The organism is Sinorhizobium sp. RAC02, assembly GCF_001713395.1.
GTDB lineage: Bacteria > Pseudomonadota > Alphaproteobacteria > Rhizobiales > Rhizobiaceae > Shinella.
Genome location: NZ_CP016450.1, coordinates 3,051,059 through 3,105,074, shown reverse-complemented (window position 1 = coordinate 3,105,074; position 54,016 = coordinate 3,051,059). Strand labels below are relative to the sequence as shown.

The window sequence follows — 54,016 nt, the reverse complement described above, 5'->3', positions numbered from 1 at the left end:
CCAGCGCGTCGACAGCTACTTCTGGAACACCGAGCTTGCCTCCTCCGGCCTGCCCGAGGGCCGCGAGAAGGAGATTCTGGACGAACTGAAGGACAAGGTTCCCGCCGCCGTCTTCACCACGCCCTACACCAACCCCGTCAATGGCGATACGCAGAAGGTGCGCGAAAACCTGCGCAAGGCACTCGCCCTCTTTAAGGAGGCCGGCTACGAGCTGAAGGGAAATAAGCTGGTGAATTCGAAGACCAGCGAGCCTTTCGGCTTCGAGATTCTTCTTTCCAACCCCTCCTTCGAGCGCACGGTTTCGCCCTTCGTCAACAGCGTAAAGAAGATCGGCATCGATGCCCGCATGCGCACCGTCGACGCCTCGCAATACACCAACCGCGTTCGAAGCTTCGATTATGACATGATCTATGGCATCTGGGCGCAGACCCTGGTGCCGGGCAACGAGCAAAGCGACTACTGGGGTTCGGCCTCGGTCGACCAGCCGGGCTCGAAGAACTATGCCGGCATTGCTGATCCGGCGATCGACGACCTGATCAAGAAAATCATCTTCGCGTCTGACCGGGACGAGCTGATCGCGACGACCCGTGCGCTAGACCGCGTGCTGCTGGCGCATCACTACGTCATACCGCTTTTCTACTCCAAGGCGCAGCGCGTCGCCTACTGGAACCACCTGACCCATCCGCAAGAACTGCCCTACTACGGCATTGGCTTCCCGGATGTGTGGTGGTCGAAAAATGCCGCGAAATGAGCCGGGGCTTGCGCCGCAAGGCCGGCTGGGCTCCATATAGCGACGACGAATCACCCTCGCCGCGCGTCGGCGGGGCCTGCCGGTCTGCGGAACATGCAACGGCGAAACGGGAAGGGTTGGGCTTGACCGACTGGACATCCACGCGGCGTGCGAAAGCACATCCGACACGAGTGCGAAGCGGTTTTGCGCCCGAGATTGCACGAGGCCGGCGACAGATGCTGGCGGGGATCCGCTGATGGGTGCCTATATCCTACGTCGCCTCCTGCTGATGATCCCGACGATCCTCGGCATCATGGCGATTTCCTTCGCCATCGTGCAGTTCGCGCCGGGTGGCCCGGTTGAGCAGGTGATCTCCGACCTGACCAGCCAGAGCTCTGGCGACCGGCTTTCCGGCGGCGGCGAAATGCTGCAGAGTACCGGCCAGGATGGTGCCTACCGCGGCTCTCAGGGGCTTGATCCGGAATTCATCGCCAAGCTGGAAAAGCAGTTCGGTTTCGACAAGCCGCCGCTCGAACGCTTCGTCACGATGATGTGGGATTATCTCCGCTTCGATTTCGGCGAGAGCTTCTTCCGCAACACCTCCGTGATCGACCTTATCGCCCAGAAGATGCCGGTCTCCATCTCGCTCGGCATCTGGATCCTCATCCTGTCCTACGCGATTTCCATTCCGCTCGGCATCCACAAGGCGGTGAAGGACGGGTCGGCCTTTGACGTGTGGACGTCCGGCATCATCATCGTCGGCTATGCGGTGCCGAGCTTCCTCTTCGGCATCCTGCTGATCGTGCTTTTTGCCGGCGGCTCGTTCTTCGACTGGTTTCCGCTGCGCGGCATTGTCTCTGACAATTTCGACAGCCTGGCCTGGTGGCAGAAGCCGCTCGACTATTTGTGGCACATGACCCTGCCGCTGATCACGCTGCTGCTCTCGGCCTTCGCCACGACGACGCTTCTGACGAAAAACTCCTTCATCGACGAGATCAAGAAGCAGTACGTCACGACAGCGCGCGCCAAGGGCCTGACCGAGAACCAGGTGCTCTATGGTCACGTCTTTCGCAACGCCATGCTGATCATCATCGCCGGTTTCCCCGGCGCCTTCATCTCGGCCTTCTTCACCGGATCGCTGCTCATCGAATACATCTTCTCGCTCGATGGCCTTGGCCGCCTCGGCTATGAATCCATCATGAAGCGGGACTATCCCATCGTCTTCGCCACGCTCTTCATCTTTTCGCTGATGGGCCTCGTCGTCAGTCTCATTTCCGACCTTCTCTATACCTGGGTCGATCCGCGCATCGATTTCGAGCGGAGGGATGTGTGATGAGTGCCGTTACCGATGCAAAACCCGTAGCACCGTCGCACAAGGGCTTGCTTAATCCGACCAATCTGCGTCGCTGGGAAAACTTCAAGGCGAACCGCCGCGGCTACTGGTCGCTCTGGATCTTCCTGATCATCTTCGTGCTCAGCCTGTTTGCCGAGTTCATCGCCAATGACCGGCCGATCATGGCGTCCTATAAGGGCGAACTGCTCTTCCCCGTGGTCATCGACTATCCGGAGGAAAAGTTCGGCGGCTTCCTGGCGGAAACGGACTACTCCTCGGATTTCATCAAGGAAGAAATCAATGCGAACGGCTGGATGATTTGGCCGCCGATCCGCTATTCTTACAGCACGACCAATTCCAACATTCCCCGTTCCGCGCCGACCAAGCCCTTCTGGCTGATGGACGAGACAGAGCGTTGCTCGGGTTATCCGGGCGGCGCAGCGGACCCGAACTGCACCTGGAACAGCCTCAACTGGCTCGGCACCGATGATCAGGCGCGCGACGTGCTCGCCCGCGCGATCTACGGGTTTCGCATCTCGGTGCTGTTCGGCTTGGCGCTCACCATTGCCTCGGCCATTGTCGGGGTCACGGCCGGCGCCGTACAAGGCTATTTCGGCGGCTGGACCGATCTCCTGCTGCAGCGCGTCATCGAAATCTGGTCTTCGATGCCTGTGCTCTACATCCTGCTGATCATCGCCTCGATCCTGCCGCCCGGCTTCTGGATCCTGCTCGGCATCATGCTGCTGTTTTCCTGGGTCGGCTTCGTCGGCGTGGTGCGCGCGGAATTCCTGCGCGCCCGTAATTTCGAGTATGTGCGCGCTGCGCGTGCGCTTGGTGTCGGCAACATCACGATCATGGTCCGGCATCTCCTGCCAAACGCGATGGTCGCGACGCTGACCTTCCTGCCGTTCATCCTCTCCGGCTCGATCACCACGCTCACCTCGCTCGACTTCCTGGGCCTTGGCATGCCGCCTGGCGCGCCGTCGCTGGGTGAACTGATCGCGCAGGGTAAGAACAATCTCCAGGCCCCGTGGCTCGGCTTCACCGCTTTCGCCGTCATGTCCATCATGCTGTCGCTGTTGATCTTCGTCGGCGAAGCGACGCGTGACGCCTTTGATCCGAGGAAGACCTTCCGGTGAGCGCTCCCGAAACCATCCTCTCCGTCCGCGATCTCTCGGTCGCCTTCCACCAGGGCGGCAACACTTCGACCGCCGTCGACCATGTCTCCTTCGACATCCGTCGCGGCGAGGTCGTGGCACTGGTCGGCGAATCCGGCTCGGGCAAGTCGGTGACGGCCAATTCCATCCTGCGGCTGCTGCCCTATCCCGCAGCCAGCCACCCGTCCGGCGAGATCGTCTTCAACGGCAAGGACCTGCTGAAGGCGTCGGATGCCGAACTGCGCAACGTGCGCGGCAACGACGTCACGATGATCTTCCAGGAGCCGATGACCTCGCTCAACCCGCTGCATTCGATCGAGCGGCAGATCGGCGAGATCCTCGAACTGCACCAGGGCATCGAGGGCGCCGCCGCCCGCACCCGCATTCTCGAACTGCTCAATCAGGTCGGCATCCGCGAGCCGGAAAAGCGGCTGGCCGCCTATCCGCACGAGCTGTCCGGCGGCCAGCGCCAGCGCGTCATGATCGCCATGGCGCTCGCCAACCGCCCGGAACTGCTGATCGCCGACGAGCCGACCACGGCGCTCGACGTCACCGTGCAGGCGCAGATCCTGGCGCTCTTGAAAAACCTCAAGGAAGAGCACGGCATGTCCATGCTCTTCATCACCCACGATCTCGGCATCGTCAAAAAATTTGCCGACCGGGTCTGCGTGATGACCAAGGGCAAGATTGTCGAGACCGGTCCGGTGGAGGAAATCTTCTCCAACCCGCAGCATGCCTATACGCGCCACCTGCTCGCCTCCGAGCCGAAGGGCCTGCCGAGGCCGGGCGATGACAGCCAGCCGATCATCATGGAAGCGGAGGACGTCAAGGTCTGGTTCCCGATCAAGGCCGGCTTCCTGCGCCGCGTCGTGGACCATGTGAAGGCGGTGGATGGCATCGATCTCAAGTTGCGTGCCGGCCATACGCTCGGCGTGGTCGGCGAATCCGGCTCCGGCAAGACGACGCTCGGCCTCGCGCTGACCCGCCTTATAGCATCGAAGGGCCGCATCGCTTTCGTCGGCCAGGATATAGCGAGCCATTCCTTCGGCGAGATGCGGCCGCTGCGGCGGCGCATGCAGATCGTCTTCCAGGATCCCTTCGGCTCGCTGTCGCCGCGCATGTCGGTCGCCGATATAGTGGCGGAAGGCTTGAAGATCCACGAGCCCTCGCTGTCGGAGGCTGAGCGCGACCATCGCGTCGCCTCCGCGCTGGAAGAAACCGGGCTCGACCCGACGACCCGCTGGCGCTACCCGCATGAATTTTCCGGCGGCCAGCGCCAGCGCATCGCGATCGCCCGCGCCATGGTGCTGAAGCCGGAATTCGTCATGCTCGACGAACCGACCTCGGCACTCGATATGAGCGTGCAAGCGCAGGTCGTCGAGCTGCTGCGCGATCTCCAGGTGAAGCACAATCTCGCTTATCTCTTCATCAGCCACGACCTGAAGGTCGTGCGCGCACTTGCCAATGACATCATCGTCATGCGCGGCGGGCGCGTGGTCGAGAAGGGGTCGGCGAAGGACGTCATCGAACGGCCGAGCGAGGCCTATACCAAGGCGCTGATGGCCGCTGCCTTCAATCTCGAGGCCGTCAGAAGCGAGACAATCAGCCAATAATCGGCAGCCAGTAGCAGGAACCAGCATGCAGACGAAAAGCCCGGTCATCATCGATCTAAAATTCGATCAGGAGCAGGTTGCGGCAGCGCTCAAAGGCGCCTTTCCCGATCGCGAGGTGATCAACCTGTTGCATCCGGCAAGCCGCAAGCGCGGTCTCTCCGGCATCGACTATGCCGTGGTGTGGAAGCCGGGCGCCGATCTCTTTTCGCGTGCAAAGGACCTCAAGGTCGTCTTCTCCGGCGGCGCAGGCGTCGATCATGTGCTGACGCTGCCCGGCCTGCCGGACGTTCCGCTCGTCCGTTTCGTCGACGAGACGCTGACGACGCGCATGAGCGAATGGATCGTCATGCAGTGCCTGCTGCATCTGCGCCAGCACCAGGCCTACGAGGCGCAGCGCCAGAAGCGCGTGTGGCGCGAACTCGTTCAGCCGGAGGCGAAGGAACTCACCGTCGGCGTCATGGGGTTCGGCGTGCTCGGGCAGGATGCGGCGGCGAAGCTGAAGGCGCTCGGCTTCAACGTCATCGGCTGGTCGCGCAGCCGCAAGCAGGTCGACGGTTTCGAGACCTTCGATGCGAGCGGCCTCGACGCATTCCTTGCGAAAACGGACATCCTCGTCGGCCTGTTGCCGCTGACGCCCGACACCAAGGGCATCTTCAACACCGGCCTCTTCACCCGTCTCAGCCGCAAGGGGCCGTTCGGTGCTCCGGTCTTCATCAATGCCGGCCGTGGCGGCAGCCAGGTGGAAGCGGATATCGTCGCCAGCCTTAATGACGGCACGCTGCGCGGCGCCTCGCTCGATGTCTTCGAACAGGAACCGCTGCCGCTCGAAAGCCCGCTCTGGTCGATGGACAAGGTTTTCATCACGCCGCATGCGGCGGCCGCCTCGGACGTTGTAGCACTCTTCCGCCACGTCGCCGGCCAGATCGAACGGCTCGAAAGCGGCAAGCCGCTGGAGTATCTCGTGGATCGCAGCGCCGGCTATTAATACTTCGACTTTTCTCCCGCCTTGCCGGATCACGTCCAGCACGACGGAATAGAGATGCTGCGGGAATCAGGGCCGCCGGTAACCCGTCGGCTGCTGATAGAGCCAGCCGATACGCTCGATGGCCGCATCCAGGCCCTCGCGTGCCACGCTCATCGTGTGGCCGTTGGCGTGGAGGATGGTTTTTTCGTCTTCCATGATCGCCACATGGCCCTTCCAGAAGACCAGGTCGCCGCGACGCAGCGCATCGCGTTCGATCGGCGTGCCGAGGCCGGCAGCCTGCATGTCGGAATCGCGCGGTGCCGTCCGGCCTGTCATCATCATCGACAGCTGTACGAGAGCCGAGCAATCGAGGCCGAAGCCGGAGCGCCCGCCCCAGAGATAGGGCGTTTCGAGGAAACGGGAAGCGATGGCGACATAGTCGTCGCCTGCCGTCTCGCCGATGGCCAGGCAATGGCCGGCCACCAAGGACTGCCCACCCGCCAATGTGAGATATCGCGTGCCGCGCGTTTCGCTCTCGCCGATGATCGTTAGCCGGCTTCCAATCGACAGGGCAAAGGCGGCGGGCGTTTTGAGGTCGGGGCCGGAATAGGCGAAGGTGCGCGGCACCGCGACGACGTGGGTCGCGGCGGCGTTGCCTGCATCGAGTGCCGTGTCCGGCAGATAGCCGACATAGCCGTCGAAATCGGACTTTACCCAGGCCCAGCCCTCTGCCCGGTCGAGGACACGCACGACTTCGCCGAACAGCAGTTCCGTATCGATGCCGGCGCTGCTCTCCGGCCGGGGCCGAAGGGCGGCGATGGGCAGGACCACGCGTGCCGGCGTGCCCGTCACGTAGCGGTCTGCCGTGACGGTGCCGCGCAGGGCCTCGTCGGCGAGATCCGGACGGTAGGCGTTGAGGCGGCGGTCGGGCAGGGCGTTCATCGGTCTGGTCCTACGGTTTGGCTCAAGCGGTCTGGGCGCGGCCCCGGGCGATGATGAGATCGCCCAGGCGTTCGAGATAGAGCGCGCCATCCACGGTGCGCTTGATGATGACATTGCGGCGGTCGCGGTCGTCGCGCATGCGGGTGACGAGGCCGAGGTCCCCCATCGTGTCCAGCGCGCGGGTGATGACCGGCTTGGTGACGCCGAGTTTGGACGCCAGCCCGCGCACCGTATGCGGCGGCGGCACGAGGTAGATTTCGAGCAGGATGGCGAGTTGGCGCAGCGTCAGGTCACGACCATCCTGCTGCACCTGCTGCGACGTCACCTCGTGCCAGAGGCCGAGCGCCTGCGATGGGGTCAGATCGAGCGGCACGGCGCCTCCGGGCCTGAAAAGCCTGTCCGCCTTCCACGAAGGCGGTCCAGACCAGTTGTCCCGCATTTGCGTTAGCGTTTCGTTACGCTACCGTATCGTTTCCCCGAAGGGAAGCGGCTCGTATCAGGCGGTCCCCTTGCGCAGGTGGTGGTAGAGCGCGCGGATCGCCTGCGCCTCGCCGCCGATCGGCGAATGCGGCCGCTCGGCCTGCGCCCAGCCATAGATGTCGAAATGCGCCCAATGCTTGTTGCGCGTGACGAACCGCTTCAGGAAGAGCGCTGCCGTGATCGAGCCCGCCATGCCGCCCGAAGGGGCGTTGGTGAGGTCGGCGATACGGGCGGACACGTCCTTGTCGTAGCCCATATAGAGCGGCATGCGCCACATCGGATCGTCGACGGTCAGGCTCGCCTCGGTGAGATCATGGGCAAGGTCGTCGTCGTCGGTGAAGAACGGCGGCAGGTCTGGCCCGAGCGCCACGCGGGCAGCCCCGGTCAGTGTCGCCATGTCGATGATGAGATCGGCATCCTCCTCGTCGGCATAGGCGAGCGCGTCGGCAAGGATCAGGCGGCCTTCGGCGTCGGTGTTGTCGATCTGTACCGTCAGGCCCTTGCGGCTCCTGTAGATGTCACCGGGGCGGAAGGCGTTGGCGGAGATCGAGTTCTCGACGACGGGAACCAGCAAGCGCAGGTCCACCTTCAGCTTGGCGTCCATGATCATCAAGGCAAGGCCCATGACGTTGGCCGCACCGCCCATGTCCTTCTTCATGAGAAGCATGGAGGAGGCAGGCTTGATGTCGAGGCCGCCGGTATCGAAGGTGACACCCTTGCCGACGAGCGTCACGCGCTTGTGGCCCTTCTTGCCCCAGCGCAGTTCGAGCAGGCGCGGCGCCTGCGCCGAGGCGCGGCCGACCGTGTGGACGAGCGGGAAGTTCTGCTTGAGCAGGTCGTCGCCGGTGATGACGGAGACCTTCGCCTTGTAGTGTTCGCCGAGCGCGCGGAAAACGTCCTCCATCGCTTCCGGGCCCATGTCGTTGGTCGGCGTGTTGATGAGGTCGCGGGCAAGGAAGACACCGGCAAGCTGGCGCTTGATGTCGGTGGCATCCGCGTCACTCGGGATGAGCAGCGTCGGCGCTTCCGAGGTCGAGGCCTTGTAGCGCTCGAAGCGGTAGCTGCCGAGGCCGTAGCCGAGCGCCAGGCGGTTTGCCGTCAGCGGCGCGGTCTCGATATGCCAGTCGCCGGCCGGCAGCGCACGGGCGAGCTTGCCGCTCAGGAAGGGGGCGTCGGACGGGTTCTTGCCAAGCCCGAACAGGGCGCCGCCGAGATGCCCATCCGCCGTGGGCACCATCAGGAGCGCACCGGAATCGGCCTTGAAACCGGCCTTCTTGGCCCAGTCGAGCGCGATCGGGTCGATCGTCCCGGTCTCGATATGGGCGGGCGTGATGGCGAAGATCGGCAGCGTCTTGCCGTTCTTCGTATTGAAGGGAGAGGGCCGGTCGATGAACTGGAAGGGGGCCATGTCGGAACCTTTGGGCAAGCGTTGGAGCAAAATCAGCGGAAGTGCTCTCGAATCGGGCAATTAACACTCTGTTAGGGTTAACAGATTATTGCTTGAGCGGAGATTGCGGCGTGATTCCTAACCGCCGCGGCACGCGGAAATCGCTTCGGGGACTGATCATGGCTGCTTCCGTCACACATTCATCGCTTCGTTCGCGGTTTTTGCGCGGTGCTGCCCTTGTTGCGGTTGCCGTTGCGGTGGCGGGCTGTGCGGGCAAGAGCAACCTTACCACCGGCTCCATCCCGAAACTGTCGAAGCCGGTCGGCGAGATGAACGCGACGGAACTGCGCGGTGCCGCGGAGACGATCGGCCGCGCCTATGAAAAGAACCCGAAGGACCGCGCCGTCGGCATGAACTATGCCAACGTGCTGCGCATGAACGGTCGCAACGACCAGGCGCTCGCCGTCATGCAGCAGGTGGCCATCAACAATCCGAACGACCGCACCGTGCTTGCGGCCTATGGTAAGGCACAGGCCGCTGCCGGCCAGCTCGAGCAGGCGTTGAACACCATCCTGCGCGCCCAGACGCCGGACCGGCCGGACTGGAGGCTGAAATCGGCGGAAGGCGCGATCCTCGATCAGCTTGGCCGCGCCGGCGATGCCCGGGAGCGCTACCGCGAAGCGCTCGATATCAACCCGAACGAATCCTCGGTTCTCTCCAATCTCGGCATGTCCTACCTGCTGGCCAGGGATCTGAAGACCGCCGAGACCTATCTGCGCAACGCGGCAGCCCAGCCCGGCGCCGACAGCAGCGTGCGCCAGAACCTCGCGCTTGCGATCGGCCTGCAGGGTCGTTTCCAGGAAGCGGAAACCATTGCCCGGCAGGAACTGACCGCCGAACAGGCCGAGGCGAACGTCACTTATCTGCGCTCCATGCTGACGCAGCAGAATTCCTGGAAGAAGCTCGCCGCCGACGACAGCGGCAACACGAACTGAACCCGAAGTGCCTCCCAAGCACAAACTTAGCCCCGGCCGATAGTCTCGACCGGGGCTTTTTCTTGAGCACTGGTTCGATCAGAACCGGTCGGAGACCTGGATGCCGGCGGGGCCGAGAATGACGGCGACCAGTACGGGCAGGAAGAACAGGATCATCGGCACGGTGAGTTTCGGCGGAAGGGCGGCCGCCTTCTTTTCCGCCTCGTTCATGCGCTGGTCGCGGCATTCCTGCGCAAGCACCCGCAGCGCCTGGGCGAGCGGTGTGCCGTAGCGCTCCGCCTGGATAAGCGCCTGCGTGACGGACTTCACCGTGTCGAGGCCGGTGCGTGTGCCGAGGTTTTCATAGGCTGCGCGCCGCTCCTGAAGAAAGGAGAGTTCCGCCGTCGTCAGCACCAGTTCTTCGGCAAGCTCCGGCGATGCCATGGCGATTTCGTCGGCCACGCGTTTGAAGGCGACTTCGATGGAAATACCCGATTCCACGCAGATCAGCATGAGGTCGAGCGCATCGGGCCAGGCCCGGCGGATCGATTTCTGCCGCTTGCCCACCTGGTTGGAGACGAAGATGTTCGGCGCGTAAAAGCCGATATAGGCGATCACCACCGTCGCCAGGACTCGCATCGGGAAGGGTTTGTCGCCGAGAAAGCCGAGGTAGAAGATGTAGAAGGCGCCGACGGCGAGAAAGACGAAGGGCAGCACGAAACGCGCGAAAAGGAAGACGTTGAGTGCGTTCTGGGAGCGATAGCCGGCCTGGCGCAACCGGTTCATCGTGTTTGCATCGACCAGCGCGCCACGCAGGTTGAGCCGGTCGACGACGCGGCGCACCGAGACGTTATGCTGCGCGCGTAGCGATGCCTTGCTTTGTACGCCCTCGGCATTCAGGCGCGCCCGTTCGCGCGCCCGCATCTGGTCGCGTTCGAGCGAGACGGATTTCATGCGCTTTTCGAGGTCGCTGCGGTCGAAATAGGGGGCCGCCAGCGTGTAGAAGGTCGCGAGAACCGCGACCATCACGAAGGCCGGCAGCAGGACGGCGGGGTCTGTAAGCGTTGCGACGAGATCGGACACGCGTGCCCCCTTAGATGTCGAAATTGATCATGTTGCGCATGACCATGATGCCGATGGACATCCAGAAGGCCGAAAGGCCGAGGATGAGGTGGCCGCGCGAATCCGTGAACAGGATCATGATGTAGTCGGGCGAGGTGAGGTAAACGAGTGTGGCGACGATGAAGGGCAGTGCCCCGATGATCGCGGCCGAGGCCTTTGCTTCCATCGACAGCGCGGCGACCTTGGAGCGCATCTTGCGCCGCTCGCGCAGCACGCGGGAAAGATTGCCGAGCGCTTCGGAGAGGTTGCCGCCGGCCTGGCTCTGGATGGCGATGACGATGGCGAAGAAATTCACCTCCTGCAGCGGAATGCTGGTGAACATGCGCGCGCAGGCCTCCGGCACGCTGAGGCCGACCTGCTGGGATTCCACGATCCGTCGGAACTCGGTCTTCACCGGCTCCTGGCCTTCCGCGGCGATCAGGCGCAGCGCATCCGTCAGCGGCAGGCCGGACTTGATGGAGCGGACCATCACGTCCAGCGAGTTGGGGAATTCCTCCAGGAACTTGTTCAGTCGCCGCTTGACCAGGAAGCCCACGACCCAGCGCGGAAAGCCGGCCGCAGCAATGAAGGCGATGCCCAGGCAGACGAGGATGTCGGCACCGGCGAGAAAACTGAGCACGAGGGTAAAGAGGCCGAACAGGGCGCTGAACAGGTAGAATTGCGTGACGCTGATGGAATGACCGGTCTGGCCGAGTTTCCCTTTCAGTGATGTGGCTGCCCGCTTCGTCTGGTCCTGCTGCTTCTTTTCGAGGTCCTTCAGCGAATCCTGCACCGATTTGCGGCGCTTCGACATTTCCTGCATGCGGTCGCGGGCGGCCTTCGCCTTGGACTGGTCGGTTTCCGCCGACTGTACTCGCCGCACACGGCTTTCGGTCTTCTTCGCCGCCTCTATGCGCGAGAAGAGAATGCCATAGGCAAGGCCAGCGGTGGAGAGCGCCGCCAACGCGAAGATCGCCACGATGGTGATATCCAGTCCGAACATCCGCGCCCCGCCTGCCCCTTACGGCTTTTCCATTGCGTCGAGCGTGGCCGCCAGGCGCTTGTCCTCGTTGAAATATCGCGCGCGGTCCCAGAAATGCGGCTTGCCGATGCCCGTGCCCGAATGTTTGCCGAGAATGCGGCCGTTCGCATCCTCGCCGTCCATTTCGAAGCGCATCAGGTCCTGGGTGACGATGACGTCGCCTTCCATGCCGACCACTTCGGTGATGTGGGTGATGCGGCGCGACCCGTCGCGCAGGCGCGAGGCCTGGATGATGACGTCGATGGAGCCGGCAATGATTTCGCGCACGGTCTTGGCCGGCAGCGTATAGCCGCCCATGGCGATCATCGATTCCATACGGGAAAGGCATTCGCGCGGCGTGTTGGCGTGGATCGTGCCCATCGAGCCGTCGTGGCCGGTGTTCATCGCCTGGAGCAGGTCGAACACTTCCGGTCCACGCACTTCCCCGACGATGATGCGTTCGGGGCGCATACGCAGGCAGTTCTTGATGAGATCGCGCATGGTGATCTCGCCTTCGCCTTCGATGTTCGGCGGGCGGGTTTCGAGACGCACGACATGCGGCTGCTGCAGCTGGAGTTCGGCCGAGTCTTCGCAGGTGATGACGCGCTCGTCGCGGTCGATATAGTTGGTCAGGCAGTTGAGCAGCGTCGTCTTGCCCGAGCCGGTACCGCCGGAAATGACGAGGTTGCAGCGCACCCGGCCGATGATCTGGAGCAGCGTCGCGCCTTCCGGCGTGATCGAGCCGAACCGGACCAACTGATCGAGCGTCAGCTTGTCCTTCTTGAACTTACGAATGGTGAGCGCGGTGCCGTCGATGGCGAGCGGCGGAGCGATGACGTTGACGCGCGAGCCGTCCGGCAGGCGCGCGTCGCAGATCGGGCTCGATTCGTCGACGCGACGGCCGACCTGGCTGACGATGCGCTGGCAGATCGAGAGGAGCTGCGCATTGTCGCGGAAGCGGATTTCCGATTCCTGCACCTTGCCGGCCACTTCGATATAGGTCTTGCCCGCACCATTCACCATGATGTCGGCAATATCGTCGCGCGCCAGCAACGGCTCCAGCGGGCCGTAGCCGAGAACGTCGTTGCAGATGTCGTCGAGCAGCTCTTCCTGCTCGGAGATCGACATCGCGAAGCTCTTGATCGTGATGATGTCGTTGACGATGTCGCGGATTTCTTCACGTGCGCTCTCGGTGTCGAGCTTGGCGAGTTGCGACAGGTCGATCGTGTCGATGAGCGCGGAGAAGACCTGGCTCTTCGTATCGTAATAGTCTTCCGTGCGGGGCGTGCGCCGCCGGGCCTGGGCCGCCGGTGCCGCTGATGGCGGCGGGGCCGGCTCGAAAACGGGTTGCGCGGCCGGCGCCGTGGTGACCGGCCGTTCTGCCGTCAAGGTCGAGGCGACCGCATGCACGGCCGGGATCGCCTGACCCAAGCCGCTCTTGCCGGAACCTTCATTGCCGCGTTTGCCGAACATGCCACTTCATCCAGTCTGTTGCATCGCTTACTTGCGTCCGAGCAGCCCGAGCATCTTGCCGAGGCCGGCCTTCTTGGGTTTCTTGATCGTTGCGCGGCCCGTCACGATATGGGCGAGCTGCGCGAAGGTTTCCGCCGTTGGCGACTTTCGGTCCATCTCTGCGATCATGCGGCCGCTGTTGGCGGCGGTGCCGAAGAGCTGCGCGTCGAAGGGAATGATCGCGACCGGCTCGATGCCGAGCGGCTCGCAGAAGTCGTTGGGCGAGATTTCCGGCCGCTTCGGCAGGCCGACCTGGTTGAGCACCAGATGCGGCGGCTTGTCGTTCGGTCGAAGCTTCTTCAGCGCGTCGAGCATGTTTTTCGCGTTGCGCAGGTTGGCGAGATCAGGCGTGGCCGTGATGACCAGCTCGTCCACCTCGGACAGCAGCGTGCGCGTCCATTCCGACCAGGCATGCGGCACGTCGAGCACCGACACCGGCGCGCTGCGCTGCAGCACTTCCATGATCGGCTGGAACGAGCCGCGCTCGAGATCGTAGGCCCGGTCGAGCATCGAGGGGGCCGCAAGCAGCGAGAGATGGTCGGAGCACTTCGTCAGCAGGCGGTCGAGAAACACCTCATCGAGCCGCTCCGGCGCATAGATCGCCTCGGAAATGCCCTGCGGCGGGTCCTGGTCGAAATCGATATTGGCGGTGCCGTAGGGCAGGTCGAGGTCGGCGAGGATGACTTCGGTCTGGAACAGGTTGGAAATGTCGAAGGCGCAATTGTGCGCGATCGTCGAGGAGCCGCAGCCGCCCTTGGCGCCGATGAAGGCGACGGTACGGCCAAGCGGCTCGGCATCCGGATCGATGAAGATCGCGGCCATGGCATTCAACACCTCGGCCATGCCGACGGGACCGACCATGTATTCGGAGATGCCGTTTCGGATGAGATCGCGGTAGAGCGGGATGTCGTTGTAGCGGCCGATGATGACGACCTTGGTGCTCGGATCGCAGACCTCGGCAAGCGGGGCCAGCTCCTCCATGATGCCATGCGGCTCCGTCGAGGTTTCGAGAATCAGCAGGTTCGGCGTCGGCGCCGAGGCGAACATATTGGCTGCTGCCGTGATGCTCGCGCTCGAGATGCGAAGGCTCGCCTTGGACATGCGGCGATCCTGGCTGCAGCGTTCCATGGTGCGCAGCATCGCCTCGCTTTCGCAGAAGGCGTGCACGGAGATACGCGGCAGCGGGCGCACCGCCTCGAGCTCGGTCGGCAGGACGGCCTCGTCCGGGTGCTCTTCGGCGGGCCGCTCAATGGTGTAGTTGATCGTGCTCATCGTCATGTCCGTTGCTGGTGCCCGGCGGACCGGATGGATAGCTGCTTTCCAATGTCGTTCATCGCAGTAGCGGCTGCCCGTTCTCGCGGTAGTCCTGAATCACGACTGTGCGTTGCTCCGCATCGATCGGCGACATGCCGCGCGGCTGAACGAGATCCATCGGGTTTGCGACCTGCGCGGCCAGGTTGGCCTGCGTGGCGCAGCCGAAATTGTGATAGTTCCGGTTTTCCATCGTGTTCGAGATCAGGTCTTCCGGCCAGGTGCCGCAGGGACCGGCCTTCGCCGTGATCGCGAAGAAGACGAGGCGTACCGGTGCGGCATCGCCGTAGCTGCTCGCATCATAGCTCGTCTCGATCAATCGGTCGCGTTTTATGCCGGCGGCCGTCAGCGTCGCGCGAATGTCCTTGCGCAGGTAGTGTGCGGTCGCGGCATTGGACGAACCGCGCGGCAGCATGATCTGCACCGCGCCGGTCGACTTGGCGGCGCGATCACCGGCGAAGCCACGGATGTTGTCACGCATCGCAAAGGTCAGCTGCCGGTCGCCCGTGGCGATGGGAAGGTCCATCGTCTGCGCGGTTTCCGTCAACACGATCGGATGGCGTGTGCGATAATCGTCCGGAATCGAGCCGGTGGCATTCTTGTCGGGATTGGTGCCGCAGCCCGAAAGTGCTGCAGTGGAGAGGGCGAGCATTGCGGCGAGTGCTGCGCGCGCCGGCAGGGTCTTGTGCATGAAGCGCATCCTTGCGGGGAGGGGCGTGTGGCTGTTCGTGTCGCGCATCTCTCTCCCCGTCATTTGTAGATGAAGCCGATGGAGCCGTGGTAATTGCCTGAGGGCATTGCCTCTTCCTTGCGGCCGTAGATCTTGTTCACCTTGCCGAGGAAGAAGCTCGCGGCATCGTTGGTCGCATTGAAATTGTCGTCCGGGCGGGAAATTGCGCTACGTGCAACCGGGCGCACCAGATAGGGCGTCGCGATGATGACCATTTCGGTCTCGTTGCGTATGAAATCCTTCGAGCGGAAGAGCGTGCCGAAGATCGGGATCTTCGAGAGGCCCGGCAGGCCGGACATCGCCTGGCGGATATCGTCCTTGACGAGACCGGCGATCACGATGGAGCCACCCGAAGGCAGTTCGACACTGGTCGTCGCTTCACGGCGACGGATACCAAGCACGGTCAAGCCCGGGATGTCGTTGTGCGCGATGGAGGTCGTGGAGCCCTCGAAGGTCGGCTCTGAAACCTCTGTCTCGATCCGCAGACTGATTCGACCCGGCGACAGGACAACCGGCCGGAAATTCAGCCGGATGCCGTATTCGACTTCGGAAATCTCCCTATCGATGGTTCTCTGTTTCGTTTCTTCGTCGACGTCGATCGATTGTTGGGTTGGCATGCGGAATTCACCACCAACATAGAAGCGGGCTTCTTCGCCGGAAATGGCTGTCAGGCTCGGTTCGGCAAGCGTGCGCATGACGCCGGCCTGCTCCATCGCACTCATACTGCTAGCGAGGCTCAAGCCGCCCACGGTTCCGCCCAGGGCTCCATTTGAAAGCCAGTCGGCCGCACCGCCGAGATTGGTTGGATTTCGGAAGGAAATGCCTCCATCCGATCCTTGGATAGAGCCATTGAAACCCAGCTGCTTCAGCACCTGGCGGCTGACCTCGGCGACCGTGACCTTCAGCGTGACCTGATCTTCGCCGTCGATCTTCAGCATGTTGACGACCTGCGAGCGCTGGCGCGCTTCGCCGAAGATGGCTGAATCGCCGTTATTGCCCTGGGAAACCACCGTCCGGGTCGTCGCTTCACCGCCCCGTAGGAAGATTTCCGCCAGCCGAACGGCCTGGGCGGAATCCTGCGGGGTGCGCACGGTGCCGTTCAGCACGATGTTGTCGGAGATGATTTCGACCTGGATGTCGGAATCGGCAATGAAGCGCCGCAGATTGGCCTGCAGGCCGTCGATGTCGCGCTCGACGGTGAGGTCGATACTGATGATCTCTTCGCCATTCGGCCCAAAGACGAAGATGTTGGTCTGGCCCACTTCCTTGCCGAACAGATAGATGCGCCGCGACGTCCGCGTCACGGCATCCGCCTTGCCCGGGTCGGCGACGAGAATGTCATGCGCGTCGGTCGGCAGGTCGACGACGATCGCCTTGTTGAGGCCGAGCTTGACGGCCTTGCGCGCACCCGGACCACTGTCATCGATGCGGATGATCGTGGCGGTCGCTGCTTCGGCGGGCGCGATGGCGGTGCCGCCGACAAGGGCTACGGGCATGCCCGAAAACGCCAGGCAGAAGCTCAATCCGCCGGCGACAGAGGCCCGAAAAGTTCTGTTCATTCCAAACACGGTCAGCTCCTGGTCACTTCTGGGCTGCGGATGTGCCGCCGTTAACGATTTCACCGGTCTTGATCACCTGGACCAGAGGCATGCCGTCGCTGCCGCTCAACAGGTAGTCGGCCGCACCGGTATCGGCTTCCTGGGCATCCGCCACACTGCGCAGCGCCAGCGAGAGCCGCTCGGCCATCTGCTGCGCGACGGTGATCACCTTGGTCTGGTCCGGTGTCAGTTCGAGCGTGGCGGTGGTGCCGACGGCCGATTTGGACCCATCCGGATTTTCCTGGATCTGCTGGTCTATCGCCAGCACACGAACATTGGTGAGCACGGTTTCGGTGAGATAGGTGTCGGTCTCGTTCTTGCGCACCATGATCACGTCGACACGGTCGTTCGGCAGAATGAAGCCGCCGGCGCCCGTCGCGACGGAGATTTCCGTTGCGACTGCACGTTTGCCGGATGGAAGAAGCGAGGACATAATGCGGTTGCTCGAATCGGCGATCTTTTCCTGGCGGATCGGTTCGCCGTTGAAGATCGGCATGCGGGCGATCGCACCGTCGAGGCTTTCCAGCGCGTCCGGCCGGTTTTGGTCCGTGATGAAGCCTTCGACGACCGACCCCTCCGGCCAGGCGGCCCAAGCCATGATGTCTGGATTGAGCCGTGCGCCGACCGGTAGGCTTTCCTTGGCAACCAACACGTTGATGGAGGGCTCGCGCTCCACCACGGGCTCCGACTGGATGATCGTGGGGCCACCGCTGGCGAGCTGCAGGGCGAGCAGGCCCGCAACACCAGCCGAGACGACGGCCACTGCCAGAATAATGATTCGCGCCGGTTTCATGTGGGTTCCCTGGACTGCGGACTCTTCTATCCGCCCACATTGACCGGCAATGGTGTAATTATGGTTAATAACCACCTTACGGCTATGGTTAACACCAGGTTTCGAGGCGCTTGCGAAACGCAAGATGGCGCCGGACGCGATCTCACGCCAGCGGGCGTTTTACGTGGAACTTCAGCGAAAGGCGACGTGGCGTCAGCCCAGCTTGCCGAGAGCGGCTATCATGAGGGGGGAGGAGGCATAGGTGGCGAAGGCGGCTGCGCCGATCGCGATGCCGTAGGGCACCTTCCTGCCTTCCAGCAGGTGGTTCGGCACGGGCAGGCGTGAGGCGAGGATGGCGTTTGCGTTCGAACGCAGCACGAGGATGCCGAGCGTCAGCACACCGCCGAAGAACGAGACGCAGACGAGAAATTCGAGCAGCGACATCGACAGGCCGAACCAGACGGCACTTGCGGTCAACAGCTTGGCATCACCCCCGCCCATGATGTTGAAGGCGAAGAGTGTAAAGCAGGCGGCGAAGACGAGGAGGCCCGCGGCCAGATGCATCGCGATATCGGTCAAGCCGAGGCCGGCAAGCGGGGCAACGATGACAAAGGCGGCGAGAAGGATCGCCGGCACACGGTTCGGTATCGTCATTGTGAAAAGATCGGAAAAGGCGGCAAGCGCCAGGCACAGCGGGAAAACCACGAAAATCAGAGCCTGCGTCATGTCGATTCCCTCCGCTGGTTGTTCTGGCGGTGTCCCGGAATGATGAAGCCGCCTTCCGAGGGATGGCGGCTTCATTGTCAGGAAACGATGTCCCGGGATTTACGGCTTCTGCGTGTTCGCGAGCTTGCCTTGCAGGAAGTGGAACTGATCGTTCAGGCTCGTGCCGAGGGCGGTTGCACCGCTGATCAGGGCAACGGAAATCAGGGCAGCGATCAGGCCGTATTCGATGGCGGTTGCGCCAGATTCGTCCTTCATAAGGCGAGCGAAAATCTTGGTCATGGTATTCTCCTAGCTCCACGATGTTGGTTCAGCACGTCCGCCAACTGTTTCCGTTGTTCGGATGAATGCAACCTACAGGCAGTCGATTTCCATCGGCTTAAGGAAATGGGTTAATGCGACCCTAACGCCAGCCTACCGGATATATGGTCAACAATAGGTAAAACGCCTTACGCGCGCGCGTTTCGCGCGTACTTTCTCGTGTTCTGGCCCGTTTCCGAAGGGATGGACCTGCCTGGGGCGTTGCGGCGGCTGCGGATAAAACTGCAATGTGAGTGAGTGGCTTAAAGCTTCGTTCACCATTCACGGCGATGCTGTTGGAGATTGATTGCCGGGATGAATGTTTATGGGACGCGACTGGACCTTCGTTAAGGGTGCGCTGAGGTTTACCACTGCCGCATTCGTGGTGGGTGCGACGGCCGCCGGCGCCATGGCCGAAGAACCGCTGATGCGCGTCTACATGGATCATGCCCGTGTGCTGCGGCTCGATCGTCCGGTCAGCAAGGTGATCATCGGCAATGCCGAGGTCGCCGATGCGACTGTGGCCGACGCGCGCACCATCGTCCTGACGGGCCGCAGTTTCGGAACGACCAATCTGGTTCTTCTCGACGCCGACGGAAACGCGATCATCGACGAGCGTATTCTCGTGTCGATCGATGAAGGCAACACGGTGCGTGTCTTCCGGCAGACCGATAGATCCGTGCTGTCCTGTACGCCAAACTGCGAGGAACACTCGACCCGCGCCGCGACGGGCGGCTGAGGACCTGTTTCGCTTCGGGCGTCCGAATATGGGAAGCCGTTCAATTCTTCGGCCTCGCACACACGAAAAATAAACAGTCTGCCGTCTACTCTCGCCGTGTCCAGCATTTGGGAACGGATCGCGATGTCGCTCGATCAAGACACAACAGTTCGCCGACGGCCGATGAAGGGTCTGATCGGTCGCTTCTTCGCTCGCCGCGACGGCGCGACGGCGATTGAATTCACCATCCTCACGCTGCCTTTCTTCCTTATTGTCTTCGCCTCGGTCGAAACGTTCGTCGCCTTTTCCGCCGAGCAGCTTCTTGCCAGCGCGACCGATACAATGGCGCGCAAGATCCGCACCGGCGAGATCACCTACAATCTTGGAAAAAAAGACACGGACAAGACCAAGGAAGAGTTCCGCGCGGCCTTCTGCGAAGAAATCGCCATCATGCTGAAGTGCTCGGCGGATGAGCTGAAGGCGCCCAACAAGCTCTGGCTGGATGTGCGCAGTTTCAAGACTTTCGCGGAAATTCCGAAATCGGTTCCGCTGACGGGCAAGGATCTCGATACGACCGCGTTCCAATTTGCCCCGGGCGGCAAGAAGTCGATCAATATTGTGCGTGCCTACTATCGCTGGGATACCGTCACCGACATCATCCGCCCCTATCTCTCCACCATCAGGTCTGCTGACGGTAGCAAGCAGAACTACCTGATGGTCTCGACAGCCGTTATCCAGAACGAGGACTATCCGTGATGCGTACGGTCTTTTCACCTGTGCTCGTCGGCAAGAGGGTGACCTTGCAAGGACGGAGCCTGCTGCGCCGCTTCGGTCTGGACCGGCAGGGAGCGGGCGCCATCGAATTCGCAATCGTCGCGCCGCTTCTGATCATGGCCTATGTCAGTGCATTCGAGATTTCCGTCGGCATCAACATGTCGAGCAAGGTCAGCCGAGCGGCCAGCACCGTCTCCGACCTGTTGACGCAGGAGTCTGCAACAACGGCGGACACGTTGGATACGATGAAAGAGGTCACAAAACGCGTCATTGCACCCTTCCAGCAGGCTGACGGATACACGCTGAAGATCACCGGCGTCGCCGTCGATGCGGATGGCAAGGCGACCGTCGCATGGTCGCGCGATCAGGCCAAGGGGGAGCCCTATACCAAGGGAACGGCCGTCGTCTTGCCGAGCAACATTCAGGGTGCCAAGAGCCTGTTCTTCGTGCGCACGGAGCTGTCCGTGCCCTATACCATATTGCTCATGGCGCCCAATCTCTCGTCCAGGCTCAGCTCCTTCCCACTTGCCAAGACGAGCTACTTCGGCCTGCGCAAAGGCAAGACGATCGCTTGCTCGGGTTGCTGAGCCAGGCACGCACATCTGCCGATTTCGCTTGAACCTCTCGCCGCGCCTGTGTCATGTCACGCAGTCCATCCGCCGTTTCGGCGACATGCGATAGGTGATCCATGGCGCGAGCCTTCCTCTTCGTTCTCGACTCCTTCGGTATCGGCGGCGGGCCGGATGCGGACACGTTCGGCGACCTCGGCGCAGACACGCTCGGCCACATTGCGGAATTCTGCGCAGCCGGTGCGGCCGACAGACCGGGTCTCCGGCAAGGGCCGCTGAAACTTCCCAACATGTCGGCGCTTGGCCTTCTGCACGCTGCCCGCGCCGCCACCGGCCGTTTCCCAGATGGCATGGACGTGCCACAGCGCGTCTTCGGCTACCATGGTGCGGCGAGCGAAGTCTCGAACGGCAAGGACACGCCATCAGGCCATTGGGAGATCGCCGGCACGCCCGTGACCTTCGACTGGGGCTACTTCCCGGCGGAAGGCGATGCCTTCGAGCCGGAGCTGGTCGACGCGATCTGCACGGCCGGCAATGTGCCGGGCATCCTTGGCAATTGCCATGCGTCCGGCACGGATATCATCGCCCGATACGGCCTGGAGCATCGGCGCACCGGCAAGCCGATCTGCTACACGTCCTCCGATTCCGTCTTCCAGATCGCCGCGCATGAAGGCTCCTTCGGCCTCGACCGGCTTCTCGCTTTCTGCCAGGCCGTGCGAAAAATCCTCGACGAGCGGCCGGGCGGGCGCATCGGCCGGGTCATCGCGCGGCCCTTCGTCGGTGAGGCGCCGGAGACCTTCGAGCGCACCGGAAATCGCCGGGACTATTCCGTGCTGCCCCCGGAGCAGACGCTGCTCGACCGGCTAGCGGAAGCCGGCCGCACGGTGCACGCCGTCGGCAAGATCGGCGACATTTTTGCCCATCAGGGCATCGGCACGCTCACCAAGGCGAACGGCAACATGGCGCTGTTCGACGCGACGCTCAGCGTCATGGATGAAGCCAAGGATGGCGATCTCGTTTTCACCAATTTTGTCGATTTCGACATGCTCTACGGCCATCGGCGTGATGTGCCTGGCTATGCTGCCGCGCTCGAAGCCTTCGACCGGCGCCTGCCGGAAGTGGACCGCAAGCTGAAGCCCGGCGATGTCGTCATCCTCACCGCCGACCACGGCTGCGACCCGACCTGGCGCGGCACGGACCACACGCGCGAACGCGTGCCGATCCTGAGTTTCGGCCCCGGTATCCGTTCGCGGCTTATCGAAACCCGTAAGACCTTCGCCGATATCGGTGAAAGCATCGCCCGCCATCTCGGCATCCCGCCAGGCCCGCACGGAAGGAGCTTTTTGTGACGAAAATCATGCCAAAGGCGGAGCTGCACTGCCATATCGAGGGCGCGACACCGCCGGCGCTGGCCTTGGCGCAGGCTACGCGCTACGGCATCGACACCTCCGCCTTCATCCGCGACGGCGCTTATGCCTGGCAGGATTTCACCAGTTTCGTGCAAAGCTATGATGCGACGGCCAATCTCTTCCGCACGGAGGAGGATTACGCGCTGCTCGCCGAAACCTATCTCACCGAGATCGCTGAAGCCGGCGCCATCTATAGTGAGTTGATCGTCTCGCCTGATCAGGGCGACGCCGTCCGCATCGGGGCGGACGCCTACGTTCGCGGCCTCGCTGAAGGCGCCGAGCGGGCAAAGGCGAAGACCGGCATCGAGACACGCCTTCTCATTGTCGGCATCCGCCATTTCGGCCCAGAACGCGTGGTCAAGGCGGCGGAATATGCTGCGCGCCGGCCGCATCCACTTATCACCGGCTTCAATCTTGCCGGCGAGGAACGTATGCACCGCGTCGCCGACTTCACCCGCGCCTTCGACATCGCCCGCGACGCCGGCCTCGGTATCACCATCCACGCCGGCGAACTCTCCGGCGCTTTCAGCGTGCGCGACGCGCTGGATCACGTCCGTCCCTCGCGCATCAGCCATGGTGTGCGGGCGATCGAGGATGCGGATCTGGTGAAGCGGCTGGCGGACGAAGGGGTGGTGCTCGAAGTCTGCCCCGGCTCGAATGTCGCGCTGAGCGTCTTTCCGGATTTCGAAAGCCATCCGCTGCGCGCCCTCCACCAGGCCGGCGTGCGCGTCACGCTCAATTCCGACGATCCGCCGTTCTTCCACACCTCGCTCGCCCGCGAATACGAGGTCGCCTCAACCGTCATGGGCTTCAGCGACGCGGACATTCTCGGCATGACGCGCACCGCCATCGAAGCGGCTTTCGTCGACGAACCGACGCGGCAGAAGCTGCTTTCGGCGCTATAACGGGCAAGCCGGCTGGGGATGTTGCCTGCGGCCGGCTGTCTTCTCTTGCAGGCCTCTGCCGTTCCGTGGAAAAAGGAACGTTCACTTTATTCGGAAGGTTGGCCATGGACGGCGTCACAGTCATCGATCACCCGCTCGTGCAGCACAAGCTGACCATCATGCGCAAGAAGGAAACGTCGACCGGCAGTTTTCGCCGCCTGCTGCGCGAGATCTCCACGCTGCTCTGTTACGAGGTCACGCGCGACCTGGAACTGACGACCGCGCGCATCCAGACGCCGCTCGAAGAGATCGACGCGCCGGTACTGGAAGGCAAGAAGCTCGTCTTCGCCTCCATCCTGCGCGCCGGCAACGGCCTGCTCGAAGGCATGCTGGAACTGGTGCCGTCGGCCCGCGTCTCGCATATAGGCGTCTATCGCGATCACGAGACGCTCGAGGCGGTCGAATATTTCTTCAAGGCGCCGGACAGCATCGACGAACGTCTGGTCATCGTCGTCGATCCGATGCTGGCCACCGGCAATTCGGCGATTGCCGCCATCGACACGCTGAAGAGCCGTGGTGCGACGAACATCCGCTTCCTCTGCCTGCTTGCCGCCCCGGAAGGCATCAAGAGTTTTCGCGCGCACCATCCGGACGTGCCGGTCTACACCGCCTCCATCGACCGTCAGCTCAATGAGAAGGGCTATATCGTGCCCGGTCTCGGCGATGCCGGCGACCGGATGTATGGCACCAAGTAATTTAGTACCTCTCCTCCGTCATGGTCGGGCTTGACCCGACCATCCATTCACGCCCACCTCGCGGAGGGTGGGTGACGGTGGTGGCCAGTTAACTGCTTGTTCACCAAGCGAAAAGAAGATCGTGGAGAGGGGCGCCGTCGAGCGCCCCTTTTGCCGTCCGTTAGCCGGATGCGTGTTATTTCGGGACAGATCTTTTCGGAGACCCGTTCATGTCCGTCCGCAGCCTTGCTTTTCTTGCCGGTGCCGTCCTCGCCACCGCCGCCTTCGTACCCGACGTTGCGAAGCGCTATCTCGAATCGGCCGGCGACCAACCCGCCGCGAAGGTCGAGACGGTTTCCGTACCGGTGGGGCAGGGCGGTGCGCGCTATACCGGCAATCGCAGCGCGGTGATCGATGCGGATCCGAGCGGTCATTTCACCGGCGTCTTCACCCTCAACGGCCGCAAGGAACAGGGGCTCGTTGATACGGGCGCCAGCATGGTTGCCATCAACGTCTCGACGGCACAGCGTATCGGCATCGATCGCGCCGACCTCGATTTCCGGTATGCCGTGGACACCGCAAACGGCAAGGCGCGTGCCGCCTATATCCGTCTCGACAGGATCGAGATCGGCCCGGTGCGGCTGGAAAACATCGGCGCCATGGTGCTGGATGACAAGGCGCTTTCCAGCACGCTGATCGGCATGAGCTTTTTGAAGAGCTTGTCGTCCTACAAGGTCGAAGACGGCAAGCTGCATCTCACCCGCTGATGCGCGTCAGGATATCGGGTGCCGGAGATGGGGTCTCCGGCGCAATCCGGTAGATTTCGGCAAGCCGCGCTGAAGCACGGGCCGCATCCGCCGCGTTTGCCGCATGCACCCGGCCGATTTCGCCGCCCTTTTCCACCTTCGTGCCGAGAGGCAACAAGCGGTCGAAGCCGACGCGATGGTCGATCGCATCGTCAGGTCTGCTGCGTCCGCCGCCAAGCTCTATGACGGCGAGGCCGACGCCACGCGTGTCGCAAGACACCAGATAGCCGGCTTTGGAAGCCGTCACGGCAAGAATGACCGGCGCCGGCTGCAAATAGGCTCCGGCCTTCTCCATGAGGTCGGCAGGGCCGCCCAGCGCGTGCACCATGCGGCCAAAGGTTTCCGCCGCAGCGCCGCTGGCAAGCGCCTGCGCCGCCTTTGCTTCGGCCGCCGTCGCGTCTTTTTCCAACCCGGACAGAACCAGCATCTCCGCCGCGAAGGCAAGCACGATGCGCTCCAGCCGCGTGCCGGTCTTCTCGCTCTTCAGGAAGGCAATGCAGTTGGCGATCTCGACCGCGTTACCGGCGGCGTCGGCCAGCGGCTGGTTCATGTCGGTGATGAGTGCGGAGGTTTTGACGCCGGCACCATTCGCCACCTCGACCAGCGAGCGGGCGAGTGTTTCGGCTTCGGAGATTTCCGTCATGAAGGCGCCGTTGCCGACCTTCACGTCGAGCACCAGCGATTGCAGGCCGGCGGCAAGTTTCTTCGAGAGAATGGAGGCGGTGATCAGCGGCACGGAATCGACCGTCGCCGTCACGTCGCGGATCGCGTAAATACGCTTGTCGGCGGGCGCAAGGGCCGTCGTCTGCCCTATGATGGCGCATCCGATGTCCTTCACCGTACGGCGGAAGAGATCGGCGGACGGCATGATCGTATAGCCGGGGATCGATTCCAGCTTATCGAGCGTGCCGCCGGTATGGCCAAGCCCGCGGCCGGAGATCATCGGCACGGCAAGCCCGCAGGCCGCTGCGATCGGCGCCAGCACCAGCGAGACGTTGTCGCCGACGCCGCCGGTGGAATGTTTGTCGGCGATCGGCCGGTCGATATGCGACCAGTCGAGCACGTCGCCCGAATCGCGCATGGCAAGCGTCAGCGCCACCGTCTCGTCGCGGGCCATGCCGTTGAACCAAACGGCCATGGCGAAGGCCGCCACCTGCCCCTCGGAGACGCTGCCATCGGTCACACCGGCGACGAAGCGCGCGATTTCCTCACGGCTGAGAGGCTCGCCACTGCGCTTGCGGCGGATCGTCTCCTGCGGGAGCATTTAGTAGCTCGCCGGTGCCGACGGCGCGGCCTGACCGCCGAGCACGGACAGAATGTCGCCGAGCAGGCCGGAGGCACCGAAGCGGAAGGTCTTGGGCGTCGCCCAGCCTTCGCCGAGGATGGAGGCCGCAAGTGCCAGATATTCGCCCGCATCCGTCACGGTGCGCACGCCACCCGCCGGCTTGAAGCCGACCGGCTTGCCGCTGGTCTTGATGGCATTCAGCATGATCTCGGCGGCCTGCAACGTCGCGTTGACGGAAACCTTGCCGGTCGAGGTCTTGATGAAGTCGGCGCCGGCGGCAATCGCGAGGTCGGACGACTCGCGGATCAGCGCCGGGTCCTTGAGTTCGCCGGTTTCCAGAATGGTCTTGAGGATGACGGGCGGCGTGCAGGCCGCCTTTACGGCTTTCACCATGTCCGTGACGGCCCCTTCGTCGCCGGCAATGAAGTCGCGATAGGGGATGACGAGGTCGATCTCGTCTGCGCCATCGGCGATCGCCTGTTTCGTCTCCGCCAGCACATCAGAAACCACCAGATTGCCGGAAGGGAAGTTGACGACGGTCGCGATCTTCACCGCATGGCCCTTGCCGAGAATGCCGCGCGCCTGCGCGACGAAGCGCGGCCAGATGCAGATGGCAGCCGTCGTGCCAAAGGGTGTCTGCGCCTGCGCGCAAAGCTTTTCGATCGCGGCAGCATCGCAATCGTCCGTAAGATCCGTCAGGTCGAGCAGCGAGAGTGCCCTTTTCGCCGTGTCATGCATGGTCGTTGCCTCCGCCCGCGATCATTTCGGCGAGAATGGCGGCAAGCCGCTTTCCGCCGATCGGGGCCATGTCCTTGGTTTCGTGATGGCTGAGTTCGCCGCCCGTCATGCCGGCGCCGAAATTGGTGATGACCGAGGCGGCCGCGACCTTGAGGCCGAGATGGCGGGCGATCAGCACTTCCGGCACGGTCGACATGCCGACGGCATCTGCGCCGAAGACGCGCGCCATGCGGATTTCCGCCGGGGTCTCGAAGTTCGGACCGGAGAACCACATGTAGACGCCGGATGACAGCGGGATATCGAGTGTCTTTGCCGCTGCATCCATGCGGGCGGCGAGATCCGCGTCATAGGCATTGGTCATGCCGACGAAACGGTCGTCGCTGTCGAGGCCGATCAGCGGATTGGTGCCGGAAAAGTTGATGTGGTCGGAAATCCGCATCACCGAGCCTGGCGGCATGTCCTCGCGCACGGAGCCTGCCGAATTGGTGAGGATCAGCGAGGTGACGCCGAGCCCCTTCAGCACTTCGATCGGCGGACGCATGGCATTGGCATCGCCGCTTTCATAGTAGTGCACGCGTCCGGAAAGCATGATGACCGGTTCGGTGCCGAGATAGCCGATGACCAGCTCGCCGGCATGGCCGGACACGGAGCTGACCGGAAAACTCGGCAGGTCGGCATAGGGGATGCGGAGCGCGTTCTGCACGGCACCGACCAGCGAGCCGAGGCCGGAACCGAGCACGATGCCGTAGCGTGGCAGCACGCCGCCGAGGCGGGCGCGCAGCAGTTCTGTCGTTGCCGCGCTCATCCGAGCACATCCGTCGCAAAGCTGTGCGGCAGCAGTTCTTCCATGGTCATGGTCTTCTTCACGCCGATCTCGTCGCACAGATAGATCGGCGTTTTCGCCGTGGCGAACTCGGCGATCTTCTGCCGGCAGCCGCCGCAGGGCGGGCAGAGCGGCAGCTTTTCCGCGATGACGGCCATCTCGACGATCTTCTTGTTGCCGGCCATGATCATGTGGCTGATCGCTGTCGGCTCGGCGCACCAGCCCTGCGGGAACGACAGGTTCTCGATGTTGGCGCCGGCATAGATTTTTCCGTCCTCGGCGCGGATCGCCGCACCCACGGGGAACTTGGAATAGGGCGCATGCGCGAAGGCCATCGCCGCGCGCGCCGCCTCGAAGAGGTCATGGGACATGTTATCGCTCCTTGACGTAGGGCACGCCGCCGGCCTTCGGCGGAATGGCCTTGCCGATGAAGCCTGCAAGCAGGATCACGGTCAGGATATAGGGCAGCGCCTGCATGAATTGTACCGGCACCTTGCCGATCAGCGGGAAGGCGTAGCCCTGGTAGCGGATGGCGAAGGCATCGAGGAAGCCGAAGAGCAGGCAGGCGAAGAGAATGTTCTTCGGCCGCCATTTGGCGAAGATGAGGGCGGCGAGCGCAATATAGCCCTTGCCCGCCGTCATGCCCTTGGTGAAACCGGCATTCGCCGCAAGCGAGAGGTAGGCGCCGGCAATGCCGCAGAGGATGCCGCAGCAGATGACGGCGCGGTAGCGCAGCCAGATGACCGAGATGCCGGCGGTGTCGACGGCGCCCGGATTTTCGCCGACGGCGCGAAGACGCAGGCCGAAGCGCGTGCGGTAGAGGATCCACCAGCTTGCCGGCACCATGAGGAAGGCGAAATAGGTCAGCGGCGAGTGGCCGGAGAGCAGACCGGAATAGAGCGGACCGAGGATCGGCACCTCACGCAGCGCATCGGCAAAGGGGAGCTTGATCGTGCCGAAGCGGCCGCTTTCCATCAGTGCGGGCGTGCGCCCGCCCTGGCGGAACCAGGCTTCGCCGAGGATGACGGTGGAGCCGGCCACGACGAAGTTGATGGCGACGCCCGAGACGATCTGGCTGCCGCGCTGGGTGATCGAGGCATAGCCGTGCACCAGCGAGAGCAACACGGAGACGAGGATGGCGGCCCCGAGGCCCATCGCCACGGACTGCGTGATGTAGGCGACGGTGCCGGCGGCAAAGGCCGCCCCCAGCATCTTGCCCTCGAGCCCGATGTCGAAGACGCCGGCGCGTTCGGTGAAGAGGCCGGCAAGGGCGGCAAGGATCAGCGGCGTCGAGACGCGGACGGTGGACTGCGCAAGTTCGATGAAGACCTGAAAGAAATCCATGGCTCAGGCTCCCTTCGTTGCGGCGGCTTGGCGGCCCTTGGGCGACAGCCCGAAGATGATCCGCGTGATGGCCGGGCGGAACATATGTTCGAGCGCGCCGGCAAAGAGGATGACGAGACCCTGGATGATGACGATCATGTCGCGCGAGATGGAGGGCATCTCGAAGGAGATTTCCGCCCCGCCCTGGTAGAGCATGCCGAAGAGCAGCGCAGCGGGGATGATGCCCGCCGGATGCGAGCGGCCAATCAGCGCAACGGCGATGCCGACGAAGCCCGCGCCCTGCACGAAATCGAGCTGCATGCGGAACTGCTCGCCCATGATCGGGTTCAGCGCCATCATGCCGGCAAGACCGCCGGAGATCATCATCGTGATGACGATGATCTTGGCTTCCTTGATGCCGGCGTAGCGTGCGGCGGCCGGGCTGTGGCCCATCGTGCGCATCTCGTAGCCGAGCCGGGTGCGCCAGATCAGCACCCACACGCCGAAGGCCGCAAGAAGCGCCAGCAGGAAGGAGATGTTGAAGGGGGCATTGCCGACGGAAAGGCCGAAGATCGACATCAGCCAGTCGAGTTTGGGCAACTGGCCACCGGTCTCGAAGGTACGGGTTTCGAGCGACATGGAGCCGAGCGGCTTGAACACCCGGTTGAGCAGGTAGTTCATCAGGCTGGCGGCGATGAAGTTGAACATGATCGTCGTGATGACGATATGGCTGCCGCGCTTGGCCTGCAACCAGCCGGGGATCATCGCCCAGAGCGCGCCGAAGAAGGCAGCACCGATGACGGCGATCGGGAAGAGCAGGTACCAGGGCAGCACGCGGTCGAAGGAAAGACAGGCGAGTGCCACCCCGATGCCGCCGATATAGGCCTGGCCTTCGCCACCGATATTGAACAGGCCGCAATGGAAGGCGACGGCGACGGCAAGACCGGTGAAGATGAAGGTCGTCGTATAGTAGAGCGTGAAGCCGATATATTCGCCGCGCCCGAAGGCGCCGTTGATCATGTGATAGGCGGCCTCCAGCGGGCTTTCGCCGACGATGAGCACCACGAGACCGGAAATGAGGAAGGCGGCGGCGAGGTTGACCAGCGGGATCAGGCCATATTCGGCCCAGCCCGGCAGTTTCGCGTGAGGAACACTCATTCCGCGGCCTCCTTCCGGCCTTCAACACCGGCCATCAAGAGGCCCAGTTCTCCTTCGGTGGCGTCCGGCGTGCGCTCGCCGACGACGCGGCCGGCAAACATCACGAGAATCCGATCCGACAGCGCGCGGATCTCGTCGAGTTCCACGGACACGAGCAGCACCGCCTTACCCTGATCGCGCATCTCGATGATGCGCTTGTGAATGAACTCGATGGCGCCGACATCCACACCGCGCGTCGGTTGGCCGATGATCAGCACGTCCGGCCCGCGTTCCATCTCGCGCGCCAAAACGATCTTCTGCTGGTTGCCGCCGGAGAAATTGGCGGTCTTCAGCCTTGGGTTCGGCGGGCGGATATCGTAGGCGGCGATCTTCTCCTCAGCATCGGCGCGGATCGCGTCGATGTCGAGCAGCAGGCCTTTGCGGTATTTCGGGTCGTCGTGATAGCCGAGGATGGCGTTCTCGCTTTCCTCGAATTTCAGCACCAGCCCGACATGGTGGCGATCTTCCGGCACATGGGCGAGGCCGCGCTTGCGCAGCTCCGCCGGGTCGACATGGCCGGTGACGTCGATGGCGCTGCCATTGAGCGACACGGTGCCGGATTTCGCCCGACGGATGCCGGAAATCGCCTCCAGCAGTTCCGACTGGCCGTTGCCGGCCACACCCGCAATGCCGACGATCTCGCCGGCCCGGATGTCGAAGGACACGTCGTCCACCATGGTCACGCCGCGGCTGTCGCGCACCGTGAGATTCTTGACCGAGAGCTTGACGTCGGCAGGCTTCGCCTCGCCCTTTTCGACGCGCAGCAGCACGCGGCGGCCGACCATCAGTTCGGCGAGTTCTTCGACCGAGGTGTCCTTCGTCGTGCGCGTCGCCACCATTTCGCCGCGGCGCATGACGGAGACCTCGTCGGTGATCGCCATGATCTCGCGCAGCTTGTGGGTGATGAGCAGCACCGTCTTGCCCTCGGCCTTCAGCTGCTCGAGGATGCGGAACAGGTGGTCGGCTTCGGCCGGCGTCAGCACGCCCGTCGGCTCGTCGAGAATGAGGATGTCGGCCCGGCGATAGAGCGCCTTGAGGATTTCCACGCGCTGCTGGAGACCGACCGGCAGTTCCTCGATGATCGCGTCCGGATTGACCTCCAGCGCATATTCCTTTTCGAGCCGCTTGAGCTCGGCACGCGCCTTGGTGATGCCGGCGTTCAGAATCTGGCTTTCTTCCGCGCCGAGCATGATGTTTTCCAGCACGGTGAAGTTTTCGACCAGCATGAAGTGCTGGTGCACCATGCCGATGCCGGCGGCAATAGCCGCATTGGGATCGCGGATCTTGATCGTCTTGCCGTCGATGACGATGTCGCCGTGATCGGCCTGGTAGAAGCCGTAGAGGATCGACATGAGGGTGGATTTGCCGGCGCCGTTTTCGCCGATGATACCGTGAATGGTGCCCTTGCGGACCTTCAGGTTGATGTTCCGGTTGGCGTGGACGAGGCCGAAGCTCTTGTCGATGCCCTTCAATTCGATTGCCAGTTCGCTCATGACGATCCACTCTTACGGGGATTTAGGGCCGACAGGCCGTTCTCCTCGGCCGGTCGGTGGTAGTCTTGTTGCTTCCGCCGCACTTGTCCAGCCCGATTGCGGGCGCCGTTCCCGGCGGCTATAGCTCCAACCGCCCGGCCTATGACCGACAAGGACAGCCAATGACCACGCCAGACGTTCCTGCCGATATCCAGGCCGCGCGCATCGCAAGCCTTGAAGAACACGCCGCCCACCAGGCGAAGATGATCGATGAACTCTCCGAGCAGCTCGCCGATCAATGGCGTGTGGTCGAACAGCTCCGGACGAAGCTGGATCGGCTGACGGAACGGTTCCTCGTGCTGGAAGAGGGCTCTCTCGATGCCCCTGCGATCACCCGCCCGCCGCACTACTGAAGCAATTCCAGCAAAGTGTGCAGCGGTCTTGCGTGCCGAAAATTGCGCAAGGCAAAAGATCCGGCCGGGGCTGGGACAAGACGGAATCGGCCCGTCTGCTTTAGCAAACGGGCCGTTTATGCCGCTTAGTAGGGGCAGGTCTCGTCCGACATGTAGTCGTGCACCTTGACCGCGCCGCTGTTGATGTCGGCGCGCGCCTTGTCGATTGCGGCCTTCATTTCTGCGGTGATGAGCGGTGCGTTGTTATCGTCCATCGCGACATCGACGCCGCTTTCCTTGAGGCCGAGCACGTTGACGCCCGGCTTGAACGTGTCGTTCTTGGCGGTGATGAAGGCGTCATAGACGGCAACGTCGACGCGCTTAACCATCGAGGTCAGGATCTTGCCAGGCTGCAGGCCGTTCTGGTTGGCATCGACGCCGATGCCGAGCTTGCCGGCATCAGCCGCAGCCTGGAGAACGCCGACGCCCGTGCCGCCGGCCGCGTGGTAGACCACGTCAGACCCCTGGTCGAACTGGGATTTTGCGATTTCGCCGCCCTTGACCGGGTCGTTCCAGGCATCCGGCGTCGTGCCGGTATAGGCTTCGAGAACCTTGATATCCGGGCCGAGCGACTTGGCGCCGCCGATATAGCCACAGGCGAACTTGTGGATCAGCGGGATGTCCATGCCGCCGACGAACGAGACGGTCTTCGTCTTGGAGGCCATGCCGGCCAGGATGCCGGCGAGCCAGCCGCCTTCTTCTTCCTTGAAGACGACCGAGCGCACGTTCGGCTTGTCGACGACCATGTCGATGATGGCGAACTTGGTGTCCGGATATTCCACGGCGACCTTCTCAAGCGCTGCGGACCAGGAGAAACCGGCCATCACGATCGGGTTGTTGCCGTCGCCGGCAAAGCGGCGGAGCGCCTGCTCGCGCTGCGCATCATTGGCGATTTCGAAGTCGCGGTATTCGATGCCGGTCTCGGCCTTGAACTTTTCCGCGCCATTGTAGGCTGCTTCGTTGAACGACTTGTCGAACTTGCCGCCCAGGTCATAGATGATCGCCGGCTTGATGTCCGCGGCGAATGCAGTGGCCGACATGGCAGCCGTGGCAAGAAGGGTGAGAAGGGTTTTTTTCATTGTGCAGCCCTGTTCGCTATTGATCTTATAGGGACCTTCCGTCTGGGCGCTGCAGGAGCGCGCAACGGAGCCACCGACCCTTTCCCTTGGGTCAGGCTGGCGGCATCCTTGCACGCCTCCGGGAAAAATTCACCAGAAATTTTTCAGTTGGTAAAAAAATAGAAGCCGTTGCGAAGGAGGGCGGAGAACCTCATTCGCAACGGCTCGAAAGACAAGAATTTTGCCGTGCCGTCAGCCGATCGCGCAGGCGACGCCGGTGCCGCGCAGGTTGCAGTAGCCGCCCGGATTCTTGGCGAGATACTGCTGGTGAACCTCCTCGGCGAAGTACAACGGACCTGCCTTGGCGATTTCCGTCGTGATGCGGTCGGTGCGCCCGGCCGCCGTCAGCGCCGCCTGGTAGACATCACGGGCGTGCTGCGCCGCGGCAAGGTCCGCCTCGTCGTCGAGATAGATCGCCGAGCGGTAGGTCGTGCCGATATCGTTGCCCTGGCGCATGCCCTGCGTCGGGTCGTGCGCCTCGAAGAAGGCCTTCAGCAGGGTCTCGAGCGCGACCACCGTGGGATCATAGACGACGAGCACGACTTCGGTATGGCCGGTCAGCCCCGTCGTGGTCTCGTGATAGGTCGGGTTGGGCGTGATGCCGCCGGAATAACCGGCCGCCGTCACCCACACGCCGGGAATCTTCCAGAGCAGCCGCTCGGCACCCCAGAAGCAGCCCATGCCGAGCAGCACGGTCTTGAAGCCCTCGGGATAGGGGCCCTGCAAGGCGCGACCATTGACGAAATGGGTGGTGGATGTGGGAATGGGCTGGTCGCGGCCGGGCAGGGCTGCGTCGGGCGCGGGCATGGTGGTCTTCTTGTTGAACATGTCGATCAAGAACATCGTGGCCTCCTGGCCGGGCCGCAAGCATAGGCGGCGGTTTGGGTTCAGGCCGTGAAGCGGCCTGCAACGGGTCGACGCTTGTAGGCGATCACCCAGAAGAACAGCGAGACGCCGAGCAGTACGGCAAAGGCCGGCTGGGACAGCACCCACATCGCCGCGGGATCCCAGGCATAGGGATGGAGGTTGCGCATGATGCCGTCGGCCACGAGTGCGATCGTCTCGGGGCTCGCCGTGCTCCAGGCAACCGCCAGCGGCGTCAGCACCGGCTCGGAGGCCGAGACGGACTGGATCGCGTCGATCGTTCCCGCCATCACGGCGATGACCAGCGCAATCAGACTGATCGCCTTCAGGATGAACCGTATCATCGCGCACCCTTCCGGTATCGCCGCCGGAGCCTCGGTTTCGCTCCGCTTTCCTCCGCCTATAAATAGGAAGACGGCCAACCTTCTGCAATCCTTCACAGTGCCGGGCGAAAGAACCTTCAAAAAACTGTCAGAAAGCGGTTGATCCCGCGTGAAACCTCGGTATATATCGCGCCGTCTCGCCGGAATGGAAACAGGAAAGCGACCCGCGCCGGATTGACCACCGGCAGCGTGCGGACGGACAGGTGGCCGAGTGGTTGAAGGCGCACGCCTGGAAAGTGTGTATAGGGGAGACTCTATCGCGGGTTCGAATCCCGCTCTGTCCGCCATCCTCCTTTCCCACCCGTTGCCAATCCCTATGAACCGTTGCCGTGCGCGTCTTGCTGTGCAGCCTTCAGCTTGTGTCCGACATCGACAATCGCGCTCAGGGCGGGCACCAGTTCCTGTCCCAGGCCTGTGAGAGCGTATTCGACCGATGGTGGCGTTGTTGGTTGGATCGTGCGCGTGAGCACGCCGCGGCTTTCCAGTTCGCGCAGGCGCTGCGAGAGCACCTTTGCCGATACGGGTGGAATATCGATACGCAGTTCGCTGAACCGGCGGGGGCCGGCGCGCAGGTGCCAGATGACGTTCGGTGCCCAGGCTCCGGCGATGATCGCCATGCACTCGGTCAGCAGGCAGGGTTCGGGCGGGGGCGTGCTGCGGTTCTTTCGGATCTTGAGGCTCATGATGCGCACCGGTTACCACGGAGAAACGAGGATATGAAGTAACTGATAGAAACCTGGTTGGCAATAGAAACCGAAGCCCCTAGCTTCGCGCCCTTGTCAAGGAAAGGTTTCCCCATGTTGCTTTATTTCAAACCCGGTGCCTGCTCGCTCGCCTCCCGTATCGTGCTCATCGAACTCGACCTCCCCTTCGAAGCGATGGCGGTCGATACGCAGGCCGGCACGACGAAGGCCGGCGCCGACTATCGCCGCATCAATCCCAAGGGCTATGTGCCCGCGCTCGAGGTCGCGCCCGGCGTCATCGTCACGGAAAATCCGGCCGTCCTGCAATATCTGGCCGATCACGTGCCCGAGGCTGGGCTTGCGCCTGCCGCAGGAACGCTCGACCGTGTCCGCCTGCAGGAATGGCTGAACTTCATCTCTGCGGAACTGCACAAGGCGTTCGGCCCCTATTTTCACGGCGACGTATTGGAGGGGCCTGAAAAAGCGCGGGTGGAGGCGACGCTGCTGCGCCGTATCGACGACGTGGAAGCCGGCCTTTCCGACGGCCGGCCGTTCCTGCTCGGCACGGTTTTCTCCGTCGCCGATGCCTATCTGTTCGTCGTGCTCCACTGGACCAGTTTCATCGGCGTCGATCTCGCGCGCTGGCCCTGCATCAGCGCCTTCATGACGCGGATGCTGGCGCGACCGGCCGTGCGCAAGGCCCTCGCCGCGGAAGGCCTCCTGCAGGACGAGGCGGCCTGATGAGCACAGCGTTCCAGGACATTTATGCGCTTCTGCAGGACTATTTCGACGCGCTTTATTTTTGCGACGTCGAAAAATTGCAGCGTGTGTTCCATCCGAGTGCAATCTACGCGACGGCGGACGAGACACCGCTTCTCTACCGCACCATGGCGGAATACGTGCCCATCGTCGCCGCCCGGCAATCGCCGGCGTCCCGCAACGAAGCCCGTCGCGATCATGTCGACGCGATCGACATCGCCGGCGAAAACACCGCCGTGGCACGCGTGCGCTGCTCGATCGGTGCGCGGGATTTCGTCGATTTCCTCACGCTCGTGCGCACGGACGGGCAATGGCGGATCATCGCCAAGGTCTTCCAGATTCTGGAACGGCAGATACAGGAGTAATGCAATGCCTTACGTCAACATCAAGATCACCCGGGAGGGCGCGAGCCCCGCGCAGAAGGCCGAACTGATCCGCGGCGTGACCGATCTTCTCGTGCGGGTGCTCGACAAGAACCCCGCCACCACCTTCGTCGTCATCGACGAGGTGGCGATCGAGGATTGGGGCGTCGGAGGGCTTCCCGTCGAGGCCTACCGCAAATCGCTCACGACACCCTCGTAACAGCCCATACCGGCGTGCAAGGACGCCGGTATGGCACCTTTTTTCAGGCAAGCCATGCCGGCAAACGCGGCGGGACGCGGCCGGTTAGAGCGGCTTCGATGCAGTCGGCGAGATTGCTGAAGCGCACGGTGCGGCCGGACAGGCCCGGGCCGTAATGGGCGTATTTTCCGGAATTGGTGATGAGGGCACGCGTCGCCGTCGGGAAGACGGGTTCGGAGATCGAGCACCAGCAGAGGTCCGGCAGCACCTGCACGCCGCTTGCCCTTAGCCGGGTCAGCACGTCGCCGGCTTCCGCCATGATATCGCGGCCGGCGGTGACGATCACCGCGACATCCTTGTGCCGCTTGCGGTCGCCAAGCGCATCCGCGAGCGCGCGGCACTCGGAGAGCGATGCATGCGGGCTGCCGATGGCCACGAGTTCGACCGCTTCCGGGCCGTCGTTGAACATGGTCCAGACGTCGATCATATCGGCGCGGGTGATGGTCATCGTGTCGGCCTGCGCTGCGGCCGCGCCGTCGGCCTCGGGCGTCACGCCCTCGATATGCAGCATGGGCGCGGCGGAGGTGGTGCCGAAGGCGGCGCAGAGGGCCTTGAGGTCGTCGCGCGTCGGCCTGGCGGCGGCAAGGCCGCGCAGCATCGGGATACGGTCGGGTGCGGCACGGCCGGCGAGATAGCCGACGAGCGGCCAGAAGGCGTCGTCGATATTTTCCGGCAGATCGACGTCGATGATGCGGCGCGCCTTGCGGTGTTCATCGAGATAGACGCCGGACAGCGGCGCGCGGCCGGTCAGGGCGATGCAGAGGTCGAGGAAATCGGGGTGTTTTGCCGTGCGGGCGCCGAGCACGGTATTGGCGAAGATCACCGCATTGGATTCCGCCCAGGCGATCGCCTCGCCGGTTTTTGGCGCGCTGTCGAGCAGATAGGGCGAACAGGTAAAGGTCGGGCGGCAGCCCATGCGGACATAGGCGTCGGCAAGGCGTGCGGCCGGGTCGCCGAAATCGTGCGGCACGCCCTGCGCCTGCCAGTTGGCGCGGTCGACGGAAATGGCGTTCATCGTGGTGGGGATGCGCACCTTCGCACCCATCTCGGCCATCTTTTCCGCGAAGGTAAGGTTGGCCGGGCTGGCATAGATGCAGCCGTCGATATGACCCTGCACCACGTCGATGAGTTTTTCCGCGCCCTGCTGCGCGGCCATGGCGACGGTGATGCGCAGGGCGAGCTGCACGGCGACGCCGTCGCGGCCTTCCAGCATGGCACGGTCATCGGCAGTCAGGTCGAGCGCGGCCGTCGCGGGCGGCGCGACGGGGATCATCAGGCCATCGGCCTCGATCACTGTCTCACTGATCCGTGCGCTCTTCGCCCGACAGAGTGCGGCATAGGCGTCATGGGAAACGCGCAACACCGGAAGCGACTTGCCGAACATTTCCGCGGCGATCAGCGCGCCGAGCGTCAGCACGTCCTCCGCCTCGCTGAACACCAGCGCTGCCGGTGCACGGCCGGTGAGGGCGAGATCGAGCAGAACGCCCGATCCGGTGCAGGAGCCGCGGCTGGACGGCATCATCAGGATGCCGCCGGTGATGGGGACGCCGTGCAGCGGGTGGTGCACGTCGATGACCTTGCCGGTGGCCGGATCGACGCCGCCCCAGAAACTCAGCGCCTCGCCGGCCGCGATGACCGGGCCGGAGGCGGTGCCTGCGAGAATGCTGCGGGCGGAGAGATCGGCCATGGGGCGGCTCCTGTGCGGTTGGACCTTGTCAGAAACGTTGCGGCGAGAAGGCGGCGATGTCGATGGCTGTCCGGTCGTTCGTCAGCAGGTCGGCGACGAGCCGTGCCGTGCCCGCCGACTGGGTGAGGCCGAGATGGCCGTGGCCGAAGGCATAGACGACCCGCGGCGTCGCGCGGGCGCGGCCGATGGCGGGCAGGCTGTCGGGTAGCGACGGGCGAAAACCCATCCACTGTACGCCGCCCGCAGGCTTCAGGCCCGGCAGGAAGGCGCGCGCTTTTTCCAGCGTGGCTTCAGACCGGCGGAAGTTCGGCGGTAGCTTCAGTCCGCCAAGCTCCACCGCGCCGCCAACGCGGATGCCGGTCGAAAGCCGGGTAACGACAAAGCCGTGGCCGCCGAAGGTCACCTGCGTGCGCAGGTCGAAGGCGTCGGCCGGCAGTGTCGTGTTGTAGCCGCGCTCGGTTTCGAGCGGGATGGTTTCACCAAGCGAGCGAGCGACCTGATGGGAGAAGGCACCGGCCGCGAGCACGACATTTTGCGCCCGCAGTGTCCGGCCGTCAGCCGTGCGGATTTCCACGCCGCCCTCGATCGGGTGCAGGCTGGAAACCTCGGCGCGTTCGATTGTGCCGCCCTTGGCACGAAAATGGTCGGCGAGCGCCAGCGTATAGAGTTTCGGATCGGCGATCGAATACCAGCCAGGCGTGAACGTGCCGTGCGTGAAGCGGGGCGCAAGGCCGGGCTGGATGTCCGCCATGGCACGCGCATCCATGTGGCGGAATTCGACGCCATGCGCTTCGCGCGCCGTCCAGCCGGGCAGCGAGGCGTTCAGTTCGGCCTGGCTTTCATAGACCTGGAGGTTGCCTTCCTTGCGCAGCATCGCGATGGTGCCGGTCTCGGTGAGGAAGGGCTCCAGCGCCGCCTTGGAGAGGTCCATCAGCGCGGTCTGTGCCGCAGTGGAATGGGCGACGTGCCTGGCCGAGCAGGCGCGCCAGAAGCGGAACATCCACGGCGCGATCTGCAAGGCGTAGGACGGCGGGATGCTGAGCGGCCCGAGCGGATCGAGCAGCCATTTCGGCGCCTTCTTCAGGATGCCGGGCGAGGCGAGCGGCAGGATGTCGGTAAAGGCGAAAGCGCCTGCATTTCCGGCAGAAGCACCGGCGGCCGGGGCCTCGCGTTCCAGCACGGTGACGGAAAGGCCGCGCGCCTGCGCGGCAATGGCCGCCGAAAGGCCGACCACGCCGGCGCCGATGACGACGACGCCGGGCTCGATATCTGTCTTCATGATGCTCTCAATGCGTGGCGGCGAGGAAGGTCTGCAGCTCGGGATCCTTCGGCGCGCCGAACAGCTGTTCCGGCGGTGCGATCTCGGCCATCACGCCCTTGTGGAAGAAGGCGACGCGGTCGGAGACTTCGCGGGCGAACTTCATTTCATGCGTGACGCAGATCATCGTCATGCCTTCGGAGGCGAGCATGCGCAGCGTGTCGAGCACTTCGCCGACGAGCTGCGGGTCGAGCGCCGAGGTCACCTCGTCGAACAGCATGTAGGCCGGCGACATGGCAAGTGCGCGGGCAATCGCCATGCGCTGCTGCTGACCGCCGGACATGCGGTTCGGATAGACCTTCAGCTTGTCGCCGAGGCCGACATGGGTGAGCTGCTTGACGGCCATGGCCTCGGCTTCGGCCTTCGACTGGCCGAGCACCTTGACCGGCGCCAGCATGACGTTTTCCAGCACGGTGAGGTGCGGGAAGGCGTTGAACTGCTGGAAGACGATGCCGAGCTTGCGGCGCAGCTTGTTGAGGTCCGTCGCCTTGGCATGAACATCGGTGCCGTCGACCACGATGCGGCCGGCATCGATCGTCTCGAGGCCGTTGATGCAGGTGAGCAGCGTCGACTTGCCCGAGCCCGAGCCTCCGATGATGGTCAGCACCTCGCCCTTCTGGACGGTAAGGTTGATCCCCTTCAGGACTTCCAGCTGGCCGAAGGATTTGCGGACGTTTTCGATCTCAATCATTGGGGGACCACCGTTTTTCGAGATAGCCGCCAAGTCGGGCTATGGGGAAGCTGATGATGAAGTAGATGGCGCCGCAGATCAGCAGGATGAACAGCGGCTCCTGCAGGCGCGTGACGAGGATCTGCGAGGCGCGCAGGAGCTCGATCAGGCCGAGCCACAGAACCAGCGCCGAATCCTTCATGACGCCAAGTGTCAACCCGATCCAGGCGGGCAGCGAGACGCGGGTGGCGAGTGGCGCCACGATGTAGCGCATGTCCTGCCACCAGGTCATGCCGAGCGAGCGGGCCGCGCGGCGCGTGGTCATCGGCACGGAGGAGATGCCGCCGCGCACGATCTCGGTGCAATAGGCGGCGGTATAGAGCGACAGCACCACGCAGGAGGTGGTGAAGGGCGCCCAGCCGAGCTTCATGATCGATTGCGCCGCGTTGCCGAGCACGAGTTGTATGAGCAGCGGCACGGAGCGGAAGACATCGAGCAGGAAGGTGATCGGCATCGACCAGTAGGGGCCGAGCTGGTTGCGCAGCACGCCGAAGAAGATGCCGAGAATGGTGCCGGCGAGGACGGAGACGGCGGTGACGGCAAGCGTCATCGCCGCGCCCTTGGCGAGGAAGCCGAGATCGGCAAGCGTGAGAGCGGTATCGAACATGGGTTACCCTCTCAGTAGCGGAACATGCGCGTGGCAGCGAGGCGCGCTGCCAGCGTCACGGCCTTGGCGATCAGGTAATAGATGACCGCCGCGAGCGCGAAGAATTCGAAGGTACGGAAGGACACCGCATTCAGCGCCTGCGTGACGCCGGCAAGGTCCGTGTTCATGCCGACCGTGACACCGAGCGAGGTCATCAGGATTGCCCAGACCATCTGGTTGGTGGCCGGCAGGAAGGCGATGCGCAGCATCTGCGGCATGACGATATAGCGGAAAGCCTGCAGCGGCGTCATGCCGAGCGAGCGGCCCGCACGCGTCTGCGTGTCGGGGATCGCCTTCAGCGCGCCGCGGAAGTTTTCTGCAAGATAGCCGGCATTGTTGAAGGCGATCCCCACGAGCAGCGCCGTATAAGGGCTCAGGTGGATGCCGAAATTGCCGAGGCCGAAATGGGCCATGTAGATCTGGAAGAGGGCCGGCGTGTTGCGCGCGACCTCGACCCAGGCCGTGGCGAAGCCGTTCAAGATGCGGTTGCCGGACAGCCGGAAGAGCGTCAGCGCGAGCGCGACGGCAAGGCCGATGGCCATGGACAGCAGCGCGATCTGGAGCGTGACGAGCGCGCCCTCCAGCATCTGCGGCAGGGCCTTGAAGGCCTGGTTCCAATGGAAATTGTAACTGAACATTGCCGTCTCACCCTTCGGAAACGATCAGCGGCGCGGAAGTGGCTCCCGCGCCGCCTTTAAAACGGCAGATTAGCGATAAACGCCGTTGATCGAAAGGGACGGCACTTCGCCGCCGACCCACTTTTCGTAGAGTTCGTTGTAACGGCCGGTGCGAACCTGCTGGTTGATGAAGAGGTTCAGGTAGTTGATCAGGCCGTATTCTTCGCGGTTGGTGAAGAGCGCGACATAGTCGATGTCGTAGGGCGCGTTGCCGACGACCGAGATGCCAGCGAACTTGCCGCTCTTGACGTTGGACTGGGCGACCGTCGAGGTCGAGACGGTGGCGTCGATCTGGCCCTGGCTCAGCGCGAGGAAGACGTCAGCCTGGGTCTGGTACGGGCGGAATTCGCCAGCGCCCCATTCCTTGACCGACTTTTCCAGCGCGATGGCTTCGAACGTGCCGGCAGTGGCGCCGACGACCTTGCCCTTCATGTCTTCGAAGGATTTTACGCCCGACTTGTCGTTGGCCGTGACGGCCATCTGGAAGGCGAAGTAGGGAACGGTCATGCCGACCGTCTTGGCGCGTTCCAGCGTGTCGGAGGTCGAGGCGACGCCGACATCGACGCGGCCGGACATCAGGGCCGGGATGCGCTCCGGGAAGGGCGTTTCAACGATTTCGGCGGTGACGCCGAGCGCCTTGGCGAGATCGTTGCAATAGTCGACGTCGAAACCGATCGGGTTGTTGCTCTCGTCGCGCGCGCCCATGGGCGGGAAGTCGAGAACGACGGCGCAGCGCAGCGTGCCGGACGAGATGATGTCGTCCAGCTTGTCGGCCTTGGCCGGGCTGGTCAGAGCGGTGGCGGCCACGAGGCCGAAGGCGAGGACCGAAGTCTTCTTCATAACTCTCTCCCTGGATTGGTCTGTCGATTCAGCCGGCGAGGTCCGTCCTGCGCCATTGGCGTAAACCGGCCTTAAAATACAACTAATATACAAAAAGTATATACCCAGGCGCAGAAAATATGAGAGCGGCGCCTTGCTCTCGCAAGACGCCGCTCCTGGCAAGCCAGAGGCTTGAATCAGTTGAGGAAATCCTCGGGCAGCAGGCCTTCCGGCATGTTCTGGTACGAAACCGGACGCAGGAATCGGCGGATCGACATCGTGCCGACGCTCGTCGCGCCGAAATTCGTCGAGGCCGGGTAGGGGCCGCCATGCACCATGGAATCCACCACTTCCACGCCGGTCGGGAAGCCATTGACCAGCACGCGGCCGGCCTTGCGCTCGAGGACCGGGCGAAGCTTCCTGGCGTCGTTGAGGTCGCCGGCATCCATATGGATCGTCGTCGTCAACTGGCCTTCGAACTTGCGGGCAAGCGCTTCCATCTCATCGACCGAACCGACACGCACGACGAGGCCGAGCGGGCCGAAGACTTCTTCGGAGAGCGCGTGGTCGGCGAGGAACTGTTCGCCGGAGATTTCGAAGAGGTTCGGCAGCGCGTTGCGGCCGGAGGATTCGGTGGTGAGGAGCGGCTTCACCGTGTTGCGGCTTTCGAAGCGCGCCTGGCCGTCATGATAGGCCTTGGCGATGCCATCGGTCAGCATGGTCTGCGGGCCGACCTTGCCGAGCGCCTCGACGGCAGCAGCGGTAAAGCGATCGGCATCCGCGCCATCAGCCACGATGGCGATGCCCGGATTGGTGCAGAACTGGCCGGCACCCATGGTGAGCGAGCCTGCCCAGCCCTGGCCGAGCGATTCCGCGCGGGCCTTCAGTGCTTCCGGCAGCAGGAACATCGGGTTGACCGAGCCGAGTTCGCCGAAGAACGGGATCGGCTCCGGGCGTGCGGCGCAGAGGTTGAACAGCGCGCGGCCACCGGCAAGCGAGCCGGTGAAGCCGACAGCCTTGATCAGCGGATGCTGCACCAGCGCCTCGCCGACCTGGCGGTTGCCGCCCTGGATTAGCGAGAAGACGCCCGGATGTATGCCGGTCTTGCGGATTGCGGCCTCGACGGCTTCGGCGATAATCTCGCCCGTGCCCGGATGGGCGGAGTGCCCCTTCACCACGACGGGGCAACCGGCGGCGAGTGCTGCGGCCGTGTCACCGCCGGCCGTCGAGAAGGCAAGCGGGAAGTTGGAGGCGCCGAACACGGCGACCGGGCCGATCGGCCGCTGGATCAGGCGGATTTCGGTGCGCGGCAGCGGCTGGCGGTCAGGCTGGGCGGCGTCGAGGCGGCGGTCGAGATAGTCGCCCTTCTCGATATGGTCGGCGAAAAGGCGCAGCTGGCCGGTCGTGCGGCCGCGCTCGCCCTGCAGGCGGGCGACGGGCAGGCCGGTTTCCTGCGTGCCGATCTCGGTGATGGCGTCGGCGCGCGCTTCGATCTCGTCTGCGATGGCGCGGAGAAACGCGGCGCGTGTCGCACGCGAGGAATAACCGTAGCTCAGGAAGGCGTCTTCGGCGGCTTCCGCGGCGCGATTGACGAGCGCGACCGTGCCGACGGCGAAGGCGTGAGCCGGGCCGTGTGCCGGCGACGAGGCGAACGTGCCGTTGCCATCGAGCCATTCGCCGGCGACGAGGTGTTTACCGTTTGGAGTGAAAGCCATTTGACGTACCTTTCTGGCGGAAGAGGGATTCGCCCCTGACATAGGATGGGATGGGACGAATTGCACTTGTCGAAATCTTGTATACTCTATGTATGCAAATGTTCAATCGCCAACCTGCCGCGGTCGGCACCAGCCTGAAGAGACCAACGATGACGCAAACCACCACCTTGACCATTGCCGCCCTTCACGAGCGTGTCGAAGCGATCTTCCGCAATGCCGGCCTCAACGCGGTGCAGGCCGGCGCACTCGGCCGGGTCATCGTTGCCGGTGAGCGCGACGCCTGTAAATCGCACGGCATCTTCCGCATCGAAGGCGCGCTGCGCACCGTCAAGGCCGGCAAGGTCAAGCCGGACGCGGTGCCGGAACTCGACCTCAACGAGGGTTCCGCGATCGTCAAGGTCAATGCGAATGGCGGCTTCGCCAACCCTGCCTTCGAGCTCGGTGTGCCGGCATTGGCCGAGCGCGCCCGCAAGCTCGGTATCGCCGCACTGGTTATCAACGACTGCACGCATTTCTCCGCGCTGTGGCCGGAAGTCGAGGCCGTGACGAACGAAGGCCTTGCCGCCCTCGTCATGTGCCCGAGCTACGCCACCGTGGCGCCGACCGGCGGCAACAAGCCGCTGCTCGGCACCAACCCCTTCGCCTTCGGCTGGCCGCGTCCGGACCAGTCGCCCTACGTCTTCGACTTCGCGACCTCGGTCGCCGCCCGCGGCGAGATCGAACTGCACCGCCGCGCCGGTAAACAGCTCCCGGAGGGTTGGGCGATCGATGCCGACGGCAACCCGACGACCGACCCGGAGGCGGCGCTGGCCGGCGCCATGCTGCCCTTCGGCGGCCACAAGGGGTCCGCCATCGGCACGATGATCGAACTTCTCGCCGGCATCATGATCGGCGACCTGACGAGCCCCGAAGTGCTCGACTATCTCGGCACGACGACGCTTGCGCCCTTCCACGGCGAACTGATCATCGCCCTGTCGCCGGAAGCCTTCGCCAAGGGCCGCCCCGGCGACCCCTTCGCCCGCGCCGAAGTGCTGTTCGACGCGATCGTCGGCCAGGGCGCGCGCCTGCCCTCGCAGCGCCGCTTCGTGGCCCGCAAAAAATCTGAAACGGACGGTGTTACGCTGACGGCCGCCGAGACGGAACAGCTCGACCGCCTGCTGGCCCTCGGCCTCGACGCGATCGCCTGACGGGTATTTAACCTGCACGGAACCGCGGCGGCGCCGTTGCCGCGGTTTTCAGCCCTTCTGCAGGGCGAGATGGGCACCAAGCCCGATGAGCACTGTCCCGCCCGCCTTGCGCACGAGGGACTGCACGCCGCTCGACCGTTTCAGCCGCGCGAGAATGACGTCCGCCAGCAGGACGCTGACGACATCGGCGAAGGTGAAGATCAGGTTGACCATCGTGCCGAGAATGGCGAGCTGGGCCCAGATCGGCAGGCCGGCGGCGCTGTCGACGAATTGCGGCAGGAAGGCGAGGAAGAAGATCGCCGTCTTGGGGTTCAGGATCTCGACGGTGACGCTTTGCGCGAAAGCCCGTCGCCCGCCCTTCGGCGCAGCACCTGCCGCATCGTCCTCCGCCGCATCCGTCGCGCGGAGGAGCGAAATGCCAAGCCAGATCAGATAGGCGGCACCCGCGAGCTTGACGCAGGTATAGGCGACCGGAACGGCATGAAACAGCGCCGAAAGCCCGGCTGCCGCCGCGATGATGTGGGCGTAGGCGCCCAGATGAATGCCGAGCACCGCCATCAGCCCTGCTGCGCGACCGCCCGCCATCGTCCGGGCGGCGGCGTAAAGCATCGCGGGGCCGGGAATGAAGGCGAAGATCGCCGTGGTGACGGCAAAGGCAAGCAGGACGTCCAGGGAAGGCATTCGCAGGTCCTCTCGTTTGTCCTGCGACCGTCGCAGAACCGAGCGCCTGCGGCAAACGAAAACCGCCCGCAGCGTCGGCTGCGGGCGGCGTTCATGTCGCGGAAAAGAGAGGAGGGCTGATCAGGCCTTGTAGGTCTGCACGGCGCCGGGGAGCTTGCTCCATTCGGCATACCAGGTGTCGAACAGCTTCAGCTGGCTCTCGACATAGCCGCGCTGGCTGTCGGAGAGCGCGTCGGTTTCGTTGAAGTGCAGCGTGTATTCCTTGTCGCCCTTCAGCACCATCATGTGCTTGAAGTAGAGAACGAGGTCCGGGCCTTCGTCGAAGGAGGAGAGCACGGCGAGGGCCGATTCCAGCTCCAGCGCACGGGCCCGGGCATCCGGATCGCCCTTGGCAGCAGCCTGGGCCAGTGCGCACATATGCAGCACTTCCTTCGGCAGCACGCAGCCGATGCCGGTGATCGCGCCGACCGCGCCGCAATCGACGAAGCCGGTGAAGACGCAGGTGTCGACGCCGATCATCAGCGAGACGTCATCGTCACGGCTGGTGATGTTTTCAGCCGCATAACGCATGTCGGCAGCGCCGCCGAATTCCTTGAAGCCGACGAGGTTCTTGTGGTCCTGGCGCAGCGCGAAGAACAGATCGGCGCGGGTGGCGAAACCGTAGTACGGGCTGTTGTAGATGACGGCAGGCAGGTCCGGGGCGGCGGACAGGATCGCCTTGAAGTGGTTCTTCTGGGCAGCAACGACGGTGCCGCGGGACAGGACGCGCGGGATGACCATCAGGCCTTGGGCGCCGACCTTCTGGGCGTGCGCGGCGTGGGCTGCGGCGGAAGCGGTGTTGACAGCGCCCGTGCCAACGATCAGCGGAATGCCGGCCTTCACCAGGCGTTCGACGCCTTCCATGCGCTCAGCGTCGGTGAGCAGCGGCCAGTCACCCATCGAGCCGCAATAGACCACGGCGGACATGCCCTTTGCGATGAGTTCCTTGCCCTTGCGCACCAGCGCATCGAAGTCCGGCGTGCGGTCGTCCTTGCAGGGGGTCATCAGGGCGGGAATTACGCCGGAAAAAATCTTGGCCTTCATGTCGATCTCCTATGGGCGGTTGGTCGGGAGTCTCCCGCACATACGCAAGGCCTCCCCTCTCTCGATGGTGGATATAGCATCTTGTATTTTATTTGTCGACAAGAAAAATACAGCTGCTCAGAGCGCGATGTCGAGCCGATCGTTGCGGCTGAACAGCCGCTGCACCTGGGCAACGATCTGCTCGGCATGGGCCTTTCCGAGGCGGTCGGCCTCCTCGATATCGCGCGCCTCGATCGCCGCGATGATGGCGGCATGCTCGTCGACGAACAGCTGCGGGAACTGCTCTTCATAGGACTGGTAGTAGAGACGGAGAATGCGCCGCCCCTCATCGAGCAGCCGGCGGAACAGGCTGGTGAAGTAGGGGTTGCGGCCGGCCTCCGCGATGGCGGCATGGAAGGCCACGTTGGTCGCGATCATCGCAAGCGTATCGCGTGCCTCCACCGCCGCGGCATAGTCCTCGTGGAAACCACGGATAATGGGAAGGTCGTCCGCCCGGTGGTTCTGCGCGGCGAGCCGCGTCGTCACGCGGTACATCAGCACCATCGCGTCGAACAGGGTGTGCAGGTTCAGGAAGTCGATGTTCGCCACCATGGTGGAGCGGTTCGGCAGGGTCTCGATCAGCCCTTCGCCGGCGAGCCGCACCAGGGCCTCGCGGATCGGCGTGCGCGACATCTTGAACCGCTCGGCCAGCTGTACCTCGTCCACCGGGCTGCCGGGGGCGATCTTCAGGTCGAGGATTTCGTCGCGCAAAAGGTCGTAGACCATTTTGACGCCGGAGCCTCGCTTGCGTTCCGGCAGGGAATTGGAATCGGTATCGGTCATCGAAAATCCTCTTGTCGACAAAAGAAATACAATTCTCTGCGGACGCTATCAATCGTTTAAAATGGGCATTTTGACGAAAGCGTCGTCAAGCCTCCAAAAGAAAGGATTTCGGCAATTTATGAGGTCGCGATGCGAAAAATGAAAAGGCGGGGAAGTCAGCACCTGCCACGCAGGAAAAATACGGAGAGGCGCACTGGCCCTCAGGCCCGGTGCTCGCGCAAAAACGTCATCAGCGACCGTCCGGCATCGAGGATGTGGTCGCGTGTCAGACGCGAGGCGAGGTCGGCATCGCCGCGCTCGCAGGCCGTAAGGATCGCTTCATGCTCGCGCCCGGCGCGCGGTACGCCGTTGGTGAAGATGAGTTGGGCGCGCAGATACCGGTCGATGCGATCGAGGGAGGAGCGCACGTTCTGGAGATAATAGGGGCGGCGGGAGGCTTCGTAGAGCGTGTAGTGGAAATTGCGGTTGATTTCGCCCCAGCGGTGCGGATCGGTCTCCCGGTCGAACGCGCTGCAGTAGCGCCGCGCCTTTTCCAGCGTCTCGCGGTCGAGATCGGGGACGGCGAGGCGGATGACCTCGGCCTCGATCAGCGCGCGGAACTCGAAAGTTTCCTCTATCTCCTCGATGGAAAGTCCGGCGACGACGGCGCCCTTGTAGCGCTGGGTGGTGATAAGGCCATGCTGTTCCAGCCGGGACAGCGCCTCGCGCACGGGAATGCGGCTGGTATTAAACATCTGCGCAATCTCTTCCTGCCGAAGGTTTGCGCCCTCAGCGAGGTTTCCCTCGATGATCGCCTTGCGCAGGGCCTCATAGACGATGTCGGCGGCCGAGGCGGCCTGCCTGACATCGACAGCAGCAAATTTCATCACGTCGAACCCCGGTAGAGTGAAGCTATGCTCATAGGTGGAATCCGGCGAAGGGGCAACCGAACGAGCGCCCGTCGCCGGCACATAAAAGCCGATTGTATATTGGATCCAATCTATCTATGAAAGGTCAACCGCGTCGTCGGGATCCGCCCGCAACGTGAAGAACAGCCTGAAATCGGAGAAAGTGCCATGCGCAGCAGCAAGGTCATCCACATCGTCTCCTGCCACGCCGAGGGCGAGGTGGGCGATGTTATCATCGGCGGCGTTGCGCCCCCGCCCGGAAACACGCTGTGGGAGCAGCGCAATTTCATCGCCGAAGACAAGACCCTGCGCAATTTCGTGCTGAACGAACCGCGCGGCGGCGTCTTCCGCCACATCAATCTCCTCGTGCCGCCGAAGGACCCGCGCGCCACCATGGGCTTCATCATCATGGAGCCGGAAGATACGCCGCCGATGTCCGGCTCCAACTCGATCTGCGTCTCCACCGTGCTGCTCGATAGCGGCATCGTGCCGATGGTCGAGCCGGAAACCCACATGATACTGGAAGCGCCGGGTGGGCTGGTCAATGTCGTCGCGTCATGCCGAAACGGCAAGGCCGAGCGCATCACCGTCACCAACGTGCCGTCCTTCGCCGACAAGCTGGATGCCAAGCTGGAAGTCGAAGGCCTCGGCACCCTCACCGTCGACACCGCCTATGGCGGCGACAGTTTTGTGTTCGCCGATGCCCGTGCCCTTGGTTTCTCGGTAACGCCGGACGAGGCGCGTGAGCTTGCCGAAACCGGCATCCGCATCACCAAGGCCGCCAATGAACAGCTCGGCTTCACCCATCCGGAAAACCCGGAATGGAACCACATCTCCTTCTGCCAGCTGACGCTGCCGGTCGAGGAGCGTGACGGCGCGCTGCACGGCCGCAACACGGTCGTCATCCAGCCCGCAAAGCTCGATCGTTCGCCGACCGGCACCGGCTGCTCGGCGCGCATGGCGGTGCTGCATGCCCGCGGCCAGATCAAGGTCGGCCAGTCCTTCTCCGGCTATTCGATCCTCGATTCGCGCTTCGACTGCCGCATCGTCGGCGAAACCACGGTCGGCGGCCGCCCGGCCATCGTGCCGGAAATCTCCGGCCGCGCCTGGATCACCGGCACCAGCCAGGTCATGCTCGATCCGCAAGATCCATGGCCGGCCGGCTATCGCCTTGCCGATACCTGGCCGCGCAAGCAGTAGTCGGTTTCGCCAATCGGCCGGTGCCTCAGGCGCCGGCCCACGTCCTTGACGCCAGCCGTGGAGATCGCTACTCATAAAGTCATCTGATGACTTTATGAGTTTGCCATGTTTTCCCTCAGCAAGACCAATCTCGCCGACACCGCCGTCGAGGCGATCCGCGATGAAATCCTCAAGCGCCGCTGGGCGGTGGGCGAAAAACTGCCGAACGAGGCGACCTTGTCCGCCATGCTGTCCGTCAGTCGCGGCACGGTGCGCGAGGCGGTGCGCGTGCTCGCTTCACAGGGTTATCTCGAAACCCGGCAGGGCTCCGGGACCTATGTGCTCTCGGCAGCCGATAGCACCCGCCCGCTCACCATGGCCCGCCGGGCGGGCCTGCGCGACCAGTTCGAGGCGCGTCTTGCGCTGGATGCGGAGGCCGCGCGGCTTGCGGCGCTGCGCCACACACCGGCCGTGATCGCCGGGCTGCGCGCGCTGCTTGCCGAGCGTGGCAACCACGACGACGGCGACAAGGCGGGGTTCGTTGCCCGCGACTTCGCCTTCCATCAGGCAGTGATCGCCGCCTCACAAAACAGCGTGCTGATCGGCATGTACGAATTCTTTTCCACGCTGATTTCCGAAACCATCGAGGCGACGCTGGGTGAAGACCTTCCGGAACCGGACATGGCCGCCCATGCCGCAATCATCGATGCCATCGAAAGCGGCGATCCGGAGGCGGCCGATGCCGCGGTGCGCCGTTTCATGGCGCCCATGCTGTCGGCTCTCGATCGGTTGCTGCTGTCATGACCGTTCTCAATGATCCCGGCGCCATCGATCTGATCGACGCCGAAGCCGACAGCGTGCCGGCGCCCGCAGCACACCGGCCGAAAAGCACTGTGGCGCGCGTCCTGCTCGGCGTCAGCCTCGTGCTCATCGCCTTCAATCTGCGGCCGGTGTTTTCCAGCGCCTCGGCGCTGCTGCCGGAGATCCGCGACCTGCTCGGCCTTTCCGCCACCGGCGCCAGCCTGCTGACGACGCTGCCCGTCGTCTGCCTCGGCCTGTTCTCGCCGCTCGCCCCACGCCTCGCGCAACGCATCGGCACGGAGCGAACCCTGCTGGTCGTCATCCTCGTGGTGGCGCTCGGCACCGCGCTGCGCGGCCTGTCCTCCGTTCCGCTGCTCTTTCTGGGCACGGCACTTGCGGGGGCCGCGATTGCGGTCGGCAATGTGCTGCTGCCCGGCCTCGTCAAGCGGGACTTTCCCGACAAGGCGGCGCTGATGACGGGGTGCTACACGATGGCGCTTTGCGCAGGCGCTGCAAGTGCTGCCGGTCTGACCTTGCCCTTCGAACATGCCCTCGGCGGCTCGCTCGATGGGGCGCTGGCGATCTGGGCGCTGCCGGCCTTTCTGGTGGCGCTGCTCTGGCTGCCGCAGGTGCTTGGCACCCGCATGCAGGCCAAGCGCACCGGCTTTCGCGTGGAAGGGCTGTGGCGCGACAGGCTCGCCTGGCACGTCACGCTCTTCATGGGCCTGCAGTCGGCGCTCGCCTATTGCGTCTTCGGCTGGCTGGTGCCGATCCTGCGTGAACGCGGGCTGGATGGCGTGACGGCCGGGGCGATCGTGTCGATCTCCGTGATGGTGCAGGCCGGCGCCTGCCTTGTCGCGCCGCATATCGCCGTGCGCGGCAAGGACCAGCGGCTGATCAACGTCGTGCTCTGCGGCTTCGCCGTCGTGGCGCTTCTCGGCCTGCTCTTCGCGCCGCTTTGGTCCGTGTGGATCTGGGCCGTGCTGCAGGGCATCGGCCAGGGCGGACTGATCGCGGTGGCGATGACCGTCATCGTGCTGCGCACGCGTGACCCGCATGTGGCGGCGCATCTGTCCGGCATGGCGCAATGCGTCGGCTACCTGCTGGCGGCCATCGGCCCGCTGATCGTGGGCCTCATCCGCGGCTGGACGGGCAGTTTCGCCTGGAGCGCCGTGCTCTTCGTGCTGCTTGGCCTTGGCGCTGCCCTCAATGGCTGGTTCGCCGGCCGGGCGCTCTACGTCAACGCCCGCACGGTGGAAATGTAGGGGCGGATCGTGCCGGCTTCCGTGACGATAACGTCCATCGGAATGTCGTGTAGTTGCGGATAGATCGTCGCGAGTTTTGCGGCGCTGTAGCCGACGCCGATGACGCGTGGCTTCTTCGGCATGGCCGCCAAGGTCCTGTCGAAGAAACCGCCGCCATAACCGAGCCGGTAACACGCCGGGTCGTAGCCGACGACGGGTGCGATGACGATGTCGGGCAGGCAGGGTCGCTGCTCGGCCGGGATCGGAATGTTCCAGACGCCGCGCGACAGCGCCTCCCCCGTCTGCCAGAGATGGAATTCAAGCGGCCGCCCCTTCTCGACGACCACCGGCAGGGCCGTGCGCCCGCCGCGCTCCGCCACGGTTTGCAGGAATGGCCGCAGATCCGGCTCGCCGCGAAACGGCCAGTAGGCGCTGACGATGCGGCCCGTCAGATCTCCGATTTCCGCCAGCACGCCGGCCGCAATCGTGTCCCCATGGTGCGCCCGTGTTTCGGCCGGAACGGCGAGACGCTCGGCGATGAGGCGCTCGCGCTCGCTCTTGCGCCAGCGGTTGACGTCGGTCCAGGCTTGCAGGTCGAGCGGTCCCGGCAGCCCCGAATAGGCCGGATCGACCTCATGCAGGAAACAGGCCGGTGAGGCGAAGCTGGCAGGTTTGTCGTCGTCATCCATGAATTCGGCCTCTGCGGCGCGGGGAGTTCGAGGATTGCGCCTTTCTCCTTACCTGGCAAACGAATTCCGCTTGCTATGTCTCCAGCAGGAAATCGGCCAGCACCTTGGCGTGGTTGAATTCCCGGTTGCGCGATCCGTAGAGCAGGGTGATGGTTTCGGTTTTGGCGCGCTCGCGCAGCGTATCAACCAACGGGTTTTCCCGAAGCTCCTCCCGGTAGCGTGTCTGGAACTCCGCCCAGCGCTCCGGCCTGTGATCGAACCACTGGCGAAGGGCGGTTGTCGGCGCCAGCTCCTTCATCCATTCGGCAAAGGCGGCCTTGTCCTTCGAAATGCCGCGCGGCCAGAGCCGGTCGACGAGAATGCGCGCACCGTCCTGCGGTTCGGCTTCGTCGTAAACGCGCTTGATCCCTATCGGCATGTGAGCCTCCTCGTGGCCGGCTTGCCTATCTGAGGCCGGAACGGCCTGCACTTCAAGCGCGACGTTCCGGCGCGCCGGCTTGACTTTGCTACCTTGGTCATCCCATCATAGACGCATGACCACGATGCCATCCCTTGCCCGGTTTCTGAAACGGCTGTTTCCTCTCGCAGGACACTAGCCCCTCGGCTTGGTCGCGTCGTGCCCCAGCCGTGGGGCAAATGCGGTTCCGTGAAATGGGAACCGTGCCAGACCAGCGCGACACTCCAATCCCCGTTTTTCATTTTCGTGTGCCTGTGAGGCCGCGAGACATCGTGTCGTGAGGTTTCCATGACCAGCAAGACCAAGGGCAGCCGCCGGCCTGCCATCACCATCGCCCGTTCCGAACATGCTCGCCTGTCGAACCTTGCCGACATGCTGGCCGCGCGCGATCCGCACGCCGCAGAACAGCTCGCCGCCGAACTCGACCGGGCAAAGATCCTCGACGATGCGCGCATGGCGCCCGGCATCATGCGCATGGGCTCGATTGCCGAGTTCCGCATCGATGACGAGCCGGCGCAGATCGCCGAACTGGTTTTCCCGAAGGATGCCGATATTTCCCGCAAGCGCATCTCCGTGCTGACCCCGGTCGGGGCGGCCCTTCTCGGTCTTTCCGCCGGCCAGTCGATCGAATGGGCCGCGCGCGACGGCCGGGTGCGGCGCCTCACCGTTGTCTCGGTGCATGCCGCCGCGCCGGAAACGGCCAGCGCGTCCTGAGGCGCGCGCGGCGATGAAGTTCCTGTCCTTCTCCTCTTCCGGACGCATCGGAGGCTGCCTCGTCGCAGGATCGTGACCCCCTGTGCCGCATCCGCGGCCAGGGGGCTTCTCCACCATGGGTTTGTTTGCCGCGCCTCGAGGGGCGGGCAGGATGGAGAATGGCTATGGGACGCGATCCCGCAATGCTCACGGCAAGAGACGTCTATGTGCTGGAAAAGCTGCGAAGCGACTGGCCGCCGCTGACCGAGGAATGGACAGCACTGCTCGACCGGAAACTGTCGGCTGGCCGCCTGACGGCAGAACGCCGCCCGCCCGCGGATCTGGCGATGATCGACGCGCGCGTGTCGTTCCGCTGCGCAAGCGGGCTCACCGATACCCGCACGCTTTGCCTTCCCGGCACCTATGCCCCGGGAAGCGCCT

General features: G+C 63.9%; 59 protein-coding genes and 1 tRNA gene (2 of these 60 cut by a window edge). 24 read left to right on the top strand and 36 right to left on the bottom strand.

From position 1 onward, the window contains the following. The 5 genes from BSY16_RS15030 to BSY16_RS15010 all read left to right on the top strand — a co-directional run. Positions 1-751, top strand: partial view of an extracellular solute-binding protein gene (locus tag BSY16_RS15030; RefSeq protein ID WP_069060413.1) — the final stretch only. The gene continues 1,100 nt to the left of window position 1, outside the view; only the last 751 of its 1,851 coding nucleotides appear in the window; the start codon falls outside the window, past its left edge; its stop codon occupies positions 749-751. Positions 752-986: 235 nt separating this feature from the next. Continuing rightward, positions 987-2,063, top strand: coding sequence for a microcin C ABC transporter permease YejB (locus BSY16_RS15025; RefSeq protein ID WP_069060412.1), 1,077 nt, complete (start codon positions 987-989; stop codon positions 2,061-2,063). Continuing rightward, positions 2,063-3,202 carry an ABC transporter permease gene (locus BSY16_RS15020; RefSeq protein WP_069060411.1) on the top strand — a complete coding sequence of 380 codons (1,140 nt, stop codon included), beginning with the start codon at positions 2,063-2,065 and terminating at the stop codon, positions 3,200-3,202. Before BSY16_RS15025 ends, BSY16_RS15020 begins: the two co-directional genes overlap by 1 nt. Beyond that, positions 3,199-4,833: an ABC transporter ATP-binding protein gene (locus tag BSY16_RS15015; protein ID WP_069060410.1), complete on the top strand. Its 1,635-nt coding sequence runs from the start codon at positions 3,199-3,201 to the stop codon at positions 4,831-4,833. The genes BSY16_RS15020 and BSY16_RS15015 overlap by 4 nt, the downstream gene beginning before the upstream one ends. A gap of 25 nt (positions 4,834-4,858) precedes the next feature. Beyond that, positions 4,859-5,818, top strand: coding sequence for a 2-hydroxyacid dehydrogenase (locus BSY16_RS15010; protein ID WP_069060409.1), 960 nt, complete (start codon positions 4,859-4,861; stop codon positions 5,816-5,818). A 66-nt stretch (positions 5,819-5,884) separates the two neighbouring features. On the opposite strand, the gene BSY16_RS15005 is transcribed toward BSY16_RS15010, so the two are convergent. The 3 genes from BSY16_RS15005 to BSY16_RS14995 all read right to left on the bottom strand — a co-directional run bounded on the left by BSY16_RS15005 (position 5,885) and on the right by BSY16_RS14995 (position 8,627). Continuing rightward, complete coding sequence (locus BSY16_RS15005; RefSeq protein ID WP_069060408.1) at positions 5,885-6,739, bottom strand: C40 family peptidase; 855 nt, start codon at positions 6,737-6,739, stop codon at positions 5,885-5,887. A gap of 22 nt (positions 6,740-6,761) precedes the next feature. After that, positions 6,762-7,112 carry a MarR family winged helix-turn-helix transcriptional regulator gene (locus tag BSY16_RS15000; RefSeq protein ID WP_069060407.1) on the bottom strand — a complete coding sequence of 117 codons (351 nt, stop codon included), beginning with the start codon at positions 7,110-7,112 and terminating at the stop codon, positions 6,762-6,764. A 123-nt stretch (positions 7,113-7,235) separates the two neighbouring features. Next, complete coding sequence (locus BSY16_RS14995) at positions 7,236-8,627, bottom strand: leucyl aminopeptidase family protein (protein ID WP_069060406.1); 1,392 nt, start codon at positions 8,625-8,627, stop codon at positions 7,236-7,238. Positions 8,628-8,785: 158 nt separating this feature from the next. On the opposite strand from BSY16_RS14995, the gene BSY16_RS14990 reads away from it, so the two are divergent. Continuing rightward, positions 8,786-9,601, top strand: coding sequence for a tetratricopeptide repeat protein (locus BSY16_RS14990; RefSeq protein ID WP_069060405.1), 816 nt, complete (start codon positions 8,786-8,788; stop codon positions 9,599-9,601). A 78-nt stretch (positions 9,602-9,679) separates the two neighbouring features. Here the strand turns inward: BSY16_RS14990 and BSY16_RS14985 are convergent, their stop codons facing one another. The 9 genes from BSY16_RS14985 to BSY16_RS14945 all read right to left on the bottom strand — a co-directional run bounded on the left by BSY16_RS14985 (position 9,680) and on the right by BSY16_RS14945 (position 18,630). Next, on the bottom strand, positions 9,680-10,606 hold the full coding sequence (locus BSY16_RS14985) for a type II secretion system F family protein (protein WP_083243005.1): 927 nt from the start codon (positions 10,604-10,606) through the stop codon (positions 9,680-9,682). 67 nt (positions 10,607-10,673) lie between these two features. After that, positions 10,674-11,684: a type II secretion system F family protein gene (locus BSY16_RS14980; protein WP_069060403.1), complete on the bottom strand. Its 1,011-nt coding sequence runs from the start codon at positions 11,682-11,684 to the stop codon at positions 10,674-10,676. An 18-nt stretch (positions 11,685-11,702) separates the two neighbouring features. Then, on the bottom strand, positions 11,703-13,175 hold the full coding sequence (locus BSY16_RS14975) for a TadA family conjugal transfer-associated ATPase (protein ID WP_069060402.1): 1,473 nt from the start codon (positions 13,173-13,175) through the stop codon (positions 11,703-11,705). Between the two features lie 27 nt (positions 13,176-13,202). Then, positions 13,203-14,486, bottom strand: coding sequence for a CpaE/TadZ family protein (locus BSY16_RS14970; protein ID WP_069061561.1), 1,284 nt, complete (start codon positions 14,484-14,486; stop codon positions 13,203-13,205). A gap of 58 nt (positions 14,487-14,544) precedes the next feature. Then, positions 14,545-15,216 carry a CpaD family pilus assembly protein gene (locus BSY16_RS14965; protein ID WP_069061560.1) on the bottom strand — a complete coding sequence of 224 codons (672 nt, stop codon included), beginning with the start codon at positions 15,214-15,216 and terminating at the stop codon, positions 14,545-14,547. A 59-nt stretch (positions 15,217-15,275) separates the two neighbouring features. After that, positions 15,276-16,814 (bottom strand): type II and III secretion system protein family protein, encoded by a 1,539-nt coding sequence (locus BSY16_RS14960; protein WP_069060401.1) that lies wholly within the window; start codon positions 16,812-16,814, stop codon positions 15,276-15,278. Positions 16,815-16,836: 22 nt separating this feature from the next. Beyond that, positions 16,837-17,646: a Flp pilus assembly protein CpaB gene (cpaB, locus tag BSY16_RS14955; protein ID WP_069060400.1), complete on the bottom strand. Its 810-nt coding sequence runs from the start codon at positions 17,644-17,646 to the stop codon at positions 16,837-16,839. A 192-nt stretch (positions 17,647-17,838) separates the two neighbouring features. Beyond that, positions 17,839-18,351 carry an A24 family peptidase gene (locus tag BSY16_RS14950; RefSeq protein ID WP_069060399.1) on the bottom strand — a complete coding sequence of 171 codons (513 nt, stop codon included), beginning with the start codon at positions 18,349-18,351 and terminating at the stop codon, positions 17,839-17,841. Between the two features lie 99 nt (positions 18,352-18,450). Next, positions 18,451-18,630, bottom strand: a complete 180-nt coding sequence (locus BSY16_RS14945) for a Flp family type IVb pilin (protein WP_069060398.1) — start codon at positions 18,628-18,630, stop codon at positions 18,451-18,453. Between the two features lie 427 nt (positions 18,631-19,057). On the opposite strand from BSY16_RS14945, the gene BSY16_RS14940 reads away from it, so the two are divergent. The 7 genes from BSY16_RS14940 to BSY16_RS14910 all read left to right on the top strand — a co-directional run bounded on the left by BSY16_RS14940 (position 19,058) and on the right by BSY16_RS14910 (position 24,503). After that, positions 19,058-19,387, top strand: coding sequence for a pilus assembly protein N-terminal domain-containing protein (locus BSY16_RS14940; protein ID WP_150130056.1), 330 nt, complete (start codon positions 19,058-19,060; stop codon positions 19,385-19,387). A gap of 123 nt (positions 19,388-19,510) precedes the next feature. Then, positions 19,511-20,122 (top strand): TadE/TadG family type IV pilus assembly protein, encoded by a 612-nt coding sequence (locus BSY16_RS14935; RefSeq protein WP_069060397.1) that lies wholly within the window; start codon positions 19,511-19,513, stop codon positions 20,120-20,122. Further along, complete coding sequence (locus BSY16_RS14930) at positions 20,122-20,727, top strand: TadE/TadG family type IV pilus assembly protein (RefSeq protein ID WP_150129970.1); 606 nt, start codon at positions 20,122-20,124, stop codon at positions 20,725-20,727. The genes BSY16_RS14935 and BSY16_RS14930 overlap by 1 nt, the downstream gene beginning before the upstream one ends. Before the next feature lie 101 nt (positions 20,728-20,828). Further along, positions 20,829-22,058, top strand: a complete 1,230-nt coding sequence (locus BSY16_RS14925; RefSeq protein WP_069060396.1) for a phosphopentomutase — start codon at positions 20,829-20,831, stop codon at positions 22,056-22,058. Between the two features lie 8 nt (positions 22,059-22,066). After that, the gene (locus tag BSY16_RS14920; RefSeq protein ID WP_502696009.1) at positions 22,067-23,023 is read left to right on the top strand and encodes an adenosine deaminase; all 957 of its coding nucleotides are present in this window, start codon (positions 22,067-22,069) and stop codon (positions 23,021-23,023) included. 104 nt (positions 23,024-23,127) lie between these two features. Next, positions 23,128-23,757, top strand: coding sequence for a uracil phosphoribosyltransferase (gene upp / locus BSY16_RS14915; protein WP_069060394.1), 630 nt, complete (start codon positions 23,128-23,130; stop codon positions 23,755-23,757). A gap of 209 nt (positions 23,758-23,966) precedes the next feature. Further along, positions 23,967-24,503: a TIGR02281 family clan AA aspartic protease gene (locus tag BSY16_RS14910; protein WP_069060393.1), complete on the top strand. Its 537-nt coding sequence runs from the start codon at positions 23,967-23,969 to the stop codon at positions 24,501-24,503. Here the strand turns inward: BSY16_RS14910 and deoA are convergent. The 7 genes from deoA to BSY16_RS14875 are packed head-to-tail and all read right to left on the bottom strand — an operon-like array spanning position 24,493 to position 31,401. Further along, positions 24,493-25,806, bottom strand: coding sequence for a thymidine phosphorylase (deoA, locus tag BSY16_RS14905; protein WP_069060392.1), 1,314 nt, complete (start codon positions 25,804-25,806; stop codon positions 24,493-24,495). The two genes, BSY16_RS14910 and deoA, sit on opposite strands and share 11 nt — an antisense overlap. Then, entirely contained in the window at positions 25,807-26,565 is a 759-nt protein-coding gene (deoC, locus tag BSY16_RS14900) for a deoxyribose-phosphate aldolase (RefSeq protein ID WP_069060391.1), read from the bottom strand. Beyond that, positions 26,558-27,370: a purine-nucleoside phosphorylase gene (locus tag BSY16_RS14895; protein WP_069060390.1), complete on the bottom strand. Its 813-nt coding sequence runs from the start codon at positions 27,368-27,370 to the stop codon at positions 26,558-26,560. The genes deoC and BSY16_RS14895 overlap by 8 nt, the downstream gene beginning before the upstream one ends. Next, positions 27,367-27,759: a cytidine deaminase gene (locus BSY16_RS14890; protein WP_069060389.1), complete on the bottom strand. Its 393-nt coding sequence runs from the start codon at positions 27,757-27,759 to the stop codon at positions 27,367-27,369. Before BSY16_RS14890 ends, BSY16_RS14895 begins: the two co-directional genes overlap by 4 nt. A 1-nt stretch (position 27,760) precedes the next feature. Beyond that, the gene (locus tag BSY16_RS14885) at positions 27,761-28,732 is read right to left on the bottom strand and encodes an ABC transporter permease (protein ID WP_069060388.1); all 972 of its coding nucleotides are present in this window, start codon (positions 28,730-28,732) and stop codon (positions 27,761-27,763) included. A 3-nt stretch (positions 28,733-28,735) separates the two neighbouring features. Then, on the bottom strand, positions 28,736-29,869 hold the full coding sequence (locus tag BSY16_RS14880; protein ID WP_069060387.1) for an ABC transporter permease: 1,134 nt from the start codon (positions 29,867-29,869) through the stop codon (positions 28,736-28,738). Continuing rightward, positions 29,866-31,401 (bottom strand): ABC transporter ATP-binding protein, encoded by a 1,536-nt coding sequence (locus tag BSY16_RS14875; protein ID WP_069060386.1) that lies wholly within the window; start codon positions 31,399-31,401, stop codon positions 29,866-29,868. The genes BSY16_RS14880 and BSY16_RS14875 overlap by 4 nt, the downstream gene beginning before the upstream one ends. A gap of 161 nt (positions 31,402-31,562) precedes the next feature. Between BSY16_RS14875 and BSY16_RS14870 the strand changes: the two genes are divergently transcribed. After that, on the top strand, positions 31,563-31,793 hold the full coding sequence (locus BSY16_RS14870) for a SlyX family protein (protein WP_069060385.1): 231 nt from the start codon (positions 31,563-31,565) through the stop codon (positions 31,791-31,793). Positions 31,794-31,918: 125 nt separating this feature from the next. On the opposite strand, the gene BSY16_RS14865 is transcribed toward BSY16_RS14870, so the two are convergent. From BSY16_RS14865 to BSY16_RS14855, 3 genes are all read right to left on the bottom strand, one after another. Next, on the bottom strand, positions 31,919-32,911 hold the full coding sequence (locus BSY16_RS14865; protein ID WP_069060384.1) for a BMP family lipoprotein: 993 nt from the start codon (positions 32,909-32,911) through the stop codon (positions 31,919-31,921). Positions 32,912-33,142: 231 nt separating this feature from the next. Then, positions 33,143-33,793 carry a peptide-methionine (S)-S-oxide reductase MsrA gene (msrA, locus tag BSY16_RS14860; protein ID WP_069060383.1) on the bottom strand — a complete coding sequence of 217 codons (651 nt, stop codon included), beginning with the start codon at positions 33,791-33,793 and terminating at the stop codon, positions 33,143-33,145. 44 nt (positions 33,794-33,837) lie between these two features. Beyond that, positions 33,838-34,158, bottom strand: a complete 321-nt coding sequence (locus BSY16_RS14855) for a hypothetical protein (RefSeq protein ID WP_286157139.1) — start codon at positions 34,156-34,158, stop codon at positions 33,838-33,840. Between the two features lie 236 nt (positions 34,159-34,394). Between BSY16_RS14855 and BSY16_RS14850 the strand changes: the two genes are divergently transcribed. Next, positions 34,395-34,484: transfer RNA gene (locus BSY16_RS14850), tRNA-Ser, on the top strand. Between the two features lie 27 nt (positions 34,485-34,511). Here BSY16_RS14850 and BSY16_RS14845 read toward each other — a convergent pair. After that, on the bottom strand, positions 34,512-34,880 hold the full coding sequence (locus tag BSY16_RS14845; protein WP_069060382.1) for a winged helix-turn-helix transcriptional regulator: 369 nt from the start codon (positions 34,878-34,880) through the stop codon (positions 34,512-34,514). 114 nt (positions 34,881-34,994) lie between these two features. On the opposite strand from BSY16_RS14845, the gene BSY16_RS14840 reads away from it, so the two are divergent. The 3 genes from BSY16_RS14840 to BSY16_RS32750 are packed head-to-tail and all read left to right on the top strand — an operon-like array spanning position 34,995 to position 36,221. After that, a complete protein-coding gene (locus BSY16_RS14840; RefSeq protein ID WP_069060381.1) occupies positions 34,995-35,621 on the top strand; it encodes a glutathione S-transferase C-terminal domain-containing protein in 627 nt (208 codons plus the stop codon). Further along, positions 35,621-36,004 (top strand): nuclear transport factor 2 family protein, encoded by a 384-nt coding sequence (locus BSY16_RS32755; protein ID WP_069060380.1) that lies wholly within the window; start codon positions 35,621-35,623, stop codon positions 36,002-36,004. The genes BSY16_RS14840 and BSY16_RS32755 overlap by 1 nt, the downstream gene beginning before the upstream one ends. A gap of 4 nt (positions 36,005-36,008) precedes the next feature. Continuing rightward, on the top strand, positions 36,009-36,221 hold the full coding sequence (locus tag BSY16_RS32750; protein WP_069060379.1) for a tautomerase family protein: 213 nt from the start codon (positions 36,009-36,011) through the stop codon (positions 36,219-36,221). Between the two features lie 43 nt (positions 36,222-36,264). Here the strand turns inward: BSY16_RS32750 and lhpI are convergent, their stop codons facing one another. The 7 genes from lhpI to BSY16_RS14795 form a co-directional block, all read right to left on the bottom strand. Beyond that, on the bottom strand, positions 36,265-37,947 hold the full coding sequence (lhpI, locus tag BSY16_RS14825; protein ID WP_069060378.1) for a cis-3-hydroxy-L-proline dehydratase: 1,683 nt from the start codon (positions 37,945-37,947) through the stop codon (positions 36,265-36,267). A 28-nt stretch (positions 37,948-37,975) separates the two neighbouring features. Next, complete coding sequence (locus tag BSY16_RS14820) at positions 37,976-39,226, bottom strand: NAD(P)/FAD-dependent oxidoreductase (RefSeq protein ID WP_069060377.1); 1,251 nt, start codon at positions 39,224-39,226, stop codon at positions 37,976-37,978. 7 nt (positions 39,227-39,233) lie between these two features. Next, positions 39,234-39,956, bottom strand: coding sequence for an amino acid ABC transporter ATP-binding protein (locus BSY16_RS14815; RefSeq protein ID WP_069060376.1), 723 nt, complete (start codon positions 39,954-39,956; stop codon positions 39,234-39,236). Further along, positions 39,949-40,602, bottom strand: coding sequence for an amino acid ABC transporter permease (locus BSY16_RS14810; protein ID WP_069060375.1), 654 nt, complete (start codon positions 40,600-40,602; stop codon positions 39,949-39,951). Before BSY16_RS14810 ends, BSY16_RS14815 begins: the two co-directional genes overlap by 8 nt. Positions 40,603-40,613: 11 nt before the next feature. Next, on the bottom strand, positions 40,614-41,279 hold the full coding sequence (locus BSY16_RS14805; protein WP_069060374.1) for an amino acid ABC transporter permease: 666 nt from the start codon (positions 41,277-41,279) through the stop codon (positions 40,614-40,616). 69 nt (positions 41,280-41,348) lie between these two features. Then, positions 41,349-42,158, bottom strand: a complete 810-nt coding sequence (locus BSY16_RS14800) for an ABC transporter substrate-binding protein (RefSeq protein WP_069060373.1) — start codon at positions 42,156-42,158, stop codon at positions 41,349-41,351. A gap of 176 nt (positions 42,159-42,334) precedes the next feature. Continuing rightward, positions 42,335-43,852, bottom strand: coding sequence for an aldehyde dehydrogenase (NADP(+)) (locus BSY16_RS14795; protein WP_069060372.1), 1,518 nt, complete (start codon positions 43,850-43,852; stop codon positions 42,335-42,337). A gap of 149 nt (positions 43,853-44,001) precedes the next feature. On the opposite strand from BSY16_RS14795, the gene BSY16_RS14790 reads away from it, so the two are divergent. After that, positions 44,002-45,039 (top strand): Ldh family oxidoreductase, encoded by a 1,038-nt coding sequence (locus BSY16_RS14790; protein ID WP_069060371.1) that lies wholly within the window; start codon positions 44,002-44,004, stop codon positions 45,037-45,039. A gap of 48 nt (positions 45,040-45,087) precedes the next feature. On the opposite strand, the gene BSY16_RS14785 is transcribed toward BSY16_RS14790, so the two are convergent. The 4 genes from BSY16_RS14785 to BSY16_RS14770 all read right to left on the bottom strand — a co-directional run bounded on the left by BSY16_RS14785 (position 45,088) and on the right by BSY16_RS14770 (position 48,491). Continuing rightward, positions 45,088-45,720 carry a LysE family translocator gene (locus tag BSY16_RS14785; RefSeq protein WP_069060370.1) on the bottom strand — a complete coding sequence of 211 codons (633 nt, stop codon included), beginning with the start codon at positions 45,718-45,720 and terminating at the stop codon, positions 45,088-45,090. Positions 45,721-45,840: 120 nt separating this feature from the next. Then, entirely contained in the window at positions 45,841-46,803 is a 963-nt protein-coding gene (locus BSY16_RS14780; RefSeq protein WP_069060369.1) for a dihydrodipicolinate synthase family protein, read from the bottom strand. Positions 46,804-46,920: 117 nt separating this feature from the next. Next, complete coding sequence (locus tag BSY16_RS14775) at positions 46,921-47,625, bottom strand: GntR family transcriptional regulator (RefSeq protein ID WP_069060368.1); 705 nt, start codon at positions 47,623-47,625, stop codon at positions 46,921-46,923. Positions 47,626-47,825: 200 nt separating this feature from the next. Continuing rightward, complete coding sequence (locus tag BSY16_RS14770; protein WP_069060367.1) at positions 47,826-48,491, bottom strand: GntR family transcriptional regulator; 666 nt, start codon at positions 48,489-48,491, stop codon at positions 47,826-47,828. A gap of 189 nt (positions 48,492-48,680) precedes the next feature. Here BSY16_RS14770 and BSY16_RS14765 point away from each other — a divergent pair, with 189 nt between their 5' ends. The 3 genes from BSY16_RS14765 (at position 48,681) to BSY16_RS14755 (ending at position 51,757) form a co-directional block, all read left to right on the top strand. Beyond that, positions 48,681-49,712 (top strand): trans-3-hydroxy-L-proline dehydratase, encoded by a 1,032-nt coding sequence (locus tag BSY16_RS14765; protein WP_069060366.1) that lies wholly within the window; start codon positions 48,681-48,683, stop codon positions 49,710-49,712. Positions 49,713-49,817: 105 nt separating this feature from the next. Next, the gene (locus BSY16_RS14760) at positions 49,818-50,495 is read left to right on the top strand and encodes a FadR/GntR family transcriptional regulator (protein WP_069060365.1); all 678 of its coding nucleotides are present in this window, start codon (positions 49,818-49,820) and stop codon (positions 50,493-50,495) included. After that, positions 50,492-51,757 carry a CynX/NimT family MFS transporter gene (locus BSY16_RS14755; RefSeq protein WP_069060364.1) on the top strand — a complete coding sequence of 422 codons (1,266 nt, stop codon included), beginning with the start codon at positions 50,492-50,494 and terminating at the stop codon, positions 51,755-51,757. Before BSY16_RS14760 ends, BSY16_RS14755 begins: the two co-directional genes overlap by 4 nt. Here the strand turns inward: BSY16_RS14755 and BSY16_RS14750 are convergent. Continuing rightward, positions 51,727-52,425 (bottom strand): 5-formyltetrahydrofolate cyclo-ligase, encoded by a 699-nt coding sequence (locus BSY16_RS14750; protein WP_069060363.1) that lies wholly within the window; start codon positions 52,423-52,425, stop codon positions 51,727-51,729. The genes BSY16_RS14755 and BSY16_RS14750 overlap by 31 nt on opposite strands. Before the next feature lie 73 nt (positions 52,426-52,498). Continuing rightward, a complete protein-coding gene (locus BSY16_RS14745; protein ID WP_069060362.1) occupies positions 52,499-52,843 on the bottom strand; it encodes a DUF488 domain-containing protein in 345 nt (114 codons plus the stop codon). 327 nt (positions 52,844-53,170) lie between these two features. Here BSY16_RS14745 and rnk point away from each other — a divergent pair, with 327 nt between their 5' ends. Together rnk and BSY16_RS14735 are read left to right on the top strand one after the other, a co-directional pair. After that, entirely contained in the window at positions 53,171-53,596 is a 426-nt protein-coding gene (gene rnk, locus BSY16_RS14740; RefSeq protein WP_069060361.1) for a nucleoside diphosphate kinase regulator, read from the top strand. 158 nt (positions 53,597-53,754) lie between these two features. Then, positions 53,755-54,016, top strand: the beginning of a protein-coding gene (locus BSY16_RS14735; RefSeq protein WP_150129969.1) for a GreA/GreB family elongation factor. It continues 269 nt past the right edge of the window; only the first 262 of its 531 coding nucleotides appear in the window; its start codon is at positions 53,755-53,757; the stop codon falls past the right edge of the window.

What these genes read in the sequence shown, in the direction of transcription:
- BSY16_RS15025 (WP_069060412.1), top strand. Translation starts at nt 987, where the DNA reads ATGGGTGCCTATATCCTACGTCGCCTCCTGCTGATGATCCCGACGATC.
- BSY16_RS15020 (WP_069060411.1), top strand. Translation starts at nt 2,063, where the DNA reads ATGAGTGCCGTTACCGATGCAAAACCCGTAGCACCGTCGCACAAGGGC.
- BSY16_RS15010 (WP_069060409.1), top strand. Translation starts at nt 4,859, where the DNA reads ATGCAGACGAAAAGCCCGGTCATCATCGATCTAAAATTCGATCAGGAG.
- BSY16_RS15005 (WP_069060408.1), bottom strand. Translation starts at nt 6,739, where the DNA reads ATGAACGCCCTGCCCGACCGCCGCCTCAACGCCTACCGTCCGGATCTC.
- BSY16_RS14995 (WP_069060406.1), bottom strand. Translation starts at nt 8,627, where the DNA reads ATGGCCCCCTTCCAGTTCATCGACCGGCCCTCTCCCTTCAATACGAAG.
- BSY16_RS14990 (WP_069060405.1), top strand. Translation starts at nt 8,786, where the DNA reads ATGGCTGCTTCCGTCACACATTCATCGCTTCGTTCGCGGTTTTTGCGC.
- BSY16_RS14985 (WP_083243005.1), bottom strand. Translation starts at nt 10,606, where the DNA reads ATGGTCGCGGTTCTCGCGACCTTCTACACGCTGGCGGCCCCCTATTTC.
- BSY16_RS14980 (WP_069060403.1), bottom strand. Translation starts at nt 11,684, where the DNA reads ATGTTCGGACTGGATATCACCATCGTGGCGATCTTCGCGTTGGCGGCG.
- BSY16_RS14975 (WP_069060402.1), bottom strand. Translation starts at nt 13,175, where the DNA reads ATGTTCGGCAAACGCGGCAATGAAGGTTCCGGCAAGAGCGGCTTGGGT.
- BSY16_RS14970 (WP_069061561.1), bottom strand. Translation starts at nt 14,486, where the DNA reads ATGAGCACGATCAACTACACCATTGAGCGGCCCGCCGAAGAGCACCCG.
- BSY16_RS14965 (WP_069061560.1), bottom strand. Translation starts at nt 15,216, where the DNA reads ATGCACAAGACCCTGCCGGCGCGCGCAGCACTCGCCGCAATGCTCGCC.
- BSY16_RS14960 (WP_069060401.1), bottom strand. Translation starts at nt 16,814, where the DNA reads ATGAACAGAACTTTTCGGGCCTCTGTCGCCGGCGGATTGAGCTTCTGC.
- cpaB (WP_069060400.1), bottom strand. Translation starts at nt 17,646, where the DNA reads ATGAAACCGGCGCGAATCATTATTCTGGCAGTGGCCGTCGTCTCGGCT.
- BSY16_RS14950 (WP_069060399.1), bottom strand. Translation starts at nt 18,351, where the DNA reads ATGACGCAGGCTCTGATTTTCGTGGTTTTCCCGCTGTGCCTGGCGCTT.
- BSY16_RS14945 (WP_069060398.1), bottom strand. Translation starts at nt 18,630, where the DNA reads ATGACCAAGATTTTCGCTCGCCTTATGAAGGACGAATCTGGCGCAACC.
- BSY16_RS14940 (WP_150130056.1), top strand. Translation starts at nt 19,058, where the DNA reads ATGGCCGAAGAACCGCTGATGCGCGTCTACATGGATCATGCCCGTGTG.
- BSY16_RS14935 (WP_069060397.1), top strand. Translation starts at nt 19,511, where the DNA reads ATGTCGCTCGATCAAGACACAACAGTTCGCCGACGGCCGATGAAGGGT.
- BSY16_RS14930 (WP_150129970.1), top strand. Translation starts at nt 20,122, where the DNA reads ATGCGTACGGTCTTTTCACCTGTGCTCGTCGGCAAGAGGGTGACCTTG.
- BSY16_RS14925 (WP_069060396.1), top strand. Translation starts at nt 20,829, where the DNA reads ATGGCGCGAGCCTTCCTCTTCGTTCTCGACTCCTTCGGTATCGGCGGC.
- BSY16_RS14920 (WP_502696009.1), top strand. Translation starts at nt 22,067, where the DNA reads ATGCCAAAGGCGGAGCTGCACTGCCATATCGAGGGCGCGACACCGCCG.
- upp (WP_069060394.1), top strand. Translation starts at nt 23,128, where the DNA reads ATGGACGGCGTCACAGTCATCGATCACCCGCTCGTGCAGCACAAGCTG.
- BSY16_RS14910 (WP_069060393.1), top strand. Translation starts at nt 23,967, where the DNA reads ATGTCCGTCCGCAGCCTTGCTTTTCTTGCCGGTGCCGTCCTCGCCACC.
- deoA (WP_069060392.1), bottom strand. Translation starts at nt 25,806, where the DNA reads ATGCTCCCGCAGGAGACGATCCGCCGCAAGCGCAGTGGCGAGCCTCTC.
- deoC (WP_069060391.1), bottom strand. Translation starts at nt 26,565, where the DNA reads ATGCATGACACGGCGAAAAGGGCACTCTCGCTGCTCGACCTGACGGAT.
- BSY16_RS14895 (WP_069060390.1), bottom strand. Translation starts at nt 27,370, where the DNA reads ATGAGCGCGGCAACGACAGAACTGCTGCGCGCCCGCCTCGGCGGCGTG.
- BSY16_RS14890 (WP_069060389.1), bottom strand. Translation starts at nt 27,759, where the DNA reads ATGTCCCATGACCTCTTCGAGGCGGCGCGCGCGGCGATGGCCTTCGCG.
- BSY16_RS14885 (WP_069060388.1), bottom strand. Translation starts at nt 28,732, where the DNA reads ATGGATTTCTTTCAGGTCTTCATCGAACTTGCGCAGTCCACCGTCCGC.
- BSY16_RS14880 (WP_069060387.1), bottom strand. Translation starts at nt 29,869, where the DNA reads ATGAGTGTTCCTCACGCGAAACTGCCGGGCTGGGCCGAATATGGCCTG.
- BSY16_RS14875 (WP_069060386.1), bottom strand. Translation starts at nt 31,401, where the DNA reads ATGAGCGAACTGGCAATCGAATTGAAGGGCATCGACAAGAGCTTCGGC.
- BSY16_RS14870 (WP_069060385.1), top strand. Translation starts at nt 31,563, where the DNA reads ATGACCACGCCAGACGTTCCTGCCGATATCCAGGCCGCGCGCATCGCA.
- BSY16_RS14865 (WP_069060384.1), bottom strand. Translation starts at nt 32,911, where the DNA reads ATGAAAAAAACCCTTCTCACCCTTCTTGCCACGGCTGCCATGTCGGCC.
- msrA (WP_069060383.1), bottom strand. Translation starts at nt 33,793, where the DNA reads ATGTTCTTGATCGACATGTTCAACAAGAAGACCACCATGCCCGCGCCC.
- BSY16_RS14855 (WP_286157139.1), bottom strand. Translation starts at nt 34,158, where the DNA reads ATGATACGGTTCATCCTGAAGGCGATCAGTCTGATTGCGCTGGTCATC.
- BSY16_RS14845 (WP_069060382.1), bottom strand. Translation starts at nt 34,880, where the DNA reads ATGAGCCTCAAGATCCGAAAGAACCGCAGCACGCCCCCGCCCGAACCC.
- BSY16_RS14840 (WP_069060381.1), top strand. Translation starts at nt 34,995, where the DNA reads ATGTTGCTTTATTTCAAACCCGGTGCCTGCTCGCTCGCCTCCCGTATC.
- BSY16_RS32755 (WP_069060380.1), top strand. Translation starts at nt 35,621, where the DNA reads ATGAGCACAGCGTTCCAGGACATTTATGCGCTTCTGCAGGACTATTTC.
- BSY16_RS32750 (WP_069060379.1), top strand. Translation starts at nt 36,009, where the DNA reads ATGCCTTACGTCAACATCAAGATCACCCGGGAGGGCGCGAGCCCCGCG.
- lhpI (WP_069060378.1), bottom strand. Translation starts at nt 37,947, where the DNA reads ATGGCCGATCTCTCCGCCCGCAGCATTCTCGCAGGCACCGCCTCCGGC.
- BSY16_RS14820 (WP_069060377.1), bottom strand. Translation starts at nt 39,226, where the DNA reads ATGAAGACAGATATCGAGCCCGGCGTCGTCGTCATCGGCGCCGGCGTG.
- BSY16_RS14815 (WP_069060376.1), bottom strand. Translation starts at nt 39,956, where the DNA reads ATGATTGAGATCGAAAACGTCCGCAAATCCTTCGGCCAGCTGGAAGTC.
- BSY16_RS14810 (WP_069060375.1), bottom strand. Translation starts at nt 40,602, where the DNA reads ATGTTCGATACCGCTCTCACGCTTGCCGATCTCGGCTTCCTCGCCAAG.
- BSY16_RS14805 (WP_069060374.1), bottom strand. Translation starts at nt 41,279, where the DNA reads ATGTTCAGTTACAATTTCCATTGGAACCAGGCCTTCAAGGCCCTGCCG.
- BSY16_RS14800 (WP_069060373.1), bottom strand. Translation starts at nt 42,158, where the DNA reads ATGAAGAAGACTTCGGTCCTCGCCTTCGGCCTCGTGGCCGCCACCGCT.
- BSY16_RS14795 (WP_069060372.1), bottom strand. Translation starts at nt 43,852, where the DNA reads ATGGCTTTCACTCCAAACGGTAAACACCTCGTCGCCGGCGAATGGCTC.
- BSY16_RS14790 (WP_069060371.1), top strand. Translation starts at nt 44,002, where the DNA reads ATGACGCAAACCACCACCTTGACCATTGCCGCCCTTCACGAGCGTGTC.
- BSY16_RS14785 (WP_069060370.1), bottom strand. Translation starts at nt 45,720, where the DNA reads ATGCCTTCCCTGGACGTCCTGCTTGCCTTTGCCGTCACCACGGCGATC.
- BSY16_RS14780 (WP_069060369.1), bottom strand. Translation starts at nt 46,803, where the DNA reads ATGAAGGCCAAGATTTTTTCCGGCGTAATTCCCGCCCTGATGACCCCC.
- BSY16_RS14775 (WP_069060368.1), bottom strand. Translation starts at nt 47,625, where the DNA reads ATGACCGATACCGATTCCAATTCCCTGCCGGAACGCAAGCGAGGCTCC.
- BSY16_RS14770 (WP_069060367.1), bottom strand. Translation starts at nt 48,491, where the DNA reads ATGAAATTTGCTGCTGTCGATGTCAGGCAGGCCGCCTCGGCCGCCGAC.
- BSY16_RS14765 (WP_069060366.1), top strand. Translation starts at nt 48,681, where the DNA reads ATGCGCAGCAGCAAGGTCATCCACATCGTCTCCTGCCACGCCGAGGGC.
- BSY16_RS14760 (WP_069060365.1), top strand. Translation starts at nt 49,818, where the DNA reads ATGTTTTCCCTCAGCAAGACCAATCTCGCCGACACCGCCGTCGAGGCG.
- BSY16_RS14755 (WP_069060364.1), top strand. Translation starts at nt 50,492, where the DNA reads ATGACCGTTCTCAATGATCCCGGCGCCATCGATCTGATCGACGCCGAA.
- BSY16_RS14750 (WP_069060363.1), bottom strand. Translation starts at nt 52,425, where the DNA reads ATGGATGACGACGACAAACCTGCCAGCTTCGCCTCACCGGCCTGTTTC.
- BSY16_RS14745 (WP_069060362.1), bottom strand. Translation starts at nt 52,843, where the DNA reads ATGCCGATAGGGATCAAGCGCGTTTACGACGAAGCCGAACCGCAGGAC.
- rnk (WP_069060361.1), top strand. Translation starts at nt 53,171, where the DNA reads ATGACCAGCAAGACCAAGGGCAGCCGCCGGCCTGCCATCACCATCGCC.